General features: G+C 47.6%; 34 protein-coding genes, 1 pseudogene and 1 riboswitch. Of the genes and pseudogenes, 11 read left to right on the top strand and 24 right to left on the bottom strand.

The window, feature by feature from the left end; all coding sequences use genetic code 11:
* The 13 genes and pseudogenes from BM082_RS20545 to xsc form a co-directional block, all read right to left on the bottom strand.
* Positions 1-273: pseudogene (locus BM082_RS20545) on the bottom strand (transposase); the annotation flags it as partial.
* 94 nt (positions 274-367) lie between these two features.
* The gene (locus BM082_RS20540) at positions 368-1,444 is read right to left on the bottom strand and encodes an ABC transporter ATP-binding protein (protein WP_017009988.1); all 1,077 of its coding nucleotides are present in this window, start codon (positions 1,442-1,444) and stop codon (positions 368-370) included.
* Between the two features lie 16 nt (positions 1,445-1,460).
* Complete coding sequence (locus BM082_RS20535) at positions 1,461-3,209, bottom strand: ABC transporter permease (RefSeq protein WP_074928428.1); 1,749 nt, start codon at positions 3,207-3,209, stop codon at positions 1,461-1,463.
* Positions 3,210-3,330: 121 nt separating this feature from the next.
* On the bottom strand, positions 3,331-4,695 hold the full coding sequence (locus tag BM082_RS20530; RefSeq protein WP_074928425.1) for an ABC transporter substrate-binding protein: 1,365 nt from the start codon (positions 4,693-4,695) through the stop codon (positions 3,331-3,333).
* Between the two features lie 196 nt (positions 4,696-4,891).
* A complete protein-coding gene (locus BM082_RS20525) occupies positions 4,892-6,247 on the bottom strand; it encodes a sigma-54-dependent transcriptional regulator (RefSeq protein ID WP_074928423.1) in 1,356 nt (451 codons plus the stop codon).
* Entirely contained in the window at positions 6,229-8,229 is a 2,001-nt protein-coding gene (locus BM082_RS20520; RefSeq protein ID WP_074928420.1) for an ATP-binding protein, read from the bottom strand. Before BM082_RS20520 ends, BM082_RS20525 begins: the two co-directional genes overlap by 19 nt.
* The gene (locus BM082_RS20515; protein WP_017017576.1) at positions 8,226-9,449 is read right to left on the bottom strand and encodes an ABC transporter substrate-binding protein; all 1,224 of its coding nucleotides are present in this window, start codon (positions 9,447-9,449) and stop codon (positions 8,226-8,228) included. Before BM082_RS20515 ends, BM082_RS20520 begins: the two co-directional genes overlap by 4 nt.
* A gap of 200 nt (positions 9,450-9,649) precedes the next feature.
* Entirely contained in the window at positions 9,650-10,990 is a 1,341-nt protein-coding gene (locus BM082_RS20510) for a TRAP transporter large permease (protein WP_074928418.1), read from the bottom strand.
* Positions 10,991-11,014: 24 nt separating this feature from the next.
* A complete protein-coding gene (locus BM082_RS20505; protein ID WP_074928416.1) occupies positions 11,015-11,581 on the bottom strand; it encodes a TRAP transporter small permease in 567 nt (188 codons plus the stop codon).
* A 147-nt stretch (positions 11,582-11,728) separates the two neighbouring features.
* Positions 11,729-12,727 carry a TRAP transporter substrate-binding protein gene (locus BM082_RS20500; RefSeq protein WP_026024529.1) on the bottom strand — a complete coding sequence of 333 codons (999 nt, stop codon included), beginning with the start codon at positions 12,725-12,727 and terminating at the stop codon, positions 11,729-11,731.
* Between the two features lie 248 nt (positions 12,728-12,975).
* Entirely contained in the window at positions 12,976-14,427 is a 1,452-nt protein-coding gene (locus BM082_RS20495) for an NAD(P)/FAD-dependent oxidoreductase (protein WP_017009417.1), read from the bottom strand.
* A 167-nt stretch (positions 14,428-14,594) separates the two neighbouring features.
* The gene (locus tag BM082_RS20490) at positions 14,595-15,002 is read right to left on the bottom strand and encodes a nuclear transport factor 2 family protein (RefSeq protein ID WP_017009418.1); all 408 of its coding nucleotides are present in this window, start codon (positions 15,000-15,002) and stop codon (positions 14,595-14,597) included.
* 113 nt (positions 15,003-15,115) lie between these two features.
* Positions 15,116-16,927 (bottom strand): sulfoacetaldehyde acetyltransferase, encoded by a 1,812-nt coding sequence (xsc, locus tag BM082_RS20485; RefSeq protein WP_017009419.1) that lies wholly within the window; start codon positions 16,925-16,927, stop codon positions 15,116-15,118.
* A gap of 266 nt (positions 16,928-17,193) precedes the next feature.
* On the opposite strand from xsc, the gene BM082_RS20480 reads away from it, so the two are divergent.
* The 3 genes from BM082_RS20480 (at position 17,194) to BM082_RS20470 (ending at position 21,003) form a co-directional block, all read left to right on the top strand.
* The gene (locus BM082_RS20480) at positions 17,194-18,201 is read left to right on the top strand and encodes an AAA family ATPase (protein ID WP_017013754.1); all 1,008 of its coding nucleotides are present in this window, start codon (positions 17,194-17,196) and stop codon (positions 18,199-18,201) included.
* Positions 18,202-18,203: 2 nt separating this feature from the next.
* On the top strand, positions 18,204-19,943 hold the full coding sequence (locus BM082_RS20475; RefSeq protein WP_074928414.1) for a cobaltochelatase CobT-related protein: 1,740 nt from the start codon (positions 18,204-18,206) through the stop codon (positions 19,941-19,943).
* 256 nt (positions 19,944-20,199) lie between these two features.
* On the top strand, positions 20,200-21,003 hold the full coding sequence (locus BM082_RS20470) for an IclR family transcriptional regulator (RefSeq protein ID WP_017009422.1): 804 nt from the start codon (positions 20,200-20,202) through the stop codon (positions 21,001-21,003).
* Between the two features lie 78 nt (positions 21,004-21,081).
* Here BM082_RS20470 and panP read toward each other — a convergent pair whose 3' ends face one another.
* The 11 genes from panP to BM082_RS20420 form a co-directional block, all read right to left on the bottom strand.
* Positions 21,082-22,722, bottom strand: coding sequence for a pyridoxal-dependent aspartate 1-decarboxylase PanP (gene panP / locus BM082_RS20465; RefSeq protein WP_074928412.1), 1,641 nt, complete (start codon positions 22,720-22,722; stop codon positions 21,082-21,084).
* 181 nt (positions 22,723-22,903) lie between these two features.
* Positions 22,904-23,437 (bottom strand): hypothetical protein, encoded by a 534-nt coding sequence (locus BM082_RS20460; protein ID WP_017013751.1) that lies wholly within the window; start codon positions 23,435-23,437, stop codon positions 22,904-22,906.
* Positions 23,438-23,750: 313 nt separating this feature from the next.
* Positions 23,751-24,821 carry a sn-glycerol-3-phosphate ABC transporter ATP-binding protein UgpC gene (gene ugpC / locus BM082_RS20455; protein ID WP_017009425.1) on the bottom strand — a complete coding sequence of 357 codons (1,071 nt, stop codon included), beginning with the start codon at positions 24,819-24,821 and terminating at the stop codon, positions 23,751-23,753.
* Between the two features lie 48 nt (positions 24,822-24,869).
* On the bottom strand, positions 24,870-25,718 hold the full coding sequence (ugpE, locus tag BM082_RS20450; RefSeq protein ID WP_017009426.1) for a sn-glycerol-3-phosphate ABC transporter permease UgpE: 849 nt from the start codon (positions 25,716-25,718) through the stop codon (positions 24,870-24,872).
* A complete protein-coding gene (gene ugpA, locus BM082_RS20445; RefSeq protein WP_017009427.1) occupies positions 25,718-26,599 on the bottom strand; it encodes a sn-glycerol-3-phosphate ABC transporter permease UgpA in 882 nt (293 codons plus the stop codon). Before ugpA ends, ugpE begins: the two co-directional genes overlap by 1 nt.
* Positions 26,600-26,715: 116 nt before the next feature.
* Positions 26,716-28,020, bottom strand: coding sequence for a sn-glycerol-3-phosphate ABC transporter substrate-binding protein UgpB (gene ugpB, locus BM082_RS20440; protein WP_017009428.1), 1,305 nt, complete (start codon positions 28,018-28,020; stop codon positions 26,716-26,718).
* A gap of 315 nt (positions 28,021-28,335) precedes the next feature.
* Entirely contained in the window at positions 28,336-29,577 is a 1,242-nt protein-coding gene (locus tag BM082_RS20435) for an ABC transporter substrate-binding protein (RefSeq protein ID WP_017009429.1), read from the bottom strand.
* A 14-nt stretch (positions 29,578-29,591) separates the two neighbouring features.
* Positions 29,592-31,034 (bottom strand): ATP-binding protein, encoded by a 1,443-nt coding sequence (locus BM082_RS20430; protein WP_017009430.1) that lies wholly within the window; start codon positions 31,032-31,034, stop codon positions 29,592-29,594.
* A complete protein-coding gene (locus BM082_RS20425) occupies positions 31,024-31,746 on the bottom strand; it encodes a response regulator (protein ID WP_017009431.1) in 723 nt (240 codons plus the stop codon). Before BM082_RS20425 ends, BM082_RS20430 begins: the two co-directional genes overlap by 11 nt.
* 185 nt (positions 31,747-31,931) lie before the next feature.
* Positions 31,932-32,030, bottom strand: coding sequence for a MetS family NSS transporter small subunit (locus BM082_RS24840; protein ID WP_017009432.1), 99 nt, complete (start codon positions 32,028-32,030; stop codon positions 31,932-31,934).
* Positions 32,027-33,526 carry a sodium-dependent transporter gene (locus BM082_RS20420; RefSeq protein ID WP_017013750.1) on the bottom strand — a complete coding sequence of 500 codons (1,500 nt, stop codon included), beginning with the start codon at positions 33,524-33,526 and terminating at the stop codon, positions 32,027-32,029. The genes BM082_RS24840 and BM082_RS20420 overlap by 4 nt, the downstream gene beginning before the upstream one ends.
* An 890-nt stretch (positions 33,527-34,416) precedes the next feature.
* Between BM082_RS20420 and BM082_RS24835 the strand changes: the two genes are divergently transcribed.
* The 8 genes from BM082_RS24835 to BM082_RS20385 all read left to right on the top strand — a co-directional run.
* A complete protein-coding gene (locus BM082_RS24835) occupies positions 34,417-34,509 on the top strand; it encodes a hypothetical protein (RefSeq protein ID WP_017009434.1) in 93 nt (30 codons plus the stop codon).
* 130 nt (positions 34,510-34,639) lie between these two features.
* Positions 34,640-35,854 (top strand): patatin-like phospholipase family protein, encoded by a 1,215-nt coding sequence (locus BM082_RS20415; protein WP_017013749.1) that lies wholly within the window; start codon positions 34,640-34,642, stop codon positions 35,852-35,854.
* 176 nt (positions 35,855-36,030) lie between these two features.
* A complete protein-coding gene (locus BM082_RS20410; protein WP_017009436.1) occupies positions 36,031-36,588 on the top strand; it encodes a maltose acetyltransferase domain-containing protein in 558 nt (185 codons plus the stop codon).
* Between the two features lie 238 nt (positions 36,589-36,826).
* A complete protein-coding gene (locus BM082_RS20405; RefSeq protein WP_017009437.1) occupies positions 36,827-37,429 on the top strand; it encodes a GTP cyclohydrolase II in 603 nt (200 codons plus the stop codon).
* Between the two features lie 353 nt (positions 37,430-37,782).
* Positions 37,783-38,985 (top strand): multidrug efflux MFS transporter EmrD, encoded by a 1,203-nt coding sequence (emrD, locus tag BM082_RS20400; protein ID WP_017013748.1) that lies wholly within the window; start codon positions 37,783-37,785, stop codon positions 38,983-38,985.
* A gap of 302 nt (positions 38,986-39,287) precedes the next feature.
* Positions 39,288-40,685: a peptide MFS transporter gene (locus BM082_RS20395; RefSeq protein ID WP_017009439.1), complete on the top strand. Its 1,398-nt coding sequence runs from the start codon at positions 39,288-39,290 to the stop codon at positions 40,683-40,685.
* A 354-nt stretch (positions 40,686-41,039) separates the two neighbouring features.
* Positions 41,040-41,147: riboswitch (cyclic di-GMP riboswitch) on the top strand.
* Between the two features lie 30 nt (positions 41,148-41,177).
* Positions 41,178-43,868, top strand: a complete 2,691-nt coding sequence (locus tag BM082_RS20390) for a calcium-binding protein (protein ID WP_017013746.1) — start codon at positions 41,178-41,180, stop codon at positions 43,866-43,868.
* Positions 43,869-44,046: 178 nt separating this feature from the next.
* A partial coding sequence (locus tag BM082_RS20385) for a transposase domain-containing protein (RefSeq protein WP_208862506.1) occupies positions 44,047-44,290 on the top strand: 244 nt, incomplete at its 3' end.

The raw sequence follows: 44,290 nt of genomic DNA, 5'->3' as shown, positions 1-44,290 counted from the left end.
GGACTGGCTTGCGAAGTACACCGCGGCTTTTTTCAATATGTCGCGCTCTTCTGTGACGCGTTTCAGCTCCTTTTTGAGGCGACGAATTTCTTCGCTTTCATCAGACTTGGCTTGATGATGAGAAGCATCAGGGCCGTAGCGTTTTATCCACGCATATAGGCTGTGCGTTGTTGTCCCTAAACGATGGGCAACATCCGCGACACGGTGGCCTTTTTCGGTGACCTGCTTTACCGCTTCAATTTTGAATTCTTCTGGAAATCTCTTACCACTCATAAACACCTCTCTGTTAGTCATAATGTCTAACTCAGGGGTGTCTATCAAGTCGGTGGCTATTCACTCTTTATATTTTGGCGGAGTTGTTGGTTACTTAACGAAGCTCAACAATTTCATCTGGTTGTAACGACAATTGGATTTTTGACCCATTCTCGAAGTGCCTTGCCCCGCGACGGTGTGGGTCATCAACCATTAATGTTTGACCGCCCACATCAATGCCGTAGCGCACCAAGTTCCCCAAAAATTCACGATGTTTTACGGTGCCATCCAACAAAATCGCGTTGGGTTTGGTAGCGCTTGATGCAAACTCGAGACTTTGTGGCCTAAATACGAGCGAAATATTCCCCTCCAATTTGCTGTGATAAGGAAAGCAAATCCCCGAACTTGTTTCGAAGATTGAATCGCACTCGGTATGGCGAGTGGCGCCATGGAGCACGTTGGCTGTACCAAGAAAATCCGCAACAAACTTGTTTGAGGGATTGTCGTAGAGCTCCATTGGAGGGCCAACTTGCTGAATCACGCCCTGATCTAAGACTGCAATACGATCAGATATGGTGTTTGCCTCTTCCTGATCGTGGGTAACAAATATGGTGGTTAGGCCAAGCTGACGTTGGAGCTCTAATAAATCTCTTCGCATTTGTTCACGCAAATTTGCATCTAGGTTTGAGAGCGGTTCGTCCAAGAGCAAAACGCGAGGCTCAACCACAACGGTCCGTGCGATAGCCACACGCTGTTGTTGCCCGCCGGATAACTGAGATGGGCGACGTTCCGCGAGGTGATAGAGACCTACAAGGTTGAGGGCGTCGTCCACACGGCTTTTGATTTGGGCTTGTGGAACCTTGCGTTCTTCGAGACCGTATGCAACATTCTGGCGCACTGTCATATGCGGCCAAAGCGCATAACTTTGAAAGACCATCCCTACATTGCGCCGCCAAGGAGGCAGAGCATTAATGTTCTCGTTACCCAACAAAATCTCGCCTTGTGGTTCAGGGCCAAACCCTGCGATTGCCCTAAGTAGCGTTGACTTGCCCGAGCCTGAAGGACCGAGAAAAGCAAAAAACTCACCGGGTTTGATATCAAGATTGATGCCTTTAAGTACCTCGGTTTCGCCAAACGCGAGCGTTAAATTCTGAATGGTAATGCCGACTTGCTGATGACTGTCTAATTGCATGAGTGACTCCTTGTTCTTAGTGCGATTTCTCGCCGTGGGCTTGGCGGGTACGTTCAACGATGGTATGGGACAGGTAAGTGGCTAAACCCACGATGACAACCGCAATGACACCTAACGCAGCGCCAGGACCTCGTCCTGAGGCACTTTGCATGAACAGATAAAGTCCATATGCCAAGGGCGCATCTGATTCTTTTGCTACCAGCATGATGGTGGCTGATAGCTCCACGGCGGCAGTGGCGAAAGCTGTAACAAACCCCGCGAGGATCCCCGCAGCCATCAGCGGTATGACGATTCGGCGAATAGTGGTGGCACGTGTTGCCCCGAGGTTATCGGATGCTTCTTCAAACGACGGACTCACCTGTTGCAGGGCGGCGACGCAAGATCGCAATGCATAGGGCAGGCGGCGAACCGACAGTGCTATAACAATGATCCCCCACCATGTCGCCATGGAGGTGCCGATAATCGGTAATTCAACGTCATAAAACGTGCGCAGATAGCCAATGCCTAGTACGACGCCAGGAACGGCGAGAGCAGCCATTGCGCCGAAATCGAGCCATTTTCTCCCCGCGATTTTGGTGCGCCACACCAAGTAAGCAATTGCGGTTCCTAGGATCACATCGATCAATCCAGCTAAGCCTGCATACAGCAGGGTATTGGTAATAAATTCGGAAGCCTGGGTGATGGCGGTGGTGTAGTGATCAATCGTAAAGGCGTCTGGCAGTGGGCTAAAGCTCCAAATGGTGCCAAAAGAGAGCAGCAATAGTGCAAAGTGTGGAGCGAGTACCAGCATTAAAATCAAGCCGATAACTGCATAACAGCCGACTTTCTCCATAGGGCGAAGCTCACGCTTAGACAAGCCGCCACCGCCTTTTTGACTGGTTGAATAGTCTTTGCCTTTTAATGCTTGAAAGGATACCCAGAGCGCAAACACTGAAAACGCCACCAAAATGACAGAAATGACGTACCCCATCGGATCAGAAATACCGACGGATGAAATACGCAAATAGGCCTGTGGCGCGAGCATGTTGTTTACGTTGAGCAGTAGAGGGGTGCCCAGATCATCGAAGACTTTAACAAAAACCAGCGATGCCCCTGCCACATAACCCGGCATGGCAAGCGGGAACACGATCCTTCTGAATAAGCGAAGGCCCGATGAACCGAGAGATTGGGCGGACTCTTCCATTGAGCGATCAATGTTTTGAAGCGCTGCCGAAAGATTGATGAGAATGAAAGGGAAATAGTGAACACTTTGGACAAAAATAACCCCGTTTAACCCTTCCATGATCGGAATGGTAAAGCCAAAGTATTCGTCCAAGAGCAAATTCATGGTGCCGTTTTCGCCGAATAACAATTGCATGGCAACCGCCCCTATAAAGGGCGGCATGATTAAGGGGACGATACCCAATGTTTGGATGAGTACCGTGCCACGAAATTGAAATCGACTGGTGAAATAGGCGAGTGGCATCGCGATGATTGAAGCAACAATCACCGACATGAACGCGACATAAAATGAATTGAAAAATGACTCTCGGAATAAACTCGAGCCGAAGAAATCTTGAAAATTTACTAAGGTTAATGCGCCGTCCTGATCTTGGAAGGCAACAAAAATCACTTTGATGACGGGCACAAAAAGAAAAATGATAACAAACAGTGCGATGATGATTGCACTGAGGTACAGCGCCCAATCGTCGCGGGCTTTTTTTAACAATCCGGAGAAACTATTCCGTCTCGGTTTGTTCGCTTGGGTAAGAGAAACGCTACGCATTAAAGACTCCATTTTCTAAGGAAAGACCTTCCATGTACTGCGATCTTCCTTAATGCCGCAATGCTCACGGTACTGCGAAAAACACTGCAGTCCCGTGAGTAATGCGAAAGGTCGATGAGGGTTAAAGGATGTCAGACGCTTTTTCGGCGAGCTCTGTCGCGCGCTCGTAATTCGCAATGACTTGGTTATCCCAAGCTTGTTCAATTTCAGCCTGGCGAGCGCCAACTTTGTCTGATGCTTTTTTGCGTTTCTTCGTGAAGATACTGACAAAGTCAGGGTCGGATGCTTGCTCCGCGGTGATAGGTAATGTGTTGATGAGTTGTTTTGCTTCAGCTATCAAGGCGAGGGCTTTTTCATTGCTCGTACCTTTGGCTTTTGCTTCCGCGTCTTGAATGGCTTTCGTGGCGTCGCGCAGTTCGTCTAAACGGTAAGTGATCATGACATCAAACAGGCTGTTTACGACGTTGTAGCGTGACTTTGATAAACCAAGGTCAAAATCGACTGTGCCGAGTTTTTGCCCTGTGAACGGGTTAGGAAAACCTTCCGGGGTGCTTGCATATACCGCTGGGTTAACAGGGAGACGCTGGATTTTCTTGTCGAGGAGGAGTTTTTGCCCTTCTTCGGAAAGAAGAAAATCAATAAATGCACTGGCGGCTTCGTCGTTGGGTGCGTTTTTCACTTTACCGACGTTTGCAGGCACCAATGCCGTGACGGTAGGGTAGTGGAAATCCACCGGAAAGCCCGTTGCTTTGGAAGATAACCCAAAGAAATCGATGACGATACCAACCCCGAATGAGCCACTGTTGACGCCATCAGGCACACCAAAGCTTCGCTCTGTGACCGTTTTGAAGTTACCCGAAATAGACTTAAGGGTGTTCCAACCCTCTTGCCATCCTTCACCTTGCAAAATGGCCTCTACGGTTAAATGGGTGGTACCGGAACGTGAGGGGGCCGACATACCAACATGTTTGTGATAAACGGGCTTTGAAAGGTCTTGCCACTCCTTAGGGATAGGGAGTTTCTTGGCTTTCATATAACGTTCGTTCCACATCATGCCGTAACCCGATAGCGCGAACCCTTTGTAGAAACCATCGGGATCATTGATGGGAAAGGTACCGACTTTTTCGGGAATCCCAGAGACAGAAGATTGGTACATTGCTAAGAGATTGCTGTCCTTGAGCACTTCAAACGCATCTGGTGCAGATGCCCAAAAAATGTCTGACTTATTATTTGACGATGTTTCTTGTAGGTACTTGATGCCTGCAGTGGTTTTCTTAGAAAGCACTTCGACACTGATGTCGGGATACTTTTTCTCGAAGGCTGATTTATACACGTCGGTAACGTCGTTCGGGAAAGACGTCACGATGACGAGATTTTTATCTGACATTGCAAACACTTGGCTACTGGTGAAGGCGAGTATCAACATACTTGCCAGCGTTGATACCTTACGACCTATGGTCAGTCCTTGATGTGGCTTGTTCTGCATAAAGCACTCCATTTTTTCCTGAGGGTAGGAGAATTCCTGTGTCCCAAAAGAGGTATTACAAATGGCGTGCCATAAGTGGAAGTGGGTAAAGTCCATTAATTACAATGGCTTATTTTTCCTGTTGGTTCTGGGATAGGTCAATTGAAGGTTAATGTGATCAATGAATAGGTCATTAATGACCTATTCATTTTGATGGTCATTCAGCGCTTTCTTCGTCATTGTTTAAATAATTATCCTTTTTAATCCCGTACTTCTTCATTCTGAGGTAAAGGGTTTTCCTAGGAATGTCCAAATGTTCTGCTGCCTCTCCAATGTGCCCTTTGCATAACAGGAGCATATGGTGAAGCACGGACAATTCAAACTGCGCCAATTGATGAGACAAGCTTTGGCATGATGCGGGGTTGCCAGTGAAAATGAGGTCAGAAATTCCCAATACGATTCTGTCTGATTCATTCATGAGCTCTCTGACATTACCCGGCCAGTCATGAATCATAAGGTGTTGAAAGTGCACGGAGGTGAGAGGTGGGGCCTTTTGCCCGAGTCGCTGCTCTGCTTCGTGAATAAAATGACTCAATAGCAGAGGAATATCGGTTTTACGTTCCCTGAGTGGTGGGATGTCAATCGATGCAACATTGAGCCGATAGTACAAATCCTGCCGAAAAGCTTCTCGTTGTGATAATGCAAAGAGATCACCTTTCGCCGCAGCGAGTACCTTAAGATCAACGCGAACCGTCTGGTTGCTGCCTACGCGTTCCAGTTCTCCTTCTTGTAGGACGCGAAGCAGACGAATTTGTGCCGATAATGGCATGCTTTCAATTTCATCGAGGAACAGGGTGCCGCCTGATGCATGTTCAATTTTGCCAATGCGTTTTTTGCTTGCTCCCGTAAAGCTGCCAGCTTCATGGCCAAATAGTTCAGATTCAATTAAGTTCTCAGGCATGGCCCCGCAGTTTATTGCGACAAAGGGTTTTTCTTTTCGCACTGATTCGTTGTGCAATGCCCTGGCGACCTTTTCCTTGCCTGTGCCTGTTTCGCCATTGATAACAATGTTCACGTCAGCATTGGCCAGCGTGATCAAGCGCTGTTTGAGTTTCTGCATGGCGTCAGATTGGCCGATCAATACCTCGTCGAGAGAAACGTGTTGGGGTGTATTTTGACGAAGTCTGCGGTTTTCGAGTGTGAGTAGGCGGTGTTGCATCGCCTTTGTGGTGAGGCCGAGCAAGTGTTCGGGGCGCAGCGGCTTTTCTACGAAATCAAATGCACCAAGCTTTATGCACGCCAATGCGGTTTCTATATCTGCATGGCCTGAAATCAGAATGACGGGTAATTCTGCGTCCAGTTGTTGTAAATGTTTGAGAAAAGTTATGCCATCCATATTTGGCATACGAATGTCGGAGATAACCACACAATGGCTGTTGTACTGGAGTGTGGGCAACGCTTGATCAGCCGATGAAAATGCTGTGACACTAAAATCTTGTAATTCCAATATCTCGGTAAGGCTTTCTCTTAATGCCGTGTCATCTTCGACCAATACTACACTGGCTTGAGACATAAAATGACCTCCGTTCCTTGGCCCAATTTGGATTGAATAGTGATGCTACCGCCAAAATCCTGAATGATGTTATGGGTGATGGACATGCCTAACCCAAGTCCATCACCGACGTCTTTTGTGGTAAAAAACGGCTCGAAAACCTGTGAGTGCGATGACGCATCCATTCCGCATCCGTTATCTGATATATGAATGACCTGATACGTTGTTGTGCTCCCAATACGTATGTTTATCTGCGGTGAAAAGGTTTCTGTCTGTTGGCGGGATGCAATGGCATCGATGCAGTTGCTGAGCAAGTTGACAAAAACCTGTTCAAGGCGAATATCGTTTGCAGAAACGTAGAGGTTGTCTGGCACATCGATATCAACCCAATGCTCAGGCAGTGTCCCGCTAAACAGGTCAAGGGCATTTTTCAATACTGTGACGACGTGAGTGGGCTGCGTTACGTCGTCTGTTTTCCGTGCAAACGATTTTAAGTGCTGGCACAGATTTGTCGCGCGATCTGTAATTTGGTTAATGCGAAAAAGCTTTTCTTTCGCTTCTGGGAGCCGACTCTTTTCAATGTATTGCTCGACCAGGTAGGTGTTCGAACGAATCGCGGTGAGCGGTTGGCTAAACTCATGAACGATCCCGGATGTAAGTTGCCCTAATACCGCGAGCTTGGCGGCTTGCACCAATTCTTCCTGCGTGTCTTTCAGGGTTTGTTCAGCCTGTTTGCGTTGCAGGATCTCGTCGGTAAGTTGCTGGTTCTTCTCTTCCAGCATGCGGGTGTTATCTCTGACTTGCTGCGCTTGTTCGTTGAAGATATTGGTGGCGTTGGCCAATGAACTGACCTCGTCTTTGCCTGAAATCGCGATGGGAGGCTGCAATTCACCATTGGCAAGGTGTCGCATGCTTCGTAGCACGTGTGATAGTCGATTTAATACTTGGTTTCTAAGATACCCACCCACGATTAACGTCAGAATGACAATACCGATTAAGGTGAAGTTTAACTGTCGACCACTATTTTCGATGACACGTCCAAGTTCTTCCGCCGTGTCAGCATTTTGTTGTTCAGCAAAAGACACGGCGTCTTTGATGATTAGCCTGACATTGCCTATAAATGCTTGGTTTTCAGAAAGTAAAAGCTGGTTTTTTTTATCCAACGTTAACACTTCCAAGCTTTGCGCGATGGCGTTCCCTGGGCCGGACGTTAGCTCATCAACTTGCTCGGCTATTTGGCGGATGGTCACTGTGCTTGGAAGCGAGGCAAGAGAGAGTATTTGTCGATTCACTTCTAACAGGGTTTCGTCAATCACACTCTGCGCCGTGAGGATGTCATTTTTGTCAGAAAACAAAGAAACCCGCTGAAGCAGATCAAGCACCAAGTTCACATCGGCTTCCAGCTTTAGCAATTGTGACTGCGCATTTGATGCTAGACGCAGTGCGCGAAACTCGCGTTCAGACAAGGTCTGTTGCTGCGCCAATTTTTCAAGCAGCAGATTCATGTTGTACTGGCTTTCTGTCGTCAACGGTGTGACTTCCTCTACGAAATCAATTTGAAGCCAGTGCAGTTGTTGTCGACGTTGCCTTTGAATCGCTTGAATTTTTAGTTTGGTTTCTGTGTTCCGATAAATGCTCTCAATGTTTTCTGACAGCCGCTGGAGAAGTAATGAGAACTCTGTACTGCGTCGGCTCACCGCACTTGAATCAGCGAGGAGGGCGAGTTTAGGTAATGAGTTAGTGAGACTGTCTTGGGCGCGATGCAGTGCTTCTTCACTTTTAGCCAGCGCCAGATTGGTTGCATCAGTGGTAATGACGCCGCCAATTTGCGCAACTTTCGCGGCGGAGACAAGGATTGGGAGTTGTTCATCAATTAATGACTGCGAGCGGTTTGCTAAATGCTGAAATGACACGGAATTGGATAATACGACCCCACCTGACAGCAAGCTTAGCAGGACAAATAAGCCAAAGATGCGGGTGGCAATACTGTGCCGTTTCTTCATTCGACATCCTTGTAAAGCAATGCATCCAACCCTGCATTTGCGTCCGTCAGGTTTCGATGCAGTTGTTGTCGCCAAGTCTCAGTAAGAGATTGAAAGCTCGCGGTGTATTTTTTATTGGCATCAAGGACATTGTTAAACTTCTCATCCGATGCACCTTCATTATGTACGGGCATTTGTGTTGCTTGTTGGTAGATGGCGTTCAGTGATTTACGGTCTTTGACTGAGAGTGCTTGTGTATTGATCAGCGCCCATTTTTGCCAAAAACTGTGCAATTCAGGCAAGCGGTTTGTCACCACTTCATCAAAGAGTGCGTTTACCGTTTGATAGCGTATTGCCGACAGGAAGGGGTCAAATACTGGCGTTGGCATCGTTGATGCGATGGCGCGTCCTTGCTCAAGGGTGATGCGATTAACATTGGGCAAAGAAAGTAGGCTTTGCCCTTGATTAGAGAGCAGAAAGTCCACAAATACCTGACTCGAAGTAGATTGGTTTTCTCTATTTGTCATGGCGATTTGCGCAGGGATTAACGGGGTATTCGGCACTGGTTGGAATCCAACTGGGTACCCCTCTGCAACGGCACTGCGATAGAAAAAATCGACAACTGGTCCCACGGTGAATCGTTGTTTTATGACACCTTCTCTCACGCCGAAGCTTCTCGCCGTGACCGTGGCAAGGTTTCCTCCCAATTGATTGAGGTATGCCCAACCTTTTTCCCAGCCATATTGTTGAAGGATGATTTCGATAAGTAGGTGGTTTGTGCCAGATCGCGAAGGGGCGCTAATGGCAATTTGATCAATGAAGTTGGGATGCAAAAGATCTTCCCATCTATTGGGTGCAGATATCCCCAATGATTGAAGTTTTTCTTGGTGCCAGAAAAAACCAAATTGAGACCAAGCAAACGTGAGTGGTTGTTGAATGGCGCCACTGGCTTTTAAGGTTGCCATCGCATCTGATGATGACATCCATACCATGTCTGCAAATGGAGATCGGCGTTGATTGAGGTGCTGAATAAGTGCGGGCGTTTTCTTGTTTAATACCCGAAGTGAAATATCAGGGTGTGTGCGCTCAAAAGCCTGTTTGATCGGTGTGTAAAAACTTTCAGGGAACGAAGTGAGGATCACTATGGTCGATGTTGCATTGACTGGGTTAGCCCCGTTGCTTGCCTGAGCTGTGCCAATAATCAACAACGACAGAAAGAACACACGAATTGGATACCACATGAAAACACTCCAAACCACACCTGCATTTAGTATCTTTAAGATTGTAAAATTTAACAAAAAAGAAACGTAAAGTTGTGAGGTGCTGAATTGTGTCGGCCCATTGATTGGCGTGGAAGTGTGGTGTAAAAAACGAAACGATTCTCAGTGTGAGAACCGTTTGCTTCTTTTATTGTTGCTTATTTTGACGTTACTCCACGGCGCTAGCCGCTTACTAGGTTGGGCAACCAGAGTGTCAATGATGGGAAGAACGCAATGATGAACACGCCGACGACTGAAGCCAACACGAAGGGGTGAATGCGTGCGGTGATCTGTTCAACCGTTGAGCCGCCAATCCCTGATGCCACAAATATGTTCTCCCCCAATGGCGGTGTGGCAAAGCCAATCGACAAGGTACAAACAATCACGATGCCAACATGGGTTGGGTCAGCACCCAACATATACATGATGGGCAGTAGCACTGGCACGATGATCATAATGGCGGCAAGGGTTTCCATGAACATGCCAATGAACAGCAATAACATGATGGTTAATGCCCATACCAAATACATATTGTCCGTCACGCTCAATAACGCATCAGCAACATGAACTGGAATACGCTGCTCTATTAACAAGCGACCAAATACCGTGGCGGCGAACAAAATCAGCAGCACTCGACCTGTTATCCACGTGGTGGTGGTGAGGGATTTCAGCACGTTTTTGAACTTCAATTCTTTGTGCAGGAAAAAGCCAACAAACAGGGAGTAGAAAATAGCCACCACCGCGGATTCTGTCGGCGTGAAGATGCCGCTGTAGATGCCGCCGAGGATCAGAAAAGGGGCTAGAATTGACCAAATGCCGCGTCGAAGAGATGCATTAATGTCATCCGTTGACCAGGCTTCAATCAACCCCTTATAGCCACGCTTTTTCGAGATGACGTAATTGGTAATGAGTAGGGTGGATGCCATGATCAACCCTGGTATCACCCCTGCAATAAACAGCTTTGGAATAGAGACAGTATCAAACTGCCCATGCAAGGCGATGGCCTCTGGCGGTGCCATGAGCCCCATGGCGGCGATGCCGAAAATCACGATTGGAATTGAGGGGGGAATGATAATGCCTAAGCCACCACTGGCTGCTGTTACGGCAGATGCATAACTGGGTTCATATTCGCGTTTCACCATGGCAGGGATCATCAACATGCCCACCGCTGCAGTGGTTGCTGGGCCTGAGCCTGAAATTGCGCCGAAGAACAGGCATGCAAAAACCGTTGCTGCACCAAGACCGCCAGTAACAGGACCGGCCATGTTTTCGGCAATGTCCACAAGCCGTTTGGAAATACCAGACGCTTCCATGAGCGCACCAGCAAGCACAAACGACGGCAGCGCCATGAGCGGGAAGTTACCCACGGAGGTAAAGGCGATTTGTACGAGGGCGATGGGGTTTTTATCTAAAATCAAATAGGCTGCCATCGCTGCGCCAGCCAATGACACGGTAATGGGCGCACCAAGTATCAATAGTGCTAAGAAACCGCCAAATAAGATGAGCGTTAAATAGGCTTCCATGGCAATTTCCTCCTTGTTTTGTGGCTATGAGTGGGATTCACCGTTTTTGGCATCATTTTCATTTCTTTCACGCTGAAGCTTTCTGATTTCTTCTGCTTCAGGATCGTCATGCTCTACGCCTTTAATGCGGTCAATCATGTTCCAGAGAATGCGAATCGACATAAGAAAGAAAGCGATAGGTAAGATAAGGTAGAAATACTTCATCGGAATACCTGTTGTTTGTGACTTCCAGAACAGGTTCATTTTATTGAAAACAAAGTCATAGCTTAGATACACAAAGTAGAGGTTAAACGCTATCCACAAGAGATCTGCGATGGTTTCGCACACGGTTTTTACCACGGGTGGGAAGAACTTAAAGTGAAAACTAACGCGATTGTGGGCAGACATTTTGGCGGCAACAACCGCACCTAAATACGTAAACCAAACGAACAGATACGTCGCGACCTCATCGCCCCACGGGATTGAGTATTGAAAGAATTGACGTAGCAGGATTTGAGAAAACAGAAGCGTGACAAACACGGCCAATAACAAACAACAGGTGTATTCCTCGATTCTGTTTAGGTGGTTTCGCACCTTAACGATCACAGACATGGCTTTCTCGAACTTCAAGTATTGAATAGTGACCCGCACCAAGAACGGGGTGCGGGTTGAGGTAGGCGTGATCAGTTATCGACATCATGGTCGAACTGTCGTGACAGCATCAACAGCGTGTTTGGCTGCTGATGCTCGCCAACGCATTTATCTGCCGAGCAGGTTTAAGGCGTTATCCAGCTTTTCTTTACCGCCAATGCTCTCGTAGAACTTCGGCCAAACCACCGTTGTAATGCTGTCGATCCATTCCTTTTCGTTGTTCGCAGGCTCAGTGATCTCCATGCCTTTCGCCGCAAGGTCTTTCTTTATACGGTCTTCGGTGGCAAGTAAGAACTCATAGCTATGCTCGGTAGCGGCTTGGCCCGCTTCCAAAATGGCTTTCTGAATCTCAGGGGATTGCTCTTGGAAAACGGCTTCGCTGACAATGAGTGGTTCAAGGGAGAAGATGTAGCGAATGTTGGTGACGTATTTCTGTACTTCGTTGAATTTCATTGCAGCAATGGTGATGTAGGGATTGTCTTGTCCATCCACCACGCCTTGTTGAAGTCCAGTAAATGTTTCAGACCACGCCATGGGTGTTGGGTTCACGCCGAGTGCTTGATAAGACGCAATCATGATTTCATTGCGGGGTACGCGAATGACCATGCCTTTCAAATCTTCAGGGGTTCTGACCGGGCGCTTCGAATTGGTCAGCACACGAAAACCAGAATACGCCCAACCGACAATGCGTACACCCGCATCGCGCAGGGTGTTGTCCACCAACTCTTTACCAATGTCGCCTTGCGTAAGCAGCTTTGCTTCCGCCGCGGACTGGATGACATAAGGCATGGTGAGCAAGCCGACTGTCGGAGAGAAGGGAGTGACGTTATTGATCGCCAGTACAGAAAAATCCAATAAACCAATGGCGGCATTGTTTACTGTGTCTTGCTCTGTGCCGAGTTGCCCGTTGGGGAATAAATCGACAGTCACCTTACCATCTGTTTTTTCCTTGAGCGTCTCGGCGAAGGTTTCGCCAAGCTCCCATTGTGTGCCGCCTGCGGCGTCACCTAATGCCATTTTAAATGTCTTCGCCGCGAGTTGCGGAGAGAGAAATGCTACGCAAACTGCGGAGACGATTGCGAGTACATTGCGTCTAATAAGTTTCATGCTTACAACCTCTTGAGTGAATGAACTATCTTCATTTTTCTAGGGCGTTGCAGTCCGAAATATGTCGGGCTGATCTTACTATCTCTGTGTGTTCAGCTCTTTTGGGCCGCGCTCATGGCGGTCTTTATGGCTGTGATTTTATTAGCGCAATAAATCGAAAAAATGTGTCTAAAAGTGATGTGTCACATCAGAATCAATGAAGAAATAAATAACGAAATCCGTGTGCGTTTCTCGTCGCTCGCGACGCGCTAAATGATTTCGTCTTTTAGGTGATACCAACGATACAGAAACCGCTGACCCATTCGACGGAACGGGGCGAGGTATTCAGATTCGATGATGTTTTGAACGTTGGGATAGGGCAGTCGAGATTGAAAAATAGGCAAATTCAATTCGGACTTATCGCCTGCAATCCATTGGGCTAAACGCTTACCTGCTTGAGCGGAATACATCACACCATTGCCGCCGTAACCGAGTGCGTAGTAGATGCTTTCGTTTTCGTTGGGTTGGACGATTCTCGGCATCATGTCATGACTGACATCCACCCAGCCCCACCAGGAGTAATCCAGTGTGATGCCTTTCAGTGCGGGAAATTTCCGCACCATATCGGCATAGAGTTTGTTTTCGTATTGCTGCTTGGGCGCGTCATAACCGGTAATCGAACTGCGAGAACCAATCTGCACGCGGTTATCGGGCAACAAACGGTAGTAGTGGCGAAGCACCCGTGTGTCTGTAAGCACTTGGGTTGTGTTGAAATTGCAGGCGTCGATTTCTGCGGGCGTCAGTGGTCTTGTCACGATGGAATTGGACAAAATAGGCAGAAGACGGTTTTTGACTTCAGCATGCAACCCTTGTGACGTATAACCGCCTGTGGCTAAACCAACTGCACGTGCCTTTACTACGCCGTTGGGCGTATTCAAATAGTGAATGCCTTGCTGCGTTTTCCAGCTGGTGACGGGGCTAGAAGGGTGGACCTTCACACCCAATGCACGGGCTTTCTTCAAGTAACCAAACGCGAGCTTTGCTGGGTGAACGCCAATCCCTTCCGGCTCATGCATCGCGCCGGCGGCTTCGTTGTCATTCACGAATTGACGCTTGAAGGTATCGGCATCAATGATCTGCGCATCATAATTGAAGGTGTCGCGAAGCAGTTTGGCTTCTTTCTCCAGCGATGGCATGACTTTGCTCCGGTGTGCAATATAGAAATGCCCACCGGGCTGGGGATCGCAATCAATGTCTTTGATCAGCGATTTGAAGGTTTCCATGCCATCCATACACTCTTCGTGCATTTTGATGGCGGTATCAACGCCCCAACGTTGAATCCATTGTGAGCGCTTTAGTCGCCCAGATGCGCATTGTGCTTGCCCACCGTTTCGAGTGCTGCAGCCCCAGCTGGTGCGGTTTGCTTCCAGCACGGTCGCTTTAATGCCGTAGTTTTCAGCCAGAAAAATCGCGGCGGTCAATCCAGTAAACCCGGAACCAACAATGACCACGTCGACATCCATGTCACCCGTCACAGGGCCATCATCTTCAGGAGCCGGACCCGCCGTGCCAATCCAATACGTCGGGGCATATTCACGGCCATTTCCCGGCGTCTGGTCAACAAGGGGATCATACGCGGGGTCATAGGCACGGGATGCTGGGGTAGCGAGAAATGTATTCTCATTGTCGACAGCTGGTTGTTTGGTGATGGCTGAATCCATGACTCGCTCCTTGTTCATTCTTCAGGTTATTTGTGTTTACACCTTGGCCGTTATGACATGGCCTTTAACGAAACAGCCGTTTACGTAGCCGTTTTTTACGTTGCCTTTTACTATGTTGCGCTTCACTGCGTTGCTATTTACTAAACCGTCCAAAGTCGAATTGTCACTTACAAAGCGGGACGATCTTTTCTGAATGCGTTTTTTACGAGTATCTTGCCGTCCTTAAAGGTGAATACATCTACCATACGCGCTTCGATGCGGCTTCCATCTGGCTTGGTCGCACAAAACGTGGATTCGGTGATGGCCTTATTACCGTGCATTATCGTGTGCTCTGCGTCCTTCCATGCGACATCTGGGAAGGTTTTCCACACTTGTTCAAACGCCTCACGCACCGCATCTTGACCTGAAATGGTATTACCTTGAAGGCCACTGCCTGCAGCGGTAAGAAAGACACAATCCGGCGCCATAAAAGACATAAGAGCATCGACATCGTGGTTGTTCCATGCCGCTGAAAAAGCGTCGAGAAATTCAAGCGTCGTGGCGGATTGCGTGTCTGGGGGCGCGACGTTAGTCATGCTAAAACTCCTTTTTAGAGAGGGTGAAAATACCGTTTAGTTGGCTGTGAAAAGCGTGTCGAGGCGATGTTGAAAGAAGACATCGCTCTCGACCCGCTTAGATGGCCTTAGCCTTACACGTAGTCTTTGTATTTATCGAGGAAACGCACGGGTGTCGACAGTGCATCACGGCGGAACGGGTCACCCAATTCTTGTGTACACATGATTTCAATGACCGTGGTTTTGCCTTCGTTCATCTGTTTGTCGATGGCAGATTGAAGGGCTGGGCCAACGTCTTCTAGACGATCGACGGTGACGCCTTCTGCGCCCATTGCGCGGGCAATTTCTGCAAAACTTTCGTTATCAAGTTCACCGGCAACGAAGCGACGGTTGTAGAAATCGACCTGATTTTTCTTCTCAGCACCCCATTGGCGGTTATGGAACACAACGGCTGTCACGGGAATGTTGTGACGCACGCAGGTCATGGTTTCCATCAAGCTCATGCCCCACGCACCATCGCCTGCGTAAGAAACTGCAGGGCGCTCTGGCGCTGCCATTTTTGCGCCAATGATGGTCGGAAAGGCGTAACCACAGTTCCCAAAGCTCATGGCCGCAAAGAAGCTGCGTGGTTTTTCAAAGCGCAGATAGCTGTTGGCAATGGAGTTAATGTTACCAATGTCGGTAGAAACCATAACGTCTTCAGGCATGGCTTTTTCAAGTTCGCGCAGTACTTGGCGCGGGTGAAGGTATTCACCGCCAGAGAATGGCGTTTCCTTGGCATTTTGATCAATCATGTCGAGGCTGAATGCATCTTTTTCATGCGTCCACTCGTCCAGCTCTTTCTCCCACGCATCCTGTTCTTGCTTCATCACCGCGATACGTTCTGCGGTATTCGCATCACAGGCGAGGGTGCGTCCGGTTAGGCGCTCAGTCAGTGCGACGGCAGCCGCTTTGGCATCGCCACAAATGCCGACAGAAATCTTCTTCACAAGGCCAAGCATTTTGTGGTCAGCATCGATTTGAATGATCTTGGCTGTTTTCGGCCAGTAATCGAGCCCGTGTTGAGGCAAGGTGCCGAACGGGCCTAAACGAGAGCCGAGTGCAATCACCACATCGGCTTGCGCCAACAGTTTCATCGCCGCTTTCGACCCTTGGTAGCCCAGTGGGCCACACCAATGAGGGTGTGATGCGGGGAAGGAGTCATTGTGTAGGTAGCTGTTTACGACGGGCGCGCCGAGACGTTCTGCGAGCGCCTTACATTCTTCAAGGCCGTCAGCCATCACAACGCCACCACCAGAGATGATCACGGGGAATTTGGCTTCGGCAAGAATATCTGCCGCTTCATTCAAGCTATTTTCACCGCCAGGACCGCGATCGAGTCGGGCGGGTTTTGGAATTTCGCACGTCACTTCGCCATAGAAATAATCGCGAGGAATGTTCAATTGGGTTGGGCCCATTTCACTCATGGCGCGGTCAAAACATCGGCCTGTGTATTCAGCCATGCGAGAAGGGTGCGTGACGTGGCCTTGGTATTTGGTGAATTCTTGGAACATGGGGAGTTGATTACATTCTTGAAAGCCGCCGAGTCCCATTGTGGTGGTGCCTGTTTCTGGCGTCACGATGACAACAGGGCTGTGTGCCCAGTATGCCGCAGCAATGGCTGTCACACAGTTACTGATGCCGGGGCCATTTTGGCCAATAACGACGCCATGATTGCCTGAAACTCGTGAGTATCCGTCGGCCATGTGCGCAGCACCTTGCTCGTGCACAACAGGGATCATGCGAATGCCTGCTGGCGCGAATATGTCCATGGCATCCATAAATGCAGAACCCATGATGCCGAACATGGTAGTGACATTGTTCGCCACCAAGGTTTCTACGAACGCCTCAGAAGGGGTCATCTTGGTTGGGCCTTCAACGACGGAACGCATCGCTTTCTCACTCATAGTTCTCTCCTTGAAATATTTCGTTAAATGGAATTAAATGTTTCGTATAACGGAATATTGATAAAAACTAGACGGAAGAAAACCTGTCGTCAACATAAAATTAACAAAGCGGAATGCTTTATTTGATTCGTCAGATTTTTGAGAAAACGAAAAACGCGATGGCATAAAAGGGCGAAATCTTCTTGCCGTCAGACGAGAAAAGACTGTGCTGTCAATCAGTTCGCTGAACCCTATTCAGGCGGAAAGACATGCAAAGGGAGAAAAATATGGAAACGGAAATGATGGGCATACCAGACATTGAGGTTTGTGTTCGCGACATGTTTGGTATCGACAGTGATTTACGTGTGCCAGCTTATTCCACACCCACAGAATTTGTGCCCGATATTGACCCTAAATACGTTTTTAACCCCGAGGTGACGTTGGCGATTTTGGCGGGTTTTTCTCATAACCGACGGACATTGGTGCAGGGTATGCACGGCACGGGTAAATCGACGCACATTGAGCAAGTGGCGGCACGATTAAATTGGCCATGTTTGCGGATAAACCTCGATGGTCACATTAGCCGCCTCGACCTAGTGGGGAAGGATACCTTGGTCCTTCGAGACGGCAAACAAGTGACGGAGTTTCAAGATGGTTTACTGCCATGGTCGGTGACGCGGCCGATAGCACTTGTTTTGGATGAATACGATGCGGGTCGACCTGACGTGATGTTTGTTATTCAGCGTTTGTTGGAGAAAGAGGGCAAGCTCACCTTGAGTGACAAAAACCGGGTGCTGACGCCGCATGCGGCTTTCCGATTGTTCGCGACGGCAAACACCGTGGGTTTGGGGAATCTGCAGGGGTTGTATCACGGGACACACGCGTTAAATCATGCGCAAATTGACCGTTGGAATCTTGTCGTCACGTTGAATTATCTTGCGCCTGAACGCGAAGCGGCCATTGTGTTGTCCCGAGTGCCAACTAAAAACACGGAACAAGGACAACGACTTGTGTCTCAAATGGTGGCGCTTGCGAATTTAACACGTCGAGCGTTCGCGAACGGCGATACCTCTACCCTGATGTCGCCAAGAACGGTGATTATGTGGGCGGAAAACCACCAACTCTTTCCTGATGTTCGACTCGCTTTTCGTCTGACGTTTCTGAACAAATGCGATGAGTCAGAATGGCCTGTGTTCAATGAGCTTTATCAGCGTTGTTTCGATGAAGAATTGATCGTCCAAAGTCCGCTGTTCGATTCCCAATCTTCTGGTACAGATACAGGCACAAGAGCTTAGCGATGGCAGAGACTCAAACTTCAACTCAACCGCGTTTTACTGTGCTGCAACAGCGCATGCGTGCATTGTCTTCAGCGGCGCTGCGTGCAGAAGTTGGTGATGGCGGTTTACACCTCAAAGCTGGCCAGCTTTACCGTGATACGGTTTTTGTACCTATCACTGCCTCCCATCTTCAGGCTCAAGATCTGGATACTGATTTCAAGGCTCAACGTGGGCGCATTGATGCTATCGCGTCGCGGCTGGTGTTGAGTGATAAGGCGTTGCATCAGTCACTTAAACCTGAAGATCCGATTGCTCGCATGCTGTTTGATTTGCTTGAGCAGTATCGAACAGAAGCGGTGTTCAGTGTCACGTCTCCCATTGGTGTTCAGCGAAATATTAGATATCGATTTGATGCGTGGTGTGCATTATCAACATGCTCAGGGCTCACAGAATCACGACTTGGGATTTTGCTTTTCACCGTCATTCAAATGGTGCGAACACGTCTGTTTGCGACGCCCATTGCTGACGATTTCGAAGACATGATAGAAGCGACGCGAGCGGGTATTGCCCCCTTGATTGGTGAAAGCCTTGCCGGCCTTCGTCGGTGCACATATTCACAGAGAGATTACGCAGTTCATGCACTCAAGCTCGCGCAAACCATCGCTGACATGATTCATCAGAGCCAAGAAGAGACAGATGAGGAATCTGAATCTGAGCGTGCGATCAATGAGTTTGCTTTGCTACTCGAAGACGAGGTTGCCTTGTCGGAAGACGCAATGATTGCATTAGGTGAAGTCAGTACCGCATTTCAACAGCATCATGGCCACTATCAAGTGTTTACGCGGGAATTTGATACAGAAGTGGATGCGTCGAGCTTAGTTCGATCGGCACAGCTTGATGAATTTCGTATCCAACTCGATAAACAATTTCAAACACTGGGTATTAATTGTCGAGAAATCGCGCGGAAACTGGCGCGATATCTCAGTCATCCTCAACGCGACGGCTGGCAGTTTGGGGAAGAGGAAGGGCATATCGATGGACGACGATTGGCGCAGATTGTCACGTCGCCCATGGAAACACGGTTGTTCATGAAAGAACGATACGTGATCAAACCCGACAGCATGGTCACTCTGCTGATTGATTGCTCTGGTTCAATGCGTCAACACATAGAAAATATCACTTTGCTGGTGGACGGATTGGTACGCTCTCTCGGTTTAGCGGGCATTCCAAGTGAGGTGCTTGGCTTTACGACGAACGCGTGGAATGGCGGAAAGCCTCACCAAAAATGGTTGGCAACGGGCAGACCTGCATTACCGGGTCGGCTCAATGAAGTATGTCACTTGGTGTTTAAAGATGCCGATATGCACTGGCGTCAGGGACGAAAAAATATCGCGGCATTGATGAAAGCAGATCTTTTCCGCGAAGGCATTGATGGTGAAGCGGTTGAATGGGCGTGTAACCGAATGCAAAAGGTTGATGTGTCACGACGCGCGTTGCTTGTTATCTCGGACGGTTGCCCAATGGATTCGGCAACCAACCTCACAAATGATGCGTTTTATCTCGATAATCATTTGATAAGTGTGGTTGAACAACGAGAGAAGCTTGGCGATATCATCATGGGGCTTGGCATCGGGTTGGATTTAAGCCGTTACTACCGAAACAGCCTTGCCTTAGACATAGCGCACCCTCCACATCATCGATTGTTGATCGACATCGTGGCGCTAATCGCGGCATCAATGAAGAGAGTGTCAATCCGATAATTGTGGAGAGAGCGACAGCGCATTGAGCGAAATGCGTAGATATATGCGCACTTTTTTCTGCGTTCGTGATGTTTTCAATAAAATATCAGAACGAATTGTTCTATTATTATGAGTGTCGTTGCAGCCAAAGCGGCTTTTAACAACTCTGTTTCAATTTTTAACAGTGAAAGTTGTTATTTATTTTGATTTTGATATACAGGTATATCCCTCGCGTTTTCAGAACGTTTGGGTATATACCGCAGAGGAAATCATAAGAATGAAGAACATAGAACAGCCTGATTTGGCGAAGGTAGATGGAGATACGCCAACATTGCGCTTGTTTGCTTTGTTGGAATTGATCGCTGGTAAGGACGAGTTTTTCTCTTTGCAAGGTTTAGCCGAAGAAACGGGCATTCCAAAACCCACACTCCACCGTATGCTGCAACAGCTTGAAAGTGCAGCCATTGTGCAACGAGATGGCGATGAACGTCATTACAGCACGGGTACGCGTTTACGCCGCTTATCAGAAAATGTGCTGCTAAATTCCACCACGCACAGTGCAAGACATCAGGTGTTAAACCAATTGCGTGAAGAAGTCGGGGAGAGTTGTAACCTGACATCTCTGTCTGGGGGCGAGATTGTTTATGTTGATCGCGTTGAAACTGAAGCGCCACTTCGCTTTCATTTGCACGCGGGTTCTCGGGTGCCGGTTCACTGCTCGGCAACGGGGAAACTGTTTCTCGCAAGCATGACGCCGTCACAGCGTCGCCGTATTCTGGATAACGTAGAACTGAGTGCATTTACTGAGAAAACACTCACAGACGTCGATGCGTTAGAAACTGAGCTAGAAAACGTACGCTTGTGTGGCTATGCCATCGATAACGAGGAATTTCTGCCGGGTTTGCTTTGTGTTGCTGTCTTGGTGCCTTCAACGCGAGGTCGTTCAAACCTTGCTGTTGCGATTCAAGCGCCCATCATGCGTCTCAAAGCGGAACAAGCATTACATTTCCTTCCTGCGCTTCAGCGTGCCTCCCAAGCGTTGGCAAAAATTGAAGCTGAAAGTTGGGATAATGCTGGCTGAGTGCTGAGTATGTTCAAGTCAAAACAAAATGGCCCTGAAGGGGCCATTTTTTATGTGTGAGTATTGGGTGCTGAGACCTTAACGAAGCAACGTGTCAGCAAGGGACAGTAGCTTGGGAAGGGCGATGCTGCTCGTTGAGGCAATCTCTCGCTGTTCATCCAATACCGCTTGTAAGATCTCTCTTGTGGTCAATGGATTGGCTAACACCACACGGAATACGTTGGTGGTACGCCTATCCCACTGACTCGGCGTCAAACACGTGCGCGATACAAATGAGTGTCCGGCCTCACGCTGTCGCTTTTGAATAAAGATGGTTAAGTCGTTTAGCAACGTATGAATGGCATCGACGTGTTCGGGAGACGCGACGTTTAACGCCGCTTTCACCGTCGGTGGCACATAGCGGTACGTCATCAAACACAATTCTGGGGCGCTCACCAATTCAAAGTCATTCTGCGCTTCCACAAGGTCTGCAAAGTAAGCGGCCTTTTCGATACTTTGATCGATCAAAAGCTCATAACCTTGGCGTCCAATGATGTTGAAGCTGGCAAACAACAACATTGCCATGCCGCTGCGAGAACCTTCAAGGGTGTGGCTGCCGAGGTCTTTTGAGCCTTTCCGCAATATATAGTCGGCGTGATGCTCAATGGCAGACACCAACGCGGGGTCTTTGAACAACACCATGCCAGCCCCCATGGGCACATACAGTTGTTTATGGGCGTCAATGGTGACCGAATCAGCGCGCTCTATGCCTTTGAGTTTTGGTCGCTGATTATTCGACATCAAACTCGCACCGCCCCACGCGGCATCAACATGAAAATGCATGCCTTCACGCTCGGCAATGTCAGCCATGTGATCAAGCGGGTCGATGTTGCCCGTTTCTGTTGTGCCTGCCACACCAACAAGGGCGAAAGGTTTGATGTTTTTCGCTTTAAGCTCGACGATTTTTTCGCTCAGTTTCTCAAGGCAAATTCGGTTGTTTTCATCGGTTGGGATGGCAACTAAAGATTCTCGACCAATGCCCAACACGTCCGCGGACTTCTTGAGGGAATAATGGCCACGTTCGGACACCAGGATCACCAAATCTTCATAGCCATAATGACGCATGGCGCGGAACAAACCTTCTTCCGCCACACCGTTGAAATCGCCTTCAGCTTTGAGTGCACTGTTTCTTGCGACCCAAAGGGCGGTGATATTGGCAATAGTGCCGCCTGAGCAAAATGCACCAAGCGAATGGGCAGCACTGTGCATCCAGCTTTGGTAGAAATCCTCATTACGCTGGTAAATCAGATTGTGCAACATGCCCAGAACTTGGCGTTCAAGGGGCGTAAAGGCTTTTGATGTTTCGATTTTCACTGTGTTCTGATTCAACGCGATCATGATTTTGGAAAGCGGCATCAGGAAGTAGGGCAATGCTGACGTCATGTGGCCGATAAAGCGCGGTGACGATGTATGCACAGATTGCGCGACCAATTTTTCTAACAAGAATGCTGTGTGGTCGGAAACAAACGTGGGCGCATCGGGGATCGTTGGGTTATTAAAATCCTTTTCGATCTCCGTGAGGGAGCAATCTGTGGCTGCTATGTGGTCTTGCAGGAATCGATTTAGGTTTTGAGAGATGGCGTGTTCGATCTCGCCTAGGGTCGAATTCGGTGCTTCAGGCACTGTAAAAATGCGATGTAGGCTCTCCAGTGTTGCTTCTGCCTGTTTAATCTTAACCATCCGGGTACTTTTCTGAAGATTGATGTGCATGATTTACACGATGTTTTCGCAAGATACAACATCGGGTGAGGACAAAGCCAGATTCGTGGGGCACATCGAGGAATTATTGGGGTGTTTTGTGTTCAAACCGCGAGTCTATCAGGCAGTGCGACATCGCTCTGCCTGATACGGGATTGTACCGTTAAGACTTATCACATGCTGTTTCAGCAAGCGACAGCATTTCAGCGTTGTATTTTTGAAGCGGCACTTCGATTTCTTTCGGGTTGCTTAACAGGTCAGCAAGGGCAGAACGCAGGTCGTAATTACCTTCATGCGCTTTACCTTGGCGGAATGCGAAAACCGTTTTTGCCGATTCTGCCAGTTCGCCGGTCGAACCACTCAACGCTTTTACGTCCTCTTGCGAAAGGCTCAGCCATGATTCAACAGGCGCATCAAAATTTAGCTTACTCGGGTCATTAATAACATAGTAATCAAATGCTTTTTGATTAAAGGTGAAATGGTTACGGCGGCCTTCAAGAAACCATTCGGCAACACCTTCCAGTTTTTGGTCTTTCTGAATGGTTAAATCAACCAAGCTTTCGTACCAAGAAATCGAGGCATCAACGTAATTGTGGTATTTATTCGTGGCGCAAGTCATGTCCATGTCGTTGATGTCTTTCGCGACAGCAATTCCAGGGATCATAGTGGCTAAAAGAATCAAGGCTGAACGACGCATTACGCAAATCCTTTTTGGTCGAGAGTTATCGTCAAAGAAGTTGCTGACGAATTTATTTTTATGGTTGCAATGGTAATGGTAGTGATAACTGATTGAAAACGAAAATTTCACGAATAGAAAGGTGAGTGTCACAATCCCCGTGATTTCACTGCCATCTCAATAAAAATGAGCGCTAGAGGAGAATACATACACAAACAGCCTCATACATTTATTTAAGGGATCCTTTGTATATTTTGGGTTAATCGTTTTGGTTATGCCCATAAAAAAACGCCTTTCCGCGCGAACAGAAAGGCGTTGTTGTTTGTTTGACTGACTATCGGGTTGGCAGACGCTTTTCCGTGTCTTTGTCGAACAAGTGAATGTTGCTCTCAGAAATGGTCAGCGGCAGTGTCGCGTTATCTTCTATTTTCACGTGGCCTTCAACGCGCAACGTCATTTCATGTGTTGTGCCTGCCAACACACCATAGATTAGAAGATCGGCGCCGAGTGATTCGGTTAACGTTACCGTCATGCTGATCATCTTTTCATCTGGGTTATCTGTGATTTGCAGGTGCTCAGGGCGCAGACCGGCAACGACATCTCTCACTTCCGTGTTCGTGGTCGGTAAGGTTTCACCATTATCGAAAACGATGCGGCCACCATCCAGTTTTGCAGGGATGATGTTCATTGATGGGCTGCCGATGAAGGTGGCGACGAACAGAGATTGTGGCTCGTCATACACCTCTAGCGGTGAGCCTATTTGCTCTACATCACCACCATTGAGCACCACGAGGCGATCCGCCAATGTCATGGCTTCGACTTGATCATGTGTAACGTAAACCGCGGTTGTATTGAGGTTTCGTTGCAGCTTTTTGATTTCAAGGCGCATTTGGACACGCAACTTAGCATCAAGGTTCGACAGGGGTTCATCGAACAGGAATGCTTTAGGACGACGCACAATCGCGCGACCCATCGCAACGCGCTGACGTTGACCGCCAGACAACTGCGAAGGGCGACGTTTGAGCAGATGGTCGAGCTCGAGCATTTGTGCAACGTCGTTGACTGTCTTTTCAATTTCGTCTTTCGGTACACCACGGTTACGCAAACCGTAGGCCATGTTATTGAAGACGGTCATGTGCGGGTACAGTGCGTAATTCTGGAACACCATGGCGATGTCACGCTCACCGGGTTCGCGTTCATTTACGCGTTGTTCATCAATAGAAAGTGTTCCGCCAGAAATGGTTTCCAAGCCGGCAATCATGCGCAATAAGGTTGATTTTCCGCAGCCACTAGGGCCGACGAGAACAATCATTTCACCATCGTTGATGGCGAGATCAACACCATGAATTGCTTTGAACCCATTGGGGTACACTTTACTGATCTGATCGAGTGTTACTGTTGCCATTCACGCATCCTCTGTGTGAAAGTTTTCTATCTACCGGATAATTGGTGTTTATTTTTCTGTTTCTACAAGACCTTTCACGAAGAGTCTTTGCATACCAAGTACCACTAATACGGGGGGCACCATCGCCATCAGCGTGGTTGCCATCACTCTGTTCCATTCCACTTCGCCATCACCGACTGCTAGCATGCGCTGAATACTCATTACGATGGTGTAGTAGTTATCATCAGTGGTGATCAACAGTGGCCAGAGGTACTGGTTCCAACCGTAGATAAAGGTGATAACAAACAAGGCTGCGATGTTAGTGCGTGAAAGCGGAAGCAAAATATCAAAGAAGAACTTGATAGGGCCTGCGCCGTCAATTCGCGCCGCTTCGAGCAGTTCACCAGGCACGGTTAAGAAGAACTGCCGGAACAAGAAGGTGGCGGTTGCACTCGCAATCAGAGGAATGGTTAATCCTGACATGGTGTTAAGCATGCTGAGATCAGCAATGACCTGAAATGTCGGCATGATCCGTACTTCAACAGGCAGCATGAGGGTCATGAAAATCACCCAAAACGCCAACATACGGCCAGGAAAACGGAAATACACCACGGCATAGGCTGACAGGATGGAGATCGACAACTTGCCGAAGGCAATGCCCAGCGCCATTAAGGTCGAGTTCCACAACATGCCCGCAACCGTGATATCAAGCTCACGCGATGTGCCTTCGGTGAAGACTTCAATGAACACATCAAGGCCACGGTCGCCAAACCATAGCGGTGTCATGCCACTGACGAATTCTTTGCTGTCGTGCGTTGCGGCCGTTAATGCCAGCCATACAGGCAGCGCGACAATCAGTACACCGACAATAAGCACAAAATGGCTGAAAAAGGTGAGTAGGGGTCGTCTTTCTACCATCAGTAAGCCACCTTCTTCTCAACGTAACGGAACTGAATCACGGTCAAAATACCCACCAAGATCATGAGCAGAACAGACTGTGCAGCGGAGGAGCCTAGGTTCAAGCCAACAAAGCCATCTGAGTACACCTTATACACCAAGGTGGTGGTTGAACTGCCTGGGCCGCCTTGTGTCATTGCGTGGATAACGCCAAAGGTATCGAAGAAGGCGTAAACCAAATTGATAACCAACAAGAAGAAGGATGTGGGTGACAGCAGCGGGAAGATGATAGTGAAGAAGCGTTTTGCTGGGCCTGCTCCGTCAATGGCGCCTGCTTCAATCAATGAACGTGGAATAGATTGAAGGCCTGCCAAGAAAAACAGGAAGTTGTAACTGATCTGCTTCCATGTGGCTGCAATGACCACCATGGTCATGCCGTGACTGCCATTGATGAAGGGGTTCCATTCCACCCCCATGGCAGAAAGCGCATGGGCAAGCACGCCAACGGTAGGGTTGAACATGAACAACCAAAGGACACCAGCAACGGCTGGGGCGACCGCGTAAGGCCAAATTAATAGGGTTTTATAGGTAGTTGCGCCTTTGATGACATGGTCAGCCATGACGGCCAGCAACAAAGAGACACTTAGCGCGAGCACGGCGACAGCGAAGCTGAAGAATAGTGTGGTGCCAAAGGTTTCAAAATACGTGCTGTCTTCAAACAGCTCGAAGAAATTACTAAGCCCAACAAATTCAGTGTTTAAACCAAAAGGGTCTTCTAGCAAGGTTGATTGCCAAACTGCTTGTCCCGCAGGCCACAAAAAGAACACAAAGGTGATGATTAATTGCGGAGCGAGGAGCATGAGTGGCAGTAGGGTGTTTTGGAAAACGGGTTTGTTATCCATAAGCTATCTGCATCTCTTCCTTGAAGGAGGGGGGCGGACCCGCCCTCCGTCTGATTACTTATTTTTAGCCAAACTAAGAACTGACGTTGTTATAAGTTCAACGTTACGTTCGAGGGTTATTTGTTTGCTTTAGCAAACTTAGCCAGTAGGACATTGCTACGTTTTACTGCTTTGTCTAAGGCTTCTTGCGCCGTTGCATCACCAGACCAAACGTTCTCAAGTTCTTCGTTGATCACATCGCGGATCTGAACGAAGTTGCCAAGACGAATGCCTTTTGACGCTGGCGTAGGTTCTACGGAGGTCATCTGTGTAATCGCAACGTCAGTACCTGGGTTTTTGTCGTAGAAACCTTCTTTCTTGCTTTGCTCGTAAGCGGCATGCGTGATCGGCAGGTAACCTGTGAACTGGTGCCAGTCAGCTTGAATGTCACTGCTCGACATGAACTTGAAGAATTCCGCTACACCTTCATAGTCTTTCTTGTCGTGGCCTTGTAATACCCACAAGGTCGCGCCGCCAATGATGGAGTTTTGAGGGGTCTTGATTTCAGATTCGTAGTAAGGCAGTTGCGATACGCCAAATTCGAAGCCATCAACGTTACCCTTGATACCCGCGTAAGACGCTGACGAGTTCATGTACATTGCACATTCGCCGCTGTAGAACAATGGTGCGCTGTCTGAACGGCGGCCACCGTATTTGAACGTGCCGTCTTTTTGCCATTCAGCCAATTGGTTGATGTGCTTAACAAACGGTTTGTTGTTGATCTGCAGTTTTGCATCAGTGCTGCTGAAACCGTTGTCTGCAGTGGCAATAGGTTGGTTATGGCGCGCACCGAAGTTTTCGATTTGCACCCATGATTGCCAACCTGTGGTGAAGCCACACGTTACGCCATTTTCACGTAGCTTTTTAGCAACGTCGCCCATCTCTTCCCACGTTTTTGGCGGTGTGACACCGGCTTTAGCAAACAAATCTTTGTTGTAATAAAGCACAGGGGTCGAGCTGTTAAATGGCATAGATAGCATGTTGCCATCAGTGTCTGTGTAATAACCTGCTACGGATGAAAGGTATTCTGATGAATCGAACGGCGTTTCTGTGTCTTTCATCAGTTCGTATACTGGGTAAATTGCCCCTTTGGCCGACATCATTGTCGCCGTACCCACTTCAAACACCTGCACGATTTCAGGTTGTTGTTTGGCACGAAATGCCGCAACTGCGCCCGTCATGGTTTCTGTGTAGTTGCCTTTGTAAACTGGCTTAACCACGAATTCCGTTTGGCTTGCGTTAAACTTGTCAGCAATTTCATTAACTTTCTCGCCCAAGTTTCCGCCCATTGCGTGCCACCATTCAATCTCGGTAGTCGCTTGAGCATATCCTGAGCACAGCAGTAGAAGTGAAGATACACCTGCTAGTTTGTTCAACTTCATTGTTAACTCCTTGTAGAGCCAATTGGCTAGTTTCGCTGGGGTGGGTATTTTCTTTCGAGTATATTAATGTTCGTTAGAACGCTTAACTGTGACCGTACGAGCGAAATGTTACAAAAGCGTTATATCATCGTGTGAATTTTCTGTCACCTATGTATAGAACCTTGTAAGGAAAGTCGCTTATTTGAGAGAGAACTTATTGATGTAAAAGCATCAGATATGTTGTTTACGTGAATATAGACACAAAAAAACACCGCATCACTACGTTCTGCGGTGTTAATAAAAACATGAGGGTATGACAGAAATACGTCAGATTGTTTACAGATTTGCTGCCATGACGGCGGCACGAAGTTGGCGCAGCGTTTCGTCGATTGATTGGTCGTTGTTATTGAAAAACTGAGACAGTACATCGAACATTGCGCGCTGTGAGGCTCTGCCAACGGCCATGTCATGAGAAAAACTCGGCACGAGCTTGTCTGAAGCTGCTGCGCGCGTGAACGCGTTGAAGGAGTTTTGTGCGCAACTGTCGAAGTCGGACAAATTCATGTCAAGTCGAACAGGAATAGACCCTTTGTCTTTGTTAAAGATACGCTGGAAGTTTGGCGTCATGATCAAGGTCGCTAGCGCCTCTTGAGAATCCACTTTTCGTTTGTCGCTTGATTTGAAAAAAACAAAACTGTCGATGTTAAACGCGAATTGATGTTGCGTGCCTGGCGCGGGAACACAAATAAAATCGCGCCCTGGAATTTTACCTTTAGCGGCAAATTCGCCCTTGGCCCAATCTCCCATGACCTGCATGGCGGCCTTTCCTTCAATGACCAAAGATGTTGTGTCACTCCAATTTCGGCCCGGTGCATCGTCATCGGTAAAGGCTTTCATTTTTCTAAATGTCACCAGCGCTTCACGCATTTTATCGCTGGACAACGTGTCACTGTCTTGTTTGACAAAAGCGCGTCGATAATCCGCTGCCCCTAATGTCGCGAGCGCAATAGAATCAAAAAGGGTGGCTTCTTGCCAAGGTTCTTCACCCAAGGCGAGAGGGATGTACCCTGCTTTCTTGATTTTCTCTGCAACGATGAAAAACTCATCCAACGTCGTGGGTACTGCAACGCCGACATCTTTGAAAATATCAGGGTTTGCCCAAAGCCAATTTACACGGTGAATGTTGAAGGGAACAGCAACGTAGTGCCCATTGGCTTTGAGTATGTCGGAGATGCGCTTTGGTAGCAGACTGTCCCAACCTTGTTCTTGAGCAATGCGATCAAGGTTGGTGAGAAAACCAAAGTTCCCCCAGTCTTTTATGTCAGGGCCTTTTATTTGTGCGGCATCTGGCAAGTTGCCAGAAAGGGCGCGAATACGGAGCGTGTTAATGGCACTTTCGCCTGCTCGCCCCGGCACTGCAAAATCTCGCCATTCATGGCCTTTCTCGTTCATCATCTGCTTGAGGGAATCAACCGAGCGCGCTTCTCCGCCGCTGGTCCACCAATGCAGCACTTCAACATCACCCGCATGGGAGGATAAGGACGTAGCGAGCACTAAACTGGCGGCAAGGCATTTCATGTGATTAGCAGACCTCATTGCTCGACCTTCGGGAAGGCAATGTCTATCTGTAAACCGCCACTCTGTCGGTTAGACAAGATGATCTCACCACCGTGTGCCCGAATAATGTTTTTGGCGATACCTAACCCTAGGCCTGTGCCATGCACATCAGTGTGGAGTCGGAAGTAGGGGTCGAACACTTTTTTTAAATGCTCTTCTGGAATGCCGGGGCCATTGTCGATCAGCGTGATGTCGAGCGATTTTTCGCTGTCTTGTACATACACAGTCACTTCATCACCGTATTTCACGCTGTTATCAATGAGATTGGTTAAACAGCGTTTAAAGGCGAGGGGCTTACAACTGAATGGCAAATCTTGAGCACCACGAATGAACACGCGTTGGCGTTGTTGGTTATGGATTTCGGCCACGGACTTCAAAATGTTGAGCACATCAATGTTGGTGACGTTTTCGTGGATATCCGTGTCTTTCACCGTTTGAAGTGCACCTTTCACCATGATCTCGAGTTCATCGAGATCTTTGTTGATTTTGGCGGCTTGGACTTCGTTATCAATCAGTTCTGCCCGCAAGCGTAAGCGGGTGATCGGTGTTTTAAGATCGTGTGAAATTGAACCAAACAGCTTTTCTCTATCATGCATGTAACGCTGCATGCGTTTCTGCATTAGGTTAAACGCGCGGGTCACGGTCGTGATTTCGCTCGCGCCTTCTTCAACCAATTCAGGTTGCTCAATGTCTGTACTTAATCGGTTTGCTGCCAATGCTAAGCGTTTAAGTGGGCGTGTCTGGTTTCGGATCAAGGTGAAAGTGAAGATGAGCAGAAGTAGGGTGATCGCGACAAGAAACACCAATTGGTCTGCATTCACTAAGTCGTTTTCTAAGGTCACATAAGGCGCGGGAAGCAGGGCAGCAATATATACCCATTGGTTGGTATCTAATTCTATTTGGACCACGAGCACTGGGGGGTTTAAAGGTTCTAGCGTGAGGGTATGGTGTGCCCAAGATTTAGGTAAGTCTGACAAAAGCAGGTTGTTGTTCAGCACGCGCAGTGTTTCGGGACGCGAAAAGTTAATCAGTATGTTTTCGACATTGGGCAGTTTTTGCTCCATCACACCTTGAATCGTGTCGACGGCTTCACGTTTGGAGATAGTGTCTGGAATCGGATCGATGCGTATTTCTTCTGTATTAAACGACACAAAGAAGCGAGCGCCGCCCATGTTTCTCAATTGCTCTAGGGCAATATGACGATATTCAGCGGGCAGAGATTGAAAGAACGAGGTCGTTGAGGCGAAGACCTGCGCCATACTTTCTGATGCCGCTTTTAAACCTTCCACTTCGCGCTGTTTAGATTGGGTATACCAAAAAAGACTGGCGACTGCCTGTGCAATAAACACAGACAGTATCGTAAGCACGAGTGTACGAGAAAGCAGCGAACGCGGCCAAAAGTACTGTTTAAGATTCATAGGTGATGTCTGCAACGAACATATAGCCGTTACCGCGCACGGTCTTAATGATGGTCGACTGACGGCCGTTGTCTTTTAAGCGTTGACGAAGACGGCTAACTTGTACGTCGATCCCGCGTTCTTGTGGCGTTGCATCGCGACCACGTGTTGCATGAGAAATGGCATTTCTATCCATCAATTGCTGCGGATGTTCAATGAACAACATCAAAAGCGCAAAATCGGATGAAGTCATTTCCACGTCTTGGCCAGTGACTTGGTGATTCAAACGTTGAGTGACAGGATCTAAGCGCCAATGGGCAAAGCGAATGGCTTTTTGTTTCGACAGAGTGGTGTCCTGCAACTGCTGCGTGCGACGAAGTAGGGCACGAATCCGCGCAACAAGTTGGCGAGGGCTAAAAGGCTTCGCAATGTAATCATCAGCACCCAATTCTAAGCCGATGATTTGATCAGTTTCGTCTGACACGGCCGTGAGCATAATGATAGGCACGGTGGAGTCTTGGCGAACGTATTTACACAAAGTAAAGCCGTCATCACCCGGCAACATGATGTCCAGCAAGATGAGGTCAGGGTATTGCACAGCTAATTTTGCTTTCATTTCCTGTCCGTTCTGCGCAGTCGTTACGTCGTAACCCGCCTTAGACAAGTATTCTTGAAGCAGTTCGCGGATTTCGAAATCGTCATCCACCACTAGGATCCGCTTCTGATTAACCATGCAAGGGTGTCCTCTTATTCTTGAGATTAAGATCAATATTATCTTAGAGATATGGGTTCAGTGCTAGCAGTAGGGAGGGATTTTGTCGTTTAGGGCAGAATCAGTGTACGAATTGTTGATTTCGCATACAAAAAAACGCCTCAACAGACGTTGAGGCGTTTTTGTATTAGGGGGAATGTGATGGCTTAGTTGCCAGAATGCATCGCTTTGTTAATGCACCATGCTGCGCCGCCCCAAGTGATACCAAGACCAATTAGCATCATGATGATTGCACCTGTTGTCATGCGGCACCTTCCTGTTCGTTAGTTGTTCCGCGCACTGGGCGAGAAACAAGGTTAATAATGATTCCGACAGCGACGAGGGCAGCTGTTAGTCCCCAGCCAAGAAGAAGTAATTCGTTCTGCGCATAACCGCCGTAACCGTTTTCGAATGTGTTTAGCAGGTTAGAACCGACAATCCATGCCAACATCAGTGGGCTAATGAATCGGATACATACTTCAAGCCAAATACCCACATTGAATTCAGACACTCTATTCACGTGTGCGCGAATGTCAGAGATCTTAATTAGCCAACCAAGGATAACCAGTTCGATCAAGCAGCTCGCCAATAGCGCAACGTTGTTGATGAAGTAGTCAACCAAGTCGAGAAGCAAGAGTCCGCCATTGGTTGCAAACGCCATCGAAACGGCGAAGCCGATACCACAGACTAATGATGCTGCTTTCTTACGGCTGATGTTGAGTTTGTCGATAATCGAAGAGGTAACCGCTTCAATGATCGAGATATGTGAGCTTAAACCCGCGACCACAAGCGCTAAGAAGAACACTGGGCCCAAGATATATGGGGCTGGCAGTAAGTTAATCGCTGCTGGAAGGGTAACAAACGCGAGACCGACGCCACCACTGACTACGTCTGTGATTGCTTTACCTTGCTCTCCTGCCATGTAACCAAGAATGGAGAAGATAAGCACACCCGCCATGATGGAGAAACCGCAGTTGATTAATACTGTCATGAAGGCGTTATTGCTGACATCGGATTTCTCTGGCAAGTAGCTAGAGTATGCAAGCATGATGGCAAAACCAACTGACAGCGTGAAGAAGATTTGGCCGTAAGCGGCTGACCAAACTTTGGTGTCACTCAGCTTGCTGAAGTCTGGCGTGAACAAGTAGTTCAATCCATCCACTGCGCCTGGCAGGAAAATCATGCGACCTATAAGCAGGAGCACCATAATGAACAGAAGTGGCATCATGATTTTGCTTGCACGCTCGATGCCGCCTTTAACGCCAGTAAACACCGCGACAAAGGTGATTGCCCAAGCAAGCGCCATTGGGATGGCAATATGCAGTTGCCAGTTACCTAGGCTTGTTGGAGAGTTATCGCCCAGCTTCAGGTATTCGCCGAAGAAGAAGGCATTGGTATCAGTGCCCCAGCTTTGGTCAATAGCGAAGCCAACGTAAGACATTGCCCAGCCAATAACTGCAACATAATAAACAGCAATGGTTGCAGCAATACCTACTTGGAACCAACCGAGCCATTCAAATTTTGTATTTAGCTTAGAAAATACAACCGGTGCAGAACCACGAAGCTTATGACCAAGGCCAAACTCCATGATCATGAAAGGAATACCTGCAGTAATCATGGCGAAAAGGTAAGGAATAAAAAATGCGCCACCGCCGTTTTCATATGCCATATAAGGGAAACGCCAGATGTTTCCTAGGCCGATTGCTGAGCCCACTGCCGCCATAATAAAGCCGGCGCGTGAGCCCCATTGTTCTCTTTTCATAACTTCTCCTTGTCGAAGTATTTACGCATTATTCGCGTCAGAAATGACGCTATAGGTCGCTGATATTCTTGGGTAAGCAGCGTAAACCTCTGCGTTTTAAGGTGTTCCACCCACCTTTGTTCTCATTCTTTGGTTTTCCCATCGTCAAAAGCAAAACAATAAACTGCTCACGAGGTTAAATGCAGACTAAACATTGGAGATAGGTAAAGCAATAGCGCATAAGTCTTCAATGTTTGGTTTGATATTCGTGAATGCTCTGTTAAATATTGTTTATGTGGTGTGATGTAACGAGTGGTTGGGATTAATGGTGTATTGAACTAATGATAGATAGGTCTGTTAGTGAAAAGTTGTGAATTGGTAAAGCGGTGCGTTTGTCGGAAAAGTGAGCAGATTTGCGCTTTATCTCTAAATTTGAATGCTAATGGCGGTTTTATCGTGCTTTAACCGCATCGTTATAGTTTTCTAATTTGATCTTTCTAAGGTGAGTAAAGGTTGTATCCGTATGAATATATTGTTTTATATTTCAAATTTTCACTGGATTGACAATACCGCCGTTAAATAATTGTTAATTTTTATCGTGGCGTTTAATTGTACATTAAACATCATTATTCTGAGGGTTTTAGGCAGGTTTTATTGAATTTTTTGAATAGTTATTCGAGTTTTTAGTGCGGGTTATTTTCTTCATTCTACTATGCCCTGAAACAGCAAAATATTCTGGAGAAGCCTGTAGTTCTAGGTGGTTGCAGTGTGTCACATTTTGAAACACTCGCATCACTAGATAGACGATCTATGATTCGAAAGTGAATAATCTAGCTTGCACCGCGCCTTTCGCTGCATTATTTGTATGTAACGAGCTTGTTAGTCAGATTGTTTGTAGAAGGAAAATAAAGATGGACACGAATTTACGCATTGCACTAGTTACTGTTGGCTTCGCACTAACGATGATCTTTACCTACGCGACTGTCGCGATTGTTTTCTCTTAATCAAATAAAGCGGATTGATTTTGAAGTACCTTCGTTTTATCCCTGCTCATCCATCTCGAATTTAATGGCTCTGCTGCCTTTTCAACAGGTAGAATGCGGTAATTGATAACCCACATCTTTTGAGGTTAGCGTGCAGAGTCATAAAGACGGTTTCTCTTTTGACAGTTTATCGTCCGACGCAGGGCAGCGTCATTTCTTAACACCACATTCAACCCGCAGAAAACGCATTGCCTTGGTCGCACAAGGTGGTGGTCAGCGTGGAATTTTCACATCTGGTGTACTCGATAGCTTCCTTGATGCTGGGTTTGATCCCTTTGAAATTTTTATCGGCACGTCTGCGGGGGCACTCAACCTGTCTGCGTTTATTTGCCGTCAAAAAGGGTTCGGCCATCAATTCATTACCGAGTTCACGACGGACGACCGATTTTTCAATCTCATGAAATATGTTCGCCGTCAGCAATTCATGGACTTGGATTGGGCGCTGACGCTTGCTGAACCGACGCATCCGAATGGCTTGTGTTTTGAAACAGCGAAACAGACGCTAAAAAATCGCTCAGCCTATGCGTGTGCGACAAACTCACACACGCTTGAGCCTGAGTATTTCCACATGTTCCAAGATAATTGGCGTTCTGTGTTAAAGGCGACCTGCGCGATCCCATTGCTCTATGAATCGACAGTTGCGCTCAATGGTCAGTATTATGTGGATGGTGGAGTGAGTGGAGCCATTCCTGCGCGCGAAGCGTTTAACCGCGGCGCAGATATTATTGTGGTTATTCGGACGGAGCCTGTGACGCATGAAGAACCTCATACAACCTCACCGTTGATAGAGAATTTTCGCAACAAAGTAGAAGCGAGATTGCCTGAGTACGCGGCACGACTGAATATCGAGCATCGACTTGAAAAGCTGTCGGATCTCCATCATCAAGTGTCGACAAGACTCAATGAATTGAAGTTTCGCTACGCCGAAAAAAACCACGAAAACCTTTGGTTGAAGCTGAAAGACATTGTGCCTGAACGCATGCAGCGAAACGGCGAAAGGTGGTTGTTCGGCGGAGATGTCATTTATCGCCTGCATGAATTGTCAGGTCATAAAATCAATGCAGACATGCTTGAAATGCTGACGAAACATTATCATACCTACCAAGATTCCATCGACTTCCTGGCGAACCCGCCGATGCGCACTGAACTACTTCAGATTGCACCAAAAACCCCCTTGATTAGCAGCGCGTTGCTGAGTAAACCTCATCAACTTGAACACGACTATCAGGATGGGGTGAGAGCAGGTCGGCAGTTTTTGTGGAAGTATTCAGACATGCTCAAAAATGCGTCTACGATTACAGAGTGACCTGTTGTAACTGATTAGGATTAAACGTTTTATACCCAATCAACCTAAAGATGCTCGGTGTTATCCCTTTTTGATGGAGATCACTACATCAAAAAGGGACGCCTAGATCATAACGTCAGTAAACCTCGCTGAATCCTGCATCTTCAGGTTGTTTGGGTATATATCAAGGAAGAGCTGTGACTGAGTTTGAAAAAATGCAGCAGGGGAATCCGTATAGCCCCGCTGATGTTGAATTAACCCAATTTCGATTTGCTTCACGCAGACTGTGCCAAACCTTTAATGCTCTCGACCCTGCAGCAACAGAGCAACAGGACATGGTGGTGACGAAGTTGTTCGCGCGTCGTGGCAAAGAAGTGGCAATTGAAGCGCCATTCACGTGTTCGTATGGCATGAATATTCACCTCGGTTCGAATGTCGCTATTGGGCCTAATTGCACCATTATCGACAGTGGTCACGTTGAAATTGGCAATAATGTACACATTGGCCCCAGTGTGGGCATATATGCCAACTCACAGTGCTTACTTCCCCTTGATATTCTGCATGGTGAACAAGAGATCTCTCTGCCGATTATCATTGGCAATAACGTTGTCATTGGGGGGAGTAGTGCCATTAAAGCCGGGGTCTGCATTGGTGAAGGTGCTGTCGTTGATATTGGCGCGGTCGTTGAAGATGATGTGGAACCATTTGCAGTAGTTGCAGGAAATCCTGCGGTAGTGGTCAGGCGGCTAAGATAACCATATTTAATATGTAACTAGTCGCGCTAAATTCCCTAAGATTTGGTACATTGTGTGTAAGTTGCATATCGCTGTATATCACTGTTTATTTGATTGGTTGGCGGTAAGGTTATAGTTCTGCTAGGCTTGACCGAAAGATGACCAAAAAACTATATAAATAGCATTTTTTGTACGGTTTTTCAGTTGTGTAGGGCAGTTCACTTTGGCGTAAGCTAGGTGATAAAAAGAGAAAGAGACGATGGCAAAAGTAAGAGCAAGAGTTCCTTTGAAAGTGGGAGTTGGCAGCAAGATTTCTGCAGAAATCCTGTCATTTGAAGGTTTGAACTCGGACAAAGAGCACGTCGCGATCATCTTCAAAAGTGTTGATCAACAAAGTGGCAATACACCGCTTGTTCGTATGCATTCAGAATGTTTAACGGGAGACGTTTTTCACTCGTCACGTTGTGACTGTGGTGAGCAGTTAGAAGAAACCATACAAAAAATGGGTACCGAAGGCGGCATCATTCTGTATTTGCGCCAAGAAGGTCGAGGCATTGGCCTGTATAACAAGCTCGATGCGTATGAACTTCAAAGCGAAGGGATGGATACCTATCAAGCGAACAATCATCTTGGGTTTCCTGATGATCTTCGTACCTTTGAAGATGCCGCTGAAATGTTAAAGGCGCTTGATGTACATAGCATCCGCTTAGTCACCAACAACCCTAAAAAGATCCGAGAGATTCAGGAACTAGGCATCACATTAGCAGAAGTGGTGGGGACGAAAGCACACATTAAAGATGGTAACGAGAACTACTTGAAAGCAAAAGTTTCTCACGGTCATCATAAACTCACGATTGAGTAGCTATCGCATTAACCCCCTGAGTCACATGCACCAACGTGTTGTACACCAGACCAGGGGCGTGTTGAACGAAAAAGCAGCGTTAAAAGCGCTGCTTTTTTTGTGCCTGACAAATTAGCGGTTACTTTACGCGCACAATTGCGATGGCATTATAAAAACTAATCCGAACTATGATTTCTTATCGTGTGTAAAACACGCTGTTTCTATTGTTTCCCGCCTAAGCTATCACTAATATCTGCAAAAAATTGGCTGATGACCCGTTTCGAACGACTTTTCTTCGTTTTTCACTTCTTCATCTCGCCTGCATTCATAAAAGAAACTTACGCATTATTTGCTGTTGTATAAGGAATATGGTGATGCCGTCGGCGAAGCCTTTGTCTAACATTCTTCTGATGATCATTATTTTGGCTGCTGTTGGTCAAATGACGCAAACCATGTACGTGCCTTCGATGGCGCTGATGGCCGCGGATTTTCAAGTTACGCCTTCGCTTCTTCAAGCGGTCATGGCGTGTTATTTGATCCCCTACGGGTTATCCCAATTCATATACGGGCCGCTCTCTGATCGATTTGGCCGTAAGCCAATTATTTTGGTGGGTTTGGCAATATATGTTGTGGGTACCATTGTGGCACTGTTTGCGACGACCTTTGATGGCTTCCTCGTTGGCAGCGTTATCCAAGGCGCAGGTATTGGCTGTGGTGGTGCAATGGCGCGTACGTTAACCCGTGACTGTTTCGAAGGAAGCCGTCTGCATAAAGCGAACAGCCTTGTGAGCATGGGGCTTATCTTTTCACCTTTGATTGCCCCCGTTTTAGGTGGCTACTTGAGTACGCTATTTCAGTGGCAGGCGAGTTACCTTTTCCTCTTGGTTTTGGCGGGCGTGGTGTTTCTGATTATGTCCGTTGGGTTTCGCGAAACCTTGCCGAAGGAATCTCGCCGCAATGATCGCGTTATTACAAGTTATCAATACGTATTGAGCAACCGACAGTTTCAAGGCTACCTACTTTGTCTGATCGCCATTTTCTCAGGCATTTCAGTTTTTGAAGCAGCGGCGGGTGTATTGCTTGGCAGTACATTGGGGCTAGAAGCGACGACGGTGAGCTGGTTGTTTGTCTTGCCGTTACCGGGATTCATGCTTGGGTCATGGTTATCGAGCGTGATTGAGTCTCGTTATACCAATGCAACAACTATTGTTGTTGGGTCTGTTTCGCTGGTTCTGGGCGCATTAAGCATTTTTGTCCCTGGCATGCAGGGTATGGTGACGGTTGAGTCATTAATTGGCGGTGCGTTTGTCTATTTCTTGGGTGCAGGTGTGTTGTTCCCCGCTGCGACAACAGGCGCACTTACGCCATTTCCTCGTCATGCAGGTACAGCGGGCGCGGTTCTGGGTGGTGTACAAAACATGGCAGCGGGTGGATTTACATTGGTTGCCGCTAAAATGAGCATGACCGACCAATTCGCGCTTGGTTTGATTCTGCTGATCATGGCGTTGATTTCTAGCGTCGGCTTGTTGCTCTGTAAAAATCAAACAGAAGTACCTGAATTACCAATGGCAGCATAAACGAGGGGAATAGCGGTTAGAGTAGTCATTTTCTCGCTATTAAATTCAATATAGCCAGCAAATTCCGTCGTTATTACCTTCTCGTAAAGGCAGGAAAACAGGTTTGTTTTCCTGCCACGTCTAACGTTTGTTCTGTCTGATTTAGATCAATGTAACTATGTAAATGTAATTTTCTTTCACTAAGTATTTGCGACATTCATCAATTTGGTGCAGTCTGTACGGCCTGTGGCGGAGATAAACAGGACAAGGAGGCCCTCAAAAATGCTCCCGCCGAGATAATCAGAAAGGCGGTAATCACGACAATGAACGCAAACACTCAGTCAAGCTGGCTTGGTCATCCTCGCGGTTTGTTCCTACTGTGCGGTACCGAACTATGGGAACGCTTCTCCTTCTACGCAATGCGCGCCATTTTGGTGCTCTATCTCACAGATAAAACCATTAACGGTGGCTTGGGTTGGACGACACAAGACGCTTTGAACCTTTATGGTATTTACACCGGTTTGGTTTACCTTACCCCTGTCTTTGGCGGCTGGTTAGCAGATAATTTCCTTGGTCAACGCCGTTCCATCATCATTGGTGGTGCATTGATGGCGATTGGTCAATTCACCTTGGCATTACCCAACAGCTTCATTGACCCGTATGAACTGCACGCGTTCTATGTCGGTCTTGGTTTCCTTATTGTGGGTAATGGTCTCTTTAAGCCAAATATTTCAACCATGGTTGGCCAGCTATATGGTGAAGGCGATAACCGCCGCGATGGTGCATTCACTATCTTCTATATGGGCATTAACATTGGCTCACTGTTAGCGGGTCTGATTGCGGGCACAGCGTCCATTCATTACGGCTGGAAAGCGGGCTTCCTCTGCGCTGGCATTGGTATGTTGATCTCTATGGTTATCCAGCTTGTTTTTGCGCAGCGTTTTCTGGGCTCTATCGGTATTGAACCTGCCGCGCAGAAGCAGCTTCGCGAATCTGGTAGCAATGAAAAACAACCGCTAACAGCGATTGAGCGTGATCGTCTGAAAGTGATTGTGGTCATGAGCTTGTTTGTGATCATCTTTTGGGCGGGCTTTGAGCAAGCAGGCGGATTGATGAACATTTACTCGCAGCAATACACAGATCGTATGATCGGCGCGTTTGAAGTGCCTGCGGCGTGGTTCCAATCTCTCAACCCGATGTTCATCATTATTATGGCACCTTTGCTTGCTGTAGTATGGCGTCGCCTTGATGACAATGAGCCAAGTTCACCGATCAAATTTGCGATGGCAATGGGTTTTCTCGCGCTAGGATTTGTTTGTATGGTGGGTGCCGCGATGCAGCAGGGCGGCGATATGTCCGTCAAAGCTTCCATGTGGTGGCTAGTTGGCGCGTATTTCTTCCATACATTGGGTGAACTGTGCTTATCTCCGATTGGTTTGTCGCTTATCACAAAACTTGCGCCGTTACGTCTGATGTCTGTCATGATGGGAACATGGTTTTGTGCGAATGCTGTTGCTAACTACGTTGCCGGTTTCATTGGCAGCCATGTCGGTGATGCAGGTCCGTTGGCTATCTTCGGTGGAATCGCTGTCACAGCAGGGGTTGCGGGCGTATTGCTTGTGCTTTGTTCGTCAAAATTGGTTGAATGGATGCATGGTGCAGAAGGCAATCCAGTGAGCGCACGCAAAGTGGGTGAAGAAAGCACCGCACCAGCGCTCTAGTTAGACTAAGCTCATATAAATAATAACAAAAGCCATCATATAGATGGCTTTTGTTGTTTAAAAAAGAAGGATGTTTTTCTAGTCACGAAATTTATAGTCTTTCATACTTATTCCATTCAACAGTACTGCATCCCGTATAATCGCAACCTATCGACCATTAATTCTTTCATCATTCCTGACTAAAAACTTGCCCTCACTTGTCCTTAAATTCACATTAAAAGCCCCAGATATGCTTGCTGGGAGCCACTCAATCTAAGAACCTGTGTCGTATGAAATAGCGGCGCAAAACGTTTTTCTGGGTTGTATAACGTTCCAATGTGTCCAAAAGCAACACTCAACAATAGGACAATATCTAGGAGCAAAAGCCAAACCCATCGCGAGTTGGGGACGGAAAGTGTCGGGTCTCTCTGATTGCTTCGTGTTTTTGACATGGCATTTTCGAGAGATGGCCGAGCTGCCTCTTGCTTTGTTAGCATAAAAGAGGGAAATGAAATGGCTGATATTAATGGAACCAATTCTGCGGATACGTTGAATGGTACGACGGGAAAAGACACGATCAACGGGTTTGATGGCAATGATGTTATTTACGGTGATACATCAGGCTCTACGCCGGGTGATAAAACGGCTGCAGTTTTTGTTATGGGCGCTGACTTTTCGGCAAGCTGCGGTAATTTTCACACCTTTAGCTTCCCACCAACACTGAACTTCTCAGGTTCTACGACAAACGTTACTTTCAATGATGACGATGACAAGTTGAATGGTGATGATCGTTGTAACGAGTATTCTGACGATAAGAGCCAGTCTGTCACGATCAATGGTCAAGAGTGCGATGTTAACGTTGATTATCAGCTCAAGTACTGTGACTCTGCGGGCAATGTTTATACGTTCGTTATTGTCGACGTTGATGCTGATGGAAATGGCAATCATTACAATAACTTGGGTGAGAATGGCAAAATTCTCGTTCAAACCGACGGCCCAGAAATTACGTCTGATACGGATTTGAGCCTTGTTCCAAACTCTTACCAGAACGTTAGCAGCCTTGATTACGATGACATCGTCACACCAACATCGCCAGAGATTGATCATGGGGTTGGCGATGATGATGTGATTTCAGCTGGCAATGGTGATGACCTAGTATACGGTCAAGGTGGCGATGATTTCATCGAAGGCAACAACGGCCAAGATGAGATTTATGGTGGTGACGGTGATGACGTAATTTACGGCAACACTGAAAGCCCTAATTTTGGCAATGACTCGTCTATCAAAGCGTTTGTATTGAACGAGAGCTTTTCTATCACCAACGGTGGTGAGTTTCACACCACATGCTTCCCGCCGAAGTTGAACTTCAACGGTACACACGAAGAAATCACGTTTAACGATGATGATGACAAGTTAAACGGTGATGATCTTTGTAACGAGTATTCTGACGATAAAACGCAGTCAGTAAATCTTGACGGTCAAACGTACGATGCCAATGTTGACTACAAACTGTCTTACTGTGACTCTGATGGCAACATTTATACCTTCGCGATCGTTGACATTGACGCAGACAGTAACGGCAACCATTACCACAATGTAGGCGAAAACGGCAAAATCCTGATTCAAATCGATGGCCCTGAAATCACAGCCGATACCGATTTGAGCCTGGTACCTAATTCGTACACCAATGTCTCTTCGCTCGACTATGACGCGCTGCAAACCAACAACGGTGATATCACTGAAATCGCAAACGACGAAGATTACATCGACGGCGGTAAAGGTAACGACACCATTTATGGTCAGTGGGGCGATGATGAAATTCGTGGTGGTGAAGGTGATGACCTTATCTACGGCGGCCAATACGGTACTCAAACGACCGAACTCGTGCGTAACTCAGACGGCACGTGGGACATCAGCGGCGGTGGTGAAGTGACACTTGATCTGTCTAACTTCTCTTCAAGCGCGTCTTACAACAACAGCGTGGGTTGGTATGCACTCGATGAAGATGGCAACGTACTGAAAGCGTACATCTTGGAAGATAACGTAAAAGGTGCGGCTGACATTACTGCCAACATTGATGTTGAAGGTGCTGTCACGCTGAGCTTGTTCATCATTCCAGATGGCGACCGTAAGCACTTCGATGCGGGCGAAGCAACGCTGAGCTTTAGCGGCTCTAGCCCAACCATCACACAAGGTTCTGCATCGTCAATGGTGTACGTGTCTGAAGCCGGTAAAAATGGCGACAACCGTGACCATGAAATCAACTCTGGCGACGATTCTTGCTGGGAAGATCTATGGTGCCTAGGCGATAAAGACTTCAACGACGTTGTATTTAACGTTGAAGCGAGCCAATCTACCCGCACAACAGATGCTGATACCATTTATGGTGAAGAAGGTAACGACACCATTTACGGTGGTGACGATGCTGACCACATCATGGGTGGCGTAGGCGACGATGTTATCTATGGCCAAGAAGGTGACGATGTCATCGAAGGCGGCGACGGTAACGACGAAATCTACGGCGGTACTGGCAAAGATGTCCTTCTCGGTGGTGCCGGTGATGATTACCTCGACGGTGGCCCTGGCAGCGATGTTGAAATCGACGGCGGTACGGGTGTTGATGAGTACCGCGGCAGTGCGGGTAACGATGTGTTTATCTTCGGCCAAGATGATTTCGTTGGTACAACGGTCACTAACCAAGCGGGTCGCGTGATCAACAAATCTATGTACAACGCTGACAACGGCTTTGACAAGATGTTGGTTGAAGGCGATGCGATTGTCGATTTTACCGGTGAAAGCTACCAATCTGACCCAAGCATCACGGGTAACGTGATGGCGCAAATTGAAGCTGTGATTGGTGATGAAGGTGACCAACAAGTGACAATCAACCCGAATGAGATTTGGTCTCAGTCTGATGCGCCTGGTGGTGAAGGTTTCGGTGCGGCAGAGGATTGGGATGGCTTCGTTGCTTACCTTGGCGAAGGCGACGACAGCCTTGATTTGTCTGGTACACCTTGGAGCTTCGACGCAGACGGCGCGGTAAATGCACCATTGTCTGCTGAAATGATCAGCATTATGGGTCTGAACAATACTCAAGTGGGCGAGTTGAATGCGTACGTGTTTACGCACGATACCCAAGATCGCACCATCACAGTATGGACAGACGCAGAGACGGTCACGTTGAACGATGACAGCCTGATCTAAGTCAGTTGCCTATAACGCGTAAGATTGTCCTTTGCGAAAGCATTGAATAACCCGCGATGAGCAGGACAAAAAAGGAGGCGTTTACGCCTAATGCCGATCAGTTAAGCAAAAAATGATCGGTTGAACGATCCTGAGAGGCTGGCAAAATCCGAGTGTATTTCTACACTCGGATTTTTTTATGTTCTTAAGACAAGCCCTCGACCGAATACACCAATTTTCTGCTGACCAACTCAATGGCCTATCAGATCTCCTGTGCCCCGCTCTCATTAATCAATGCCTTGAAGACACAGGCGTCACGACGATTCGAAAGCGTAGGCTCCCCATGGAACTGATGGTGTGGAGCGTCGTGGGAATGTCACTTTATCGGCATCTATCGATGAGTAAGGTGGTCTCTCAGCTCGATATATTACTTCCAGGTAAGA

The organism is Enterovibrio norvegicus DSM 15893 (assembly GCF_900115495.1).
GTDB lineage: Bacteria > Pseudomonadota > Gammaproteobacteria > Enterobacterales > Vibrionaceae > Enterovibrio > Enterovibrio norvegicus.
This window is presented reverse-complemented; position numbering and strand designations above follow the sequence as displayed.

What these genes read in the sequence shown, in the direction of transcription:
- BM082_RS20540 (WP_017009988.1), bottom strand. Translation starts at nt 1,444, where the DNA reads ATGCAATTAGACAGTCATCAGCAAGTCGGCATTACCATTCAGAATTTA.
- BM082_RS20535 (WP_074928428.1), bottom strand. Translation starts at nt 3,209, where the DNA reads ATGCGTAGCGTTTCTCTTACCCAAGCGAACAAACCGAGACGGAATAGT.
- BM082_RS20530 (WP_074928425.1), bottom strand. Translation starts at nt 4,695, where the DNA reads ATGCAGAACAAGCCACATCAAGGACTGACCATAGGTCGTAAGGTATCA.
- BM082_RS20525 (WP_074928423.1), bottom strand. Translation starts at nt 6,247, where the DNA reads ATGTCTCAAGCCAGTGTAGTATTGGTCGAAGATGACACGGCATTAAGA.
- BM082_RS20520 (WP_074928420.1), bottom strand. Translation starts at nt 8,229, where the DNA reads ATGAAGAAACGGCACAGTATTGCCACCCGCATCTTTGGCTTATTTGTC.
- BM082_RS20515 (WP_017017576.1), bottom strand. Translation starts at nt 9,449, where the DNA reads ATGTGGTATCCAATTCGTGTGTTCTTTCTGTCGTTGTTGATTATTGGC.
- BM082_RS20510 (WP_074928418.1), bottom strand. Translation starts at nt 10,990, where the DNA reads ATGGAAGCCTATTTAACGCTCATCTTATTTGGCGGTTTCTTAGCACTA.
- BM082_RS20505 (WP_074928416.1), bottom strand. Translation starts at nt 11,581, where the DNA reads ATGTCTGTGATCGTTAAGGTGCGAAACCACCTAAACAGAATCGAGGAA.
- BM082_RS20500 (WP_026024529.1), bottom strand. Translation starts at nt 12,727, where the DNA reads ATGAAACTTATTAGACGCAATGTACTCGCAATCGTCTCCGCAGTTTGC.
- BM082_RS20495 (WP_017009417.1), bottom strand. Translation starts at nt 14,427, where the DNA reads ATGGATTCAGCCATCACCAAACAACCAGCTGTCGACAATGAGAATACA.
- BM082_RS20490 (WP_017009418.1), bottom strand. Translation starts at nt 15,002, where the DNA reads ATGACTAACGTCGCGCCCCCAGACACGCAATCCGCCACGACGCTTGAA.
- xsc (WP_017009419.1), bottom strand. Translation starts at nt 16,927, where the DNA reads ATGAGTGAGAAAGCGATGCGTTCCGTCGTTGAAGGCCCAACCAAGATG.
- BM082_RS20480 (WP_017013754.1), top strand. Translation starts at nt 17,194, where the DNA reads ATGGAAACGGAAATGATGGGCATACCAGACATTGAGGTTTGTGTTCGC.
- BM082_RS20475 (WP_074928414.1), top strand. Translation starts at nt 18,204, where the DNA reads ATGGCAGAGACTCAAACTTCAACTCAACCGCGTTTTACTGTGCTGCAA.
- BM082_RS20470 (WP_017009422.1), top strand. Translation starts at nt 20,200, where the DNA reads ATGAAGAACATAGAACAGCCTGATTTGGCGAAGGTAGATGGAGATACG.
- panP (WP_074928412.1), bottom strand. Translation starts at nt 22,722, where the DNA reads ATGGTTAAGATTAAACAGGCAGAAGCAACACTGGAGAGCCTACATCGC.
- BM082_RS20460 (WP_017013751.1), bottom strand. Translation starts at nt 23,437, where the DNA reads ATGCGTCGTTCAGCCTTGATTCTTTTAGCCACTATGATCCCTGGAATT.
- ugpC (WP_017009425.1), bottom strand. Translation starts at nt 24,821, where the DNA reads ATGGCAACAGTAACACTCGATCAGATCAGTAAAGTGTACCCCAATGGG.
- ugpE (WP_017009426.1), bottom strand. Translation starts at nt 25,718, where the DNA reads ATGGTAGAAAGACGACCCCTACTCACCTTTTTCAGCCATTTTGTGCTT.
- ugpA (WP_017009427.1), bottom strand. Translation starts at nt 26,599, where the DNA reads ATGGATAACAAACCCGTTTTCCAAAACACCCTACTGCCACTCATGCTC.
- ugpB (WP_017009428.1), bottom strand. Translation starts at nt 28,020, where the DNA reads ATGAAGTTGAACAAACTAGCAGGTGTATCTTCACTTCTACTGCTGTGC.
- BM082_RS20435 (WP_017009429.1), bottom strand. Translation starts at nt 29,577, where the DNA reads ATGAAATGCCTTGCCGCCAGTTTAGTGCTCGCTACGTCCTTATCCTCC.
- BM082_RS20430 (WP_017009430.1), bottom strand. Translation starts at nt 31,034, where the DNA reads ATGAATCTTAAACAGTACTTTTGGCCGCGTTCGCTGCTTTCTCGTACA.
- BM082_RS20425 (WP_017009431.1), bottom strand. Translation starts at nt 31,746, where the DNA reads ATGGTTAATCAGAAGCGGATCCTAGTGGTGGATGACGATTTCGAAATC.
- BM082_RS24840 (WP_017009432.1), bottom strand. Translation starts at nt 32,030, where the DNA reads ATGACAACAGGTGCAATCATCATGATGCTAATTGGTCTTGGTATCACT.
- BM082_RS20420 (WP_017013750.1), bottom strand. Translation starts at nt 33,526, where the DNA reads ATGAAAAGAGAACAATGGGGCTCACGCGCCGGCTTTATTATGGCGGCA.
- BM082_RS24835 (WP_017009434.1), top strand. Translation starts at nt 34,417, where the DNA reads ATGGACACGAATTTACGCATTGCACTAGTTACTGTTGGCTTCGCACTA.
- BM082_RS20405 (WP_017009437.1), top strand. Translation starts at nt 36,827, where the DNA reads ATGGCAAAAGTAAGAGCAAGAGTTCCTTTGAAAGTGGGAGTTGGCAGC.
- emrD (WP_017013748.1), top strand. Translation starts at nt 37,783, where the DNA reads ATGCCGTCGGCGAAGCCTTTGTCTAACATTCTTCTGATGATCATTATT.
- BM082_RS20395 (WP_017009439.1), top strand. Translation starts at nt 39,288, where the DNA reads ATGAACGCAAACACTCAGTCAAGCTGGCTTGGTCATCCTCGCGGTTTG.
- BM082_RS20390 (WP_017013746.1), top strand. Translation starts at nt 41,178, where the DNA reads ATGGCTGATATTAATGGAACCAATTCTGCGGATACGTTGAATGGTACG.